The sequence below is a fragment of the Phormidesmis priestleyi ULC007 genome, assembly GCF_003003695.1.
GTDB classification, from domain to species: Bacteria; Cyanobacteriota; Cyanobacteriia; order Leptolyngbyales; family Leptolyngbyaceae; genus Phormidesmis_A; species Phormidesmis_A priestleyi_A.
In genome coordinates this window covers 1-57,098 of sequence record NZ_PVWG01000019.1, presented here as the reverse complement: position 1 = coordinate 57,098, position 57,098 = coordinate 1, and the positions used below count along the sequence as shown (strand labels likewise).

The window sequence follows — 57,098 nt, the reverse complement described above, 5'->3', positions numbered from 1 at the left end:
CCCAAGTCGCCCAAACTCAGGCAATGCGACTCGCGGCTGCCATCAAAGAATTGCAGCAAACTCAGGCACAACTGATTCAAACCGAGAAGATGTCTAGTTTGGGGCAGATGGTCGCTGGCATTGCTCATGAGATCAACAATCCGGTCAGCTTTATCTATGGAAATTTGATTCATGCCGAAGAGTATGCTCAAAGTCTGCTGCGGCTCGTGAGCCTTTATCAACAGCACTGTCCTGATCCGTCTCGTGAAATCGAAGCTGAAATAGAGGCGATCGACCTGGAGTTTTTGACCGACGATCTACCCAAGATGTTTCAATCGATGCAGATTGGGGCAGAGCGCATTCAACAAATTGTGCAATCTTTGCGGACGTTTTCTCGATTAGACGAGTCAGACTTTAAGACCGTCAACCTGCACGAAGGCATCGACAGCACCTTGATGATTTTAGAAAGTCGCCTGAAGGCAATCTCGACCCGTCCAGCGATTCAAGTCATTAAACACTATGGTCAACTGCCGTCAGTCCAGTGTTACGCCGGGGATTTAAATCAGGTGTTTTTGAATATTTTGATGAATGCGATCGAGGCGTTAGAACCTCATTCTCAGGCTCAAGATTTGCCCGCGATCGCGATCAAGACAGAAGTTGTGGATCACGATCGCGTGACGATTACAATCAGCGACAACGGCATGGGCATGAGCGAGACGGTGCGATCTAAGATTTTTGATCCGTTTTTTACGACTAAACCGATCGGCAAAGGCACCGGGCTGGGGCTTTCGGTCAGCTATCAAATTGTGACTGAACGCCATCAAGGCCAGCTTAATTGTATCTCTGAGCCAGGTGCAGGTGCCCAGCTTGTGATTACGATTCCGATCAGGCAAGCGCAAAGCGCCCATCCTACGATTTAGCGATATCCCACTTGTGGAAGACGTTCTATGCCGTCTCAGTTCCTACTGTTGATGAGAAATTAGAAGTTCCTCTTAATAATGCAAAATCGACTTCTGGCAAACCACACAAGACTGATGAGCGTGCTGCTCACGAGTTTGCTGATGCTGCCGATCGCAACTTCTTGCGCGCCTCAACCAGCACAAGCACCCACTGCTTCAGTGATGACTTCTCCAACTTCTTCGCCAACGCCGCAAGCGAGAGGAACGATCGTGGAGGTTGCGGCTGCCAATCCTGCGCTGAGAAACCTGACTGCCGCAATTCAGGCAGGAGGGTTAACCGCGACTCTTAAAGGTCAGGGGCCGTTCACGGTATTTGCCCCCACCGATCAAGCATTCTCAGCAGTGCCTGCGGCGACACGACAACAGCTATTGCAGCCTCAAAATCGCAAAACCCTGACTCGAATTTTGTCTTATCATGTCGTGCCTGGTGAGTTGTCTTCAAGTCAGCTTCAACCTGGAGCCATTAAGACCCTTGAAGGGCAAACTCTAGCGGTTCAAACTGGAAGTCAAGTGACCGTTAACGACGCTAGAGTTACTCAGCCTGATATTCAAGCGAGCAATGGCGTAATTCATGTCATCGATCGCATCATTGTGCCGCCTGACGTGAAGCTTTAGGGCTATCTTAAAACTCTCTCCTGAACATGCTGCGGAACTTCGCTCGTTTGCTCTAGCTGACGCAAAGAATTCAGTGAGAGAAACCCAAACCCAACCTTAGCCGCCAAATCTAGCAGGGTGTAAGACATCGTTTCTGCACTGCTATCAATCACGCTATAGCCAGTCTTTGCCAGCATCCACACGATCGGATAAGCAGTCCACAGCACCAGATGCACGGTGAGCAGTTTGCCAAACACCTTCTTGCCTCTAGGATGTTGCTGGGCTGCTTCTTTGCGATAGTGGTGCAGCAACAGGTAAACCAGCCCTAAATATGCACCACAGCTTACAAAATACCAAATGTAGCTGGTGGGTTTGGGCGAGATTGTGGCGACAAACCCCGTTGCGATCATATAAATATCTGCACCTACCATGCCGGCCGCGATCGGCAAGCTAGTGCCTCCGAGAAAACTGAGCAGCACGAGAGTTAATGGTGTAGACAAAGACCAGGTGACATAGCGAACCCAATAAGTCGGACGGCTATAAATGACATTAAAACCTTGACCCAAGACCATCGCCAGATAAAGCCCTGCTGCGATCGCGGCGATAAAAAAGTTAATCGTGTAGACAATCCGCCAAGCCTCGTTTTTGGCATTATTTGCGCCAAAGCCAAACGCGATCGCTCCTAAAGTCATGCCCACACATCCGATCAAGAGCCAATTTTGAGTCATTGGTGGTTCCTATCCAGTTCGTTCTTATAAAAACAAAAACCTTCGATATAGTTTAAGGAACAAATAATAGAAATCCGTCTGACCAATGGAATAACTTGACTGCCTCAGATAGAATTTCTGGCGAACACATATTAATAAAGAAAGATTTTGTTCCCTCAGTGAAAGCACTGAATCCAACGCCAGTTTTTTTAGGCTACGTTAGTGTTGGCGTTAAGTTTCTCAGAATTCTCCGTACAAACTCTTAGACGGTCTTAACTTAACAAATAAATGTAGTATTTACTACTTGAATTTTTTCTAACATTACAGTATTTCTAGTTAAACATTGATATAAAACTTTTGGAGATACTCAGGGAACTGTCACGACGAGATGAGTCAACCGATTGGTAGAGCTTCAGTAGATATGGATATTACCGATCGTAAACACACCAAAGCCGCTCTGCACACGCTCAACACTCACCTAGAGCAACAGGTGCAAGAACGCACGGCCGAACTTCTTCGCGCCAACCAAGAACTGGCAAACGAAGTTCTACAGCATCAGTTACAGATTCAGCGCAGCAAAGCCCTGAATCGGGTGATTCAGACTATTCGTAACTCGCTTGATTTAGAGACTGTGTTTGCGACCGCAACCACAGAATTTGTCGAGTTACTGCAAGCCGATCGCGTTGGCATTATGCAATTTTTGCCAGACCAACAGATTTGGCAAAATGTGTCTGACTATGATATCGATGTCAACTCACCCAGCTTGTTGGGGATGACGGTTCCTGATCAGGGAAATGCGATCGCAACTCGCCTAAAGCAATTAGAGATTATTCGCATCAGCCATCACAAACAGGATGCAAACTCGCTCGATCGATTAGCTGACACGACGGCTGGGTCGTGGCTAATTGTGCCCCTTCAGGTGGATGGTGCGCTGTGGGGTAGCTTAAATTTACTGCGAAAGGCTTCTTTACCCTGGCAAGAGTCAGACGTTGAACTGGTGTGTGATGTGGTGGATCAATTAGCGATCGCCATTCAACAAGCCGAACTGCATCGCCAAGTTCAGCAATTGAATATCAATTTAGAACGACAGGTGCAAACGCGAACGGCTCAACTTCAACTCGCCTACGATTTTGAGGCGACGCTGAAACAAATTACTGATCAGGTCAGAGACTCTCTTGATGAAGATCAGATTCTTGAAAGTGCGGTCAAAGCATTAGCAAAACGGCTCGGTGTCGGCTGCTGTAATGCGGCAATTTTTGATATCGAACAGGGCACCTCAACCATTCGTTATGAATATGCAGCCGGAATTCCGCCTTCGATGGGCAAAGTCTCTCAACTGGCAGATTTTCCAGAGATTTATGAGCAACTTTTGCAGGGTCATCACTTCCAATTTTGCTCTCTGTTAGCTCACCCAGAGCGGGGCACCGTATCGATGTTTGCTTGCCCAATCTTGGACGACAATGGGGTTTTGGGCGATTTGTGGCTGGTTAATCAGTCTTTTTATGAGTTTAACGATCAAGACATTCGCTTAGTGCAGCAAGTTGCCAATCAGTGCGCGATCGCGATTCGTCAAGCGCGTCTCTTTCAGGCGGCTCAGGCACAGGTGAAAGAACTAGAGCGGCTAAATCGTCTCAAAGACGACTTTCTCAGCACGGTGTCTCACGAATTGCGGACTCCGATGGCAAACATCAAAATGGCAATTCACATGTTAGACATTATTCTGCGCGATTTGGGGATGTTTAAGACGCGGGAAAATCCGCTCGATCGCTATTTTCGAGTGCTCAAAGATGAGTGTCAGCGTGAAATTAACTTGATTGATGATTTGCTAGATCTCGCCCAGTTAGATTCGCAGCAAACGTCTTTAACTCTGAGCGAAGTGTCTCTACAGTCTTGGCTTCCTAAAGCTGTGGAGCCATTTTTAGCTCGTGCCCACAATCAGCAGCAAGGGTTAGAAATAGAGATTGCTGCCAGCCTGCCAACCGTGAAAACTGACCTATCTTATTTGGAGCGAACGTTAGCAGAGTTGCTCAATAATGCTTGCAAATATACGCCCGTAGGTGAGCAGATCTCAATTTCTGCATCTGTGGATGATCAAAGTGAATCGGAGGCTGTTGTGGTTCGCGTTTGCAATTCGGGGGTTGAGATTCCGATCAGTGAGCACGATCGGATTTTTGACAAGTTTTATCGCATTCCCAATAGTGACCCGTGGAAGCATGGCGGAACCGGGTTGGGATTGGCGCTGGTGAAAAAGCTAGTTGAGCGATTAGAAGGCGCGATTCACGTCGAAAGCTGTCCGGGAAAAACCACGTTTGTAGTGCAATTACCGATCGCGTAGGAACACGGCACGATGGGACACGGCATGCCATGTCCCTATATTGCGATCAACGGCACCCCTAACCAACCCTGAAAATTGCGCTGCTGAATTGTAGACGGTTGCTCGATCGCCAAAACTTGATAATGATTGGGTTGAGGAGCCGCCAGCGTCACCGATCGCACTCGCAGCTCGTCTTGATGAAAAACGGCAACCTCGATCGTATCGCCCGGTTGATAGTCTTTTAGTCGACCGTTGATCTGATCTGCGCCGATTCGCCAGCCGTCGATCGCTAACAATTCATCTCCAGCAACCATTCCTGCTCGCTGCGCTGGAGAACTAAACTCCACAGATTTGATCATCTCGCGCCCGTGTTCTGTTTTGATAGTTACGCCGAGATGAGGCGGACGATCGTCATTTTCGCCATTTGACTGCAAGCGCAACCCAAACCCAGCCAAATACTCATCAAACGGAAGTTCTTCGGTTCCACCCTCGATATAGCGATTAAAGAAATCGGTCAGATCAAACCCCGCAACTAACTCGATCGTGGCTTTAAGTTGTTCAGGCGTAAAGCCAATTTCATCTTTTCCAAATTGCTTCCACATCTGGCGCATCACGTCGTCAAACGATCGCTCATTGCCATGCTTGATCCGAATTCCTAAATCAAGCAACAGAGTCACCATTTCCCCTTTCAAGTAATAGGAAATCTGAGAATTGGCACTATTGGCATCGGGTCGATAAAGCTTAATCCAGGCATCAAAGCTAGATTCGCTCAACGGTTGCACGAGTCGCCCCGGAGTCATTAGATAGCGCGTAATTTCTTGACTTAAGGATTTTAGATAAGTCTTCGCATCGTAGATTCCCGCTCGATAAGGAAGAATCAGATCATAAAAGCTCGTCGTTCCTTCACTAAACCAGAGAGATGGTGTGTAATTTTCTCGCTCATAATCAAATACTTCTAACCCTTTGGGACGAATTCGCTTCACGTTCCACAGGTGAAAAAATTCGTGGGCGACGAGTTGCATAAAGCGATCGTATTTATCCTTCGCCCGAAATCCCATCCGCGAATAAATCAGCGAACAACTATCTTTATGCTCTAACCCACCAAAGCCGCTAGAGGTGAGATGCAGTAAGAAGAGATAGCGATCGTAGGGCAATCCCCCAAACAACTCAGCTTCGACTTGAATAATCTTTTGGGTATCGTGAATGATGCGATCGGGGTCAACATTTCCCTGTCCCCAAATCGCTAATTCATGGGGCTTTCCCATCGCCTCAAATGGGTAGATTTGGTGATGCCCAATCTCAAAGGGACTGTCTACTAATGTGTCGAAATCTTTTGCTTCAAAAGTGTTGAGGTGTCCCGGCACTGCTGGAAGTGGCGTGACGATGTGCCAGTCCGATCGCGGCAAAACAATCTCGACTTGAATCGATTGTTTCTCAAAACCTGGCACATAGAGAAAGAGCGCTGCCCCATTAAAATAGCCGTGAGTTTCGTCTAGATGATTAGTTCGCACGGTTAATTCATTGGCAAAGATGCGATAGTGCACCACGATTTCACTTGTGCCTTGAGTGTCAATCTGCCAGTGATTTTTTTGCACCTTACGCCACGAAAGTGCCGCTTCTCCACGAGCCGCAAAATCTTGCAAATGTCTAGAATATTCCCGCACTAGGTACGAGCCGGGAGTCCAGACGGACATTCTCAACTCTAACGTTGGCTGCTCCCAGCCTCGCACATAGAGCGTGATCTCAAACAGATGCGACTCTGGCTGAGACATCGACACCTGATAAGAAAGGCTGAAGGGGCGAGGCTTAGGTAAATTCACTTCCGACCAATCAAGCTCATTAACTGCTTTAAGTTTATTAGATGAATGACCTGCTGACTGGGATTTATCTTGATCCATCCTTTGCTATCTAGCTTCTCCAAAATCTTCGTGGTGTCCTCAACACTAATATCCGCCACATCCGAAAAATCTTTAGGCGGGATGTTAAAAATATCAGTGCTGTTTCTCGACTCTTGACCGTAATTTTCAGCCAAAGACACCAACGTATTCACAAGTTTGATCGCAGGCGGCTGATTGCGGAGTTGAAACCGAATATTTGTTTGGCGAAGTCTTTTGACCATAAGTTGCAGCATTCGATGGTGCAACTGAGGATCTTTGAATAGGGTTTGAATGAATCGTTGAGCCGAGATGCTCATCAGACGAACGTTTGAGAGGGCGATCACATCGGTCGATCGGGGCGATTCATCTAAAATTGCCATTTCGCCAAAGAAGTCACCCCGACCCAAAATCGCCAGAGTCGAGACATTTTCACCCGTTCCTGAGTGACGACGTACTTTTACCCAGCCAGAAACCACGAAATAAACGGCATTACCCCAAGCGTCTTCCATTAAGACGGCTCTGTCACTGGGGTATTCATGCTCGGTGGCGACAGACAACAGCCAGTCAAGCGTTTCTGGGTTTGCCGCCGCGAGTAAGGGAAAAAGCTCACTGAAAACTTCGGTCTGCATGAAAAGATCTTCAGGATAGAACGGTGTTGAGAAATTAAAAAACGCCTTAGGGCTCCCTCTCTACAATCGTGATTGCTCAGATTGGAGGATCTGGGCGATCGCAGCCCTCATTCTAGGCAACAGCGACTCTATATAGGATGCCCAACCAATGACGATAGATTGCTGGTGTGCCAAACTTTCTAAATCCATCGCATCAGGGGCATAGCTGATCGGATTTCCATCTAAGTCACAGCAGACCAATCCTGCGGTCTTCGCTAACGCCAATGGCCCGACAGTATCCCAAATCTTCACTCGCCCATTCAGATAAAGATACATTCCAGCGTGACCGAGAATCACATTCATCACCTTCAACCCAAAGCTTCCTTGAGAAAAGCCAAATTTGATCTCTGGGACTTTATCCGCGATCGCATCTCCAAAATGGTGCCGATCCTTAACGCCAATGACCACGGTTTGAGCGCCCGAAGATTTGGGTTCACCGATCGAGATCGGCTCAGGAGCCATGTCTCCGATCGCTTGCCATAAGCCCAGATCCTTGCCCCCAAAATAGCTCATGTCGGATTCTGGTGCATAGATCCAACCTGCGATCGGATATTCATTTTCCAGCAGTCCGACCATGACCGCATAGTCTTTCTGCCTGTGAATGAAATCATCCGTGCCATCGAGCGGATCGATACACCATAGCCGCGAATAACGTTCTTGAAAGCGCTGTCTCGATGCTGCATTCTCTTCAGTGATCACGCCGTCTTGAGGAAACAGAGCAGAAAATTCAGCCGTGAGTTGGCGATCGAGCATCTGATCGACATTCGTGACAAAATCACCCGGCCCCTTTTGAAAGACTTGCAGCCCTTCTGTTGCCATTTGTTTTGCTTGCTGTCCACACGATCGTAGCAGCGATCGAATCTTAATATCTAAGTCTTTGTCCAAGGGCTTCATGGCAGATCAGTGACGGCAGCAGTGCTATTTTGGCACAAAAAAACGGGCTAACCTCATGGTTAACCCGTCAGCTTGGGAACGCGCAGAGAGACTAGTTTTGCAGAACTACTTGAACGTTCGCGTTTTGAAGACCAGGACGACTGACTTGAGACAAGGTTTTGTTAACTGCGTACTTCTGGTTGATGGAGTTGATCAACTCGGTCTGGTTGTGCTTCTTAGCAACACCCCAGAGGTCAGCAATCAAGTCGAAAGAACCATCAGCATTGCGAGACCAGCCCAAATCATATTCGCCGTCGAGAATGGCAACGATGTCAGAGCGAACGCGCTGACCGTTATAGCCACGAACGTCAGCTTCGGTCTTGACGTTGATGCCCAGGTCACGCAGAGAGGACTTGAGGATTTCAGCGTCGGTAATCTTGGTGCGCAGAGTGCTAAAGTGAGACATTGGGTTTCCTCCGTGGAAATTTGAAAACAACAACAACGTTTAGTTAGCTATTCGCTCTTAGCGCTCAGAGATGACTGATGGCTAATTGCTCTTTTGAAACCACTAGCAGAGATTTGCTGCTAGTCTTTCCTCCTGTGGGAGCAGGAGAAAGCTTCTAGAACTCAAGTCGCTGATATTCGGCGACTGAGGACGCAGCAGGTCGCGCTCGCTGCCTAGCCCAATCCCGTAGGGCTGTTACCTGCTCGGTCATGGTCTTGGATAGCGGCATGGTGGCTCGACTTGCCGCAATGATATCCAACTGGGTAAACTCTCTGTCTTGCGCGAATGCTTCATACATCGCGGCGACTAATGCTTGCTCGATCTCGGCACCAGAGAAGCCGTCGCAGACATTGGCTAGCTGATCTAAGTCAAATCGCTCGATTTCTCGACGACGCTTAGATAAGTGAATTCTGAAAATGTCTTTCCGCTCTTCGGCGTTGGGCAGATCGACAAAGAAGAGTTCGTCGAAACGTCCTTTTCTGAGAAACTCTCCGGGAAGACGCTCTACACGGTTGGCGGTTGCCATCACAAACACAGGAGAGGTTTTTTCCTGCATCCAAGTGAGGAACGATCCGAAGATCCGGCTTGAGGTGCCACCGTCTGAGTCAGCCGACCCAGTGCTGCCCGCAAAGGCTTTGTCCATCTCGTCGATGAAGAGAATGGCTGGAGAAATTGATTCGGCAGTTTTTAGAGCGTTGCGGAGATTGGCTTCCGATCGACCCACCATTGAGCCGTCATAAACCCGTCCCATATCTAGGCGCAGCAGGGGTAAACCCCAAAGTCTAGACGTGGTTTTGGCAATCAGTGACTTACCACAACCCGGCACACCTAGAATCAGCATTCCTTTAGGTTGAGGCAGACCATATTCTCTAGCCCGCTCGGTAAATGCGTCAGAGCGTTGCTTTAACCAGCGCTTTAGCTCTTCAAGCCCACCGACAGACTCGATCGTCTCGTCTTCTTCGATATACTCCAGGATGCCGTTTCGACGAATCAGTTGCTTCTTCTCAGAGAGAACAATATCAACTTCTTCCTCTGTGAGGCGACCTGCTGTGACTTGAGCTTTACGATAAACCTTTTCCGCTTCGTCTCGCGTCAGCCCTAAGGCAGCCTTTAAAAGTTTTTCGCGAGTCTCGGTTGTGATGCGACGGGTTTTATTTTGATCTAACTGCTGCGTGAGAACTTGATTTAGCTCTCCCATGCTGGGCATTGCAAAATCAATGACCGCGACTTCTTTCTCAAGCTCGATCGGCACTGTTTGCACCGGAGACATCAGCAAAATAGTTTTCTGAGTGCCTTTGAAACTAGCAACCGCATCTCGCAGCCACCGATTTACGGCAGGTGAGTCAATGAACGGGTGCAGGTCTTTGAAGACGAAGATGCCTGGCTCTTTCTGCCTCATCACCCACTCGATCGCAGCTTCCGGGGAAACCGTATTGTGTTGAGTGACGTTGCGGGGCTGACCATACTCAACGATTCCGTGAGTGACCGTCCAGAGAAAGACTCGACGGAGAGGCTTGGCTTGGGCGATCGTCGCGATTGTCTGTTCAGCCCGTTCCTCTTCTGAGGTCACCAGGTAGATTAGAGGATATTGAGCTTGTATGAGAATGTTTAGCTCTTCTTGCATAACCACCGAACCCATAAGAAACGGCTCAGACCGATCGAATAAGATTTTCTCAAACTTTAGTTAAGCGCACTACAGAGCAGTGAATATAACGAGAGCAGTGAGAACCTTTAAATTAAAAACATTAGCAGGGGACGAGTTCGCCCTCTCCTTGATTACCCGCAGCAGAACCGACTTTCTGAGGCTTACCAACTGGAAGCTCGTCATCGACAGTTACACCAGATTGCTTGCCTAAAGCAACAATTTCACCATCCTTAAGAGTGACGGGAGACGTACACTCAGGACAGTTGTAAATCCGGTGAGCTTGCCCGTGAACTCCTTCTAGTTGCTCAACCATTTCAGGGTGAGTCAAGTAGAAAATAAGGGCTTTTTCTGCTAGGGCTGACATTGCCTCGGCAGCGACAGCCGCTCTAATTTTTAGCTGACGGTGCAGTTCTGGCGGAAGATACAACGTGACTTTTTGCTTGTCTTGCATAGGACTCTCGGTCGTTTTACCCGGGTATATCAGTAAAGATATGGGTTATATCTGAAGCTGTCAAGATGCTAAGCCAGCATGACAGCATTATTGTTACATTCGTTTACAAATGAGTATTAATCTCTCGCCTTTAATTCGCAAATCCCATATCGTACAGTTCTCGCTAGGACTGGTTTTGACGGTTTTTCTGATGAGCTGTGGCTCAAATGACTCGACCTCAAGCACAACTTGGAAAATTTATAAAAATGAGCGGTTTGGGTTTGAGTTTCCTTATCCCGATCGCTGGGTGATGTCGATTCCACCAGAAAACCGAGATGGAATTGCGTTTGGTGATCCCCAAAATCCAGACGTAGAGATTCGCGGCTGGGCAGCTTATGAGCGATCGTTTATGCGCGATCGTAAAAAGCAGCCGTCCATCCCGGCTCCTCTCAATTTCAAAACACTACAGGGTGTGCCGGGAAACCTGGATGCAAAGATTGGCGCAGAATCAAGTTCGTTAACGCTGACTCTGGTGCACGAAGGAACCCGCTATTATTGGCGCGGCAGTACCCCAAACCAAAAATTTGCTGATTACTTCCGATTTTTTAACTACATTGCCAGCCATTATCGAGTCTCTGCAAAATAGAACGATCACGAGAGGGCCCAGCAGTGCGATGCTCCTACAAATCGGTTGCGTAAATCAAATTGGGATAAGATTTTGGAGCAATCAGTTCAGAGAGTCGATCGCTTTGTTAGCAGCCCTCCTCTATGGTCAAGAAGACCTCCGTTTAGAAACCGTTCCTGACCCAACTCCGGCTGACGGGGAGGTTGTCATCGAAGTTGGAGCCGCCACCACCTGTGGCACCGATTTAAAGGTTTGGCGACGAGGCGGACATGCCAAGATGCTGAAGCCGCCGACTCTGTTTGGGCACGAAGCCGCCGGGCAAATTGTGGCACTTGGAGCAGGCGTGATTGGTTGGAACGTCGGTGATCGTGTCGTTGCCAATAATTCTGCCCCGTGCATGACCTGTTTTTTTTGTCAGCGTCAAGAATTTTCTCTCTGCACTAATCTGACCTTTAATAACGGCACTTTCGCAAAGTATCTCAAGGTTCCTGCGCTGATCGTGCAACACAATCTCCTCTCAGTCCCGGCGGGTTTATCAGATGCGATGGCAGCGATGACTGAGCCATTAGCCTGTGTGCTGCACGGTGTAGCACGATCAAATGTCAAACCGGGCGATCGGGTCGTGCTGTTAGGGGATGGTGCGATCGGGCTAATGTTTGTGGCCGCTTTGGCAAAACAATCTGCCGAGGTGTTTTTGTTTGGCGGCAGTGATTCTCGGTTGGATATTGGCAAAAAATTTGGCGCGGCTAAAACATTTAACTATCGGCAAGTGCCCGATTTGCCGAACTTAGTTCGTGACTTAACCGATGGCTGGGGCGCAGATATCGCGATCGAGGCGACGGGCGTTCCATCTGCTTGGGAAACGGCGATCGCCTGTGTCCGCCCAGGTGCCACCGTCAATTTGTTTGGCGGCTGCCCGCGTGACACAACAATTACCGTCAACACCGAACAACTCCACTACAATGAACTGACTCTAAAAGGGGTGTTCCACAATACGCCTGAGTTTGTTAGGGCTGCGCTTGCCCTCATTGCGAGTCACACTGTTCCGTTTGAGTTGCTGATCAGCGATCACCAACCTTTAAAGAACTTAGAGCAGGTGTTTCAAGATATGAAGCAGCGCAAAGTCGTAAAAGTGGCGATCGTGCCCTAGATTATCAAGGCTGAATTGCTAGCGATCGAGAAGACTATCTGTTTGTAGCGGTGGAGTGTGAGATGAACGGAATTCGATTTGGCTCACTGTTAGGACTTGGAGGATTTGGACTTCTGCTTCTGCTAATTTTAGGAGCCAACCCAGCCAGGGCACTACCTGGACAAACCACCAAAGAAGTGGCGGCATGGATGCAGGCGAACTCAACCTTGCGCCCTAGTCGAGGTGAGAAGTTTTTGGTCACGAAAAGTAATACGGCTGCTCAACGATTCACCTTTGAAGCCTCACTGCTGTCCCCAAGTCGGATCAAACAGTCTCCCAACGCGGGGATCATCCGCAGCGAACGCCTGACATTATTTGATATGCGAAACGGTGTCACCCAAGAACGCCTTAAAGAATCCCTAAGAGCAATTTATGGCTTAGAGGTTGCTCAAGACTTCGATCGCGCCCAAATTATCTACACTTATCCCAGTCAAGTCACCATTCAGCAGGCGATCGCCCAAAACAATCCTCTGTTGGCATCGCTGCAAGGAGAACTCCGTCGAGGTAGCCGATACGCCTACTGGTTAGAAATTGCCCAAACACCCGAAGGTCTAGCTTACGCAGGGCGACTAACCCTACTTCTCAGAGACGATGTAGACCCTTTAGAAGCAGAAATCAGAAATCGATAGACCTGAAGTATCGATTAGTCAGGGTCGAATTTTCTAACTAAGGGTTAACTCGGATGCCAATTGCCATTAACGCCTGTAACCTGACACCTTCACCTTTGAGGTGCCGCCTGTGACTGGAGAGCGATCGCTGTGAAGTTGCGCCAATTAATTCCTTTTTTCGATACGACGGCTCAAGATTGGGCCGCAGAAGCTCGCATTTTGCGGTGGCTGACCTTTCTCTGGCTCTTCGTCGGACTCGTGGTGATGTTTTCAGCCTCTTACCCCGTCGGAGATGCCGACTTTGGCGACGGGCTATATTACATCAAGCGGCAAGCTTTGGCTGTTTTGATTGGCATGGTGGGGTTTAACCTTCTCGTTCATGCACCCCTGCGCTATGTTTTAGGGATCGCTGATTGGTTTCTGCTGATCTTCTTGGGTGTGATTTTGATCACTCTGCTGCCAGGAGTTGGCACCTCGATCGGAGGCGGTGCGCGATGGATTGCGATCGGTCCCTTTCTTCTGCAACCCTCAGAGCTAATCAAACCCTTTCTGGTTTTGCAGTCGGCGCGCATCTTTGGGCAGTGGGAGCGGCTTTCTTGGACAACCCGTATCACCTGGGTGAGCATCTTTTGCGTCATGCTGGTCAGCATTTTGCTTCAGCCAAACCTCAGCACCGCTGCCCTGTGTGGGATTACGCTCTGGCTGATTGCCCTAGCTGCGGGGTTGCCCTACATCTATCTGTGGTGTACTGCCGGGGGTGGGTTGCTGCTGGCAACATTGAGCATCAGCCTGCGAGAATATCAGCGCAAGCGGATCATGTCCTTCATCAATCCGTGGGCTGACCCGTCACAAGATGGCTATCAGTTAATTCAAAGTTTATTGGCGATCGGGTCAGGCGGAACCTTTGGCACAGGGTTCGGACTCTCGCAGCAAAAGATGGGCTATTTACCCATCCAATACACTGACTTTATTTTTGCCATTTTTGCCGAAGAATTTGGCTTGGTTGGCAGCATCTTGCTGCTGATGTTGCTGCTAATTTATGGCACGCTGGCGTTCCTAGTTGCCCGCAAAGCTCGAACCACCGTGCAGCGACTAGTGGCGATCGGCATCATGATTTTAATGGTGGGTCAATCGCTATTGAATATTGGCGTGGCGACTGGGGCGCTTCCCACTACAGGATTACCTCTGCCGTTTTTTAGCTATGGCGGCAGTTCGATGATTTCTAGCTTGATCTCGGCGGCACTTTTGATTCGAGTGGCACGAGAAAGCAGCGAAGCAGAAGTAGTTTCGTTGCCTGAGCGACGTTTAGCCAAACCTGTCTCGACCTCTCAGCCGACTCCCAACTCTGTGAATCGGCGATCGCGACGCAAGCCTTCTTCAGAACCGCAGCCTAAAGCCTCTTCTGAGCCGAAACGATTGAGACCTCGCAACGCGCCTTAAATGGGGTGGGCAGAAGATCGGTAGAATATGAGAGCGCTTGAAATAGCGTAACAATCAAGTCGATGCCCTCAGTCTAAATTCAGAGTGGTCAAGCAAGCCCTGCTCCCCAATTCCTTATGCTAGAAGCCCTTCAAACTCATCTGTATGAGCTAGAGCAGTTTGCCAATCATCTAGTCTCAAACCAGCTCACCCATTTATCTCTGACTAGCGTCGGCGTGATTTTTGCTGCCGGGTTGCTCACGAGTCTGACACCCTGCACGTTATCGATGTTGCCGATCACGATCGGATACATTGGCGGCTATGAAACTAAGAGCCGAATGCAAGCGGCTGCACAATCCATCTGGTTTTCATTAGGGCTGGCAACGACGCTCGCAGGGTTGGGAATTTTTGCAACCGTAGTCGGTCAAGTCTATGGGCAGATTGGAATTGGGCTGCCGATCGTGGTCAGTTTCGTCGCCATCATCATGGGCTTAAATCTCTTAGAAGCCTTGCCCTTAAAGTTGCCTGCGTGGGGCGGCACAGATTGGATTTCGCAAGATTTGCCTGCTGGGGTTCGCTCTTATCTGATCGGGCTAACCTTTGGATTGGTTGCGTCTCCGTGTAGCACTCCCGTTTTAGCGACTTTACTAACGTGGATTTCGACCACTAAAGATCCATTGGTGGGAGGAACTTTGCTGCTGTGCTATACCGCCGGATATGTGGCTCCTCTAGTGTTAGCTGGAACGTTCACCGCTTCAATTAAAAAACTGTTAGAACTGCGGCGCTGGTCGGGTTGGATTAATCCCGTTAGCGGTAGTTTGCTCGTGGGATTCGGTGTATTTTCTTTGCTCTCCAGAATTAACTTTTTTAATTAAACATGACGACAGATCGTGCGTTTTTGACGAAACTATCCGGTTTGGGATCGGCTCCCAAACGCTATTTTAAAAAAGAACTATTGCCGCTGTTGGCAGACTTGCGATTGGCGATCGTGTTGCTGTTAGCGATCGCCGTGTTTAGCATCACGGGCACCGTCATCGAGCAAGGGCAACCGTTAGCGTTTTATCAGGCAAACTACCCCGAACATCCCGCCCTGTTTGGGTTTCTCACCTGGAAGGTTTTGCTGACGGCTGGATTTGATCATGTCTATCGCACCTGGTGGTATTTGGCGCTGCTGATTTTATTTGGCTCTAGTCTAACCGCGTGTACATTTGTGCGACAGTTGCCTGCGCTGCGATGGTTTACGCGCAACACTAGCAAGTTTTACACGCAGCCGCGACAATTTCAGAAATTTGCATTGAGCGCTGAGTTTGATTCTGCCTCACTAGAGAAAGCCGTTTCTCTATTAGAAAAACGCCGATATCGGGTGTTTCGCAGTGGTGATACGATCTACGCTCGTAAAGGCATTATTGGACGGATTGGCCCGATCGTCGTTCACGTCAGCATGATGCTAATTTTGATCGGTGGCATGGTGGGTGCAATGACTGGTTTCATTGCTCAAGAAGTCGCTCCGAGTGGGTCAACTTTTCTGATTAACAATATTGTCGATGCCGGCCCGTGGGCAGAACCCCAATTCCCGAAAGATTGGGCAGTCAAAGTCAATCGCTTTTGGATTGATTATTTGCCAACGGGCGAAATTGACCAGTTTTATTCTGACTTATCAGTCTTAGATAACGACGGTAAAGAGGTCGATCGTAAGACCATTCACGTCAACGAACCTCTTAAACACAAGGGCGTGACGCTCTATCAGGCAGATTGGTCGATCGCGGCGGTGCAAGTCAAACTCAACAAAAGCCCAGTCTTGCAGTTTCCGATGGCAAAACTAGATGCAGTCGGCAGTCGAGTTTGGGGCACCTGGGTTCCGCTCAAGCCTGATTTGAGTGATGGGGTATCTCTGATTGCGAGAGACTTACAAGGACTGCTGCTCATCTATGACACCGATGGCAAGCTGATTTCGACCGTTCGTAAAGGAATGTCGGTGCAAGTTAAAGGCGTAACGTTGGCGATCGCTGACATCATCGGCAGCACTGGGCTACAAATCAAAGCTGATCCGGGGATTCCGATCGTTTATCTAGGCTTTGGCTTGCTGATGATCAGCACCATGATGAGCTATGTGTCTCACTCCCAAATTTGGGCATTGCAAAAGGACGGTAAGTTCTACATTGGCGGCAACACAAACCGTGCTCAAGTTACTTTTGAACGCGAGTTTTTAGAACTGTTAGATCAGATTGGGGAGCGAGAGAATGTCTTAGACACAAGCACTCAGTTAGCTGAAGTTTAGGCAGATTGTTGGATTGTTTAGACTACTGGCACGATCGATTATTCCTATTTTTCATAATTCTTTCATTCTTTGCCACTTTATGATAGATTTCAAAAAGTGAAAGAATTATGAAAAATAACTATGAAGCATAAATTCGGTCTTAATCAAGGCTCAATTTCCTTAAGACGCTTGCAGGCTGGTCTGTTTACTCTTTTGTTGGGGGCGTGGTTAAGTGGGTGCGCCCAGACTACTCCGTCTCAGACTCAGCAAAATCAAGCCCCTGCTGCCTCTGCTCAAAACGATAAAAAGGTCATTCTCACCACATTTACGGTGCTGGCAGATATGGCGCAAAACGTGGCAGGTGACAAGGCGATCGTCGAATCCATCACTAAACCGGGGGCTGAAATTCACGGCTATGAAATCACGCCTAGTGACCTAGAACGAGGGCAAAGGGCTGATCTAATTTTAGAAAACGGCTTGAACCTGGAACGCTGGGCAACCCGGTTCTACAACAGTCTGCCCAACGTTTCTCATGTCACCTTGAGTGAAGGATTCCAACCCGTCAACATTGGCGAAGATGCTTATCAAGGCAAGCCCAATCCCCACGCTTGGATGTCGCCTAAAAATGCTTTGATCTACGTCGAAAATATTCGCAAAGCACTGGTAAACCTCGATCCGGCTAACGCGACAACCTATGACGCAAATGCCAAAACTTACAGTCAGCAGATTCGGTCGATCGACGAAAAACTGAACCAAGCTATCTCAACTATTCCTTCCGATAAACGCTACATCGTCAGTTGTGAAGGTGCATTCTCCTACATTGCTCGCGACTATGGCTTAAAGGAGGTTTATATTTGGGCAGTCAATGCCGAACAGCTAGCCACGCCGAAAAAGGTGGAAAAGGTAATCAATACGGTGAGGGCAAACCAGATTCCGGCTGTGTTTTGCGAAAGCACGGTCAGCAATGAGGCACAGCTTCAAGTGGCAAAAGAAACAGGTGCAAAATTTGCAGGCGTGTTCTATGTCGATTCTCTCTCTCCGACCGACGGTCCTGCAGCAACCTATCTCAAACTTTTGGAATACAACATCAACACCTTGATCAAGGGCTTGCAAAGTAAGTAGAGGAAACCTATGGAGCAGATTAGCATTGATATCGAAAATGTGACGGTCGCCTATCACGGTAAAGTGGCGTTGCATAGTGCCTCACTGCAACTCAAAGCCGGAACTATTTGCGGACTGGTGGGGATGAATGGCGCAGGAAAATCTACGCTGTTTAAAGCAGTGATGGGCTTTGTTAAACCTGCCAGCGGCAGAGTGCTGATTAATGGGCTACCGATTCGTCAGGTACAAAAACAAAATCTGGTGGCTTATGTGCCCCAATCGGAAGAAGTGGACTGGAATTTTCCGGTCAGCGTCCACGATGTCGTGATGATGGGACGCTACGGCTACATGAATTTGCTGCGAATTCCTCGATCGCCCGACAAGCGTGCCGTGCGAGACAGTTTAGAACGAGTCGAAATGTGGCAGATGCACGATCGCCAAATTGGTGAGCTATCCGGCGGCCAAAAGAAACGCACCTTTTTTGCCCGAGCATTGGCGCAACAAAGCACCGTTTTGCTGCTAGATGAGCCGTTTGCAGGAGTTGACATCAAAACCGAGAAGATGATGATTAACCTGCTGATGGAACTGCGACAGGCGGGTTATACAGTTTTAATTTCTACCCATGATCTTGCTTCTGTCACCACCTTCTGCGATCAGGTTGTGTTGATTAACCGCACGATTCTGGCTTATGGCAAGACTTCAGAGGTGTTTACAGAAGAAAATCTTTCCCGCACCTTTGGCGGTTCAGTTGGCGATTTCGGATTTGCCAAAAGTCGGTCAACTCAGCGTAGTCAGGAGGAGCAAGAATGGACTTGATTCAGTGGTTTGCCGCACCCTTGCAGCACGAGTTTATGGTCAAGGCAATTCTCGTCAGTGCTTTGGTGGGGTTAGTCTGCTCTGCCCTATCTTGCTACATGACCTTGAAGGGATGGGCGCTGATGGGCGATGCCGTCTCCCACGCGGTGCTGCCAGGAGTGGTGATTGCTTATGTGCTGAATATTCCCTTTGCGATCGGGGCGTTTGTGTTTGGTGTGGGTTCTGTAATCGCGATCGGGTTTATCAAATCCAAAACTCGCGTTAAAGAAGATACGGTGATTGGATTGGTGTTTACTGGCTTTTTTGCGTTGGGTATTGTGCTGATTTCCAAAATCACCAGCACAGTCGATTTGAGCCACATTTTGTTTGGCAATGTCTTAGGAATTTCGGATTCTGACATTATCCAAACGATCGTCATTAGTGTGATCACCCTAGTGACGCTGGCGATTTTACGCAAAGATTTAGTTTTATTTTGCTTTGACTCGACTCATGCCCAATCGATCGGGATCAATATTGTTTTTCTCTACTATGTTCTGCTGTCTTTGCTGTCGCTGACTGCGGTTGCTGGGCTGCAAACCGTTGGCATTATTTTAGTCGTTGCTATGTTGGTCACGCCGGGGGCAACCGCGTATTTGTTAAGCGATCGCTTTGACCACATGGTGCTGATTGCGATGGCTTCCGGCGTATTTTCTAGCGTCATGGGCACCTACATCAGCTACCACATTGATGGCTCAACAGGCGGATGTATTGTAGTGCTGCAAACGCTGCTGTTTGTGGTTGCGATGATTTTTGCACCTAAACATGGCTTATTGGTTAGAGCTAAAAATTCATAGGCAGTCAGTGAATAAGTCACAACTCAACGATCGCGTAGTAGATTCATGTCTTATCGAGTTGCTCTTCTCGTCTGCGCGATCGCCCTCCTGCCAATAGGTTATGCAGTACGATTTTCGCAGGGTGGGGCGGAATGGCTACACGACATCGGCGGCAGTCTCACCTACCAGATCTTTTGGATTTTGCTGGTGATGGGTTGCTATCCCAAAGCGTCTGTGATGCGGGTGGCGATCGCCGTTTTCCTCACATCCTGCGCGATCGAGTTTCTTCAGCTTTGGAAGCCACCATTTCTGCAAGCCATTCGCGCCACCCTACCCGGAAGATTGGTTTTGGGCAACACCTTTGGCTGGTCAGACTTCCCCCCTTATTTTGTGGGCAGCTTTTTAGGCTGGGCTGGGGTGAAAACGTTACGCCGATTGACACGCCGAACTTAAATTACGCTTCACCCTTTTTGTGGTTCACTTCAACGACTGTATGCACGTTCCCACGAGGTGTATAGTCGGCTCTGACATTGATTTCTAACGGATCGCAAGCGGCAACCAAATCATCCAAAATCTGGTTAGCAGACTCTTCGTGAGAGATGTAGCGATCGCGGTAGCTGTTGATATAGAGCTTAATGGCTTTTAGCTCAACTACCCGCTGATCGGGCACATAGGTGACATAGATCGTCCCAAAGTCAGGGTAGCCAGAAAACGGACATTTGCAGGTAAATTCTGGCAGCGTAATGGCGATCGTATAGCGCCGTCCGGGTCGCGGATTGGGGAAGGTAATCAGTCCACCTTCTTCGATGATGCGTTCGCCATATTTAACGCCTGGAGCCGACGAAGTTTCTTGCGTTTGAGGATGAGTCATAGAGGTGGATTGGCGATCGTGGATTCAGTCAGTATTGACCATTCTAAAACTGATTGATTGTAGCAATTCTGTTTGCGATCTTGTCGCGATCGAAGCACGAACACACAAGCGGTTTTTGAATTTCTGAGTCATCTTCCACCTGATCGAGAGAAATCTGTCGCGATCGGGTGATTTTTGCCAAATTTCTTGACTATTTTTGCTTCAATTGCCTAAATTACAGCTATTCTGTGGCATAGTTTTCCAGATTCTGCTGACTGTTTGACTGTGGTGATGCAAATTTATGACTTCTAACGTGAACCCTCAACCCTCTGCGCGGACTGCTAAAGCATCCGGGCAACCTGTCTCATCTGCAAGTGCTTATTCTCCGTCTGTGCCCATTTCTCTCTACCGCGAGGTGACCGCCGAGCTTCAGGCTTCAAGATCAACTGTAGAAGCACTCAAAGCGCAAAACCAGCAGTTAGCCAAGCAAAATAATTATCTGCGGCAAGAGGTTGAGAAGGCCGCCTTGACGACTCTACATCTTCGTCAAGTCGTGAGCAATTTGCCGCCCGTGAATATGGATTTGCCTCAAATCCCTCGTGTAGAGGTGATGCCCGACCTAGAGGCTAGATTTAGCGCTCCTCCAGCAGTAGCGCGTCCGCCTGCACCTCCTCTACCCAAGCAATACCTAGTAGAGTCAAACGAGTCGCCCTTGTTGTCAGATCATCTAGTCTTTGAGCAAGAAAGCCAGCCTCGTCGCAAAATTCAGGCTGACAAACGTCCGACTGAGTTAAACGGTTGGTTGTTAGGGCTAATTATTGTGACGATCGTCATCACAGCTTTTGGTACGGGCTTTTTAATTGTGCGCCCCCTCTTGCCGTCTGGGAATAAATAGGCAAGTCTGAAAGCACGTTACAAGCTGCCACAAATGTTGATAAAACGATAGCTAGACTCAATAGACGTGCAATAGTTCGTCAAAAAATCGAGTCGCGATCGTGGGAGACTCTAGGGTATATCTGCACAAGGCATGACTTCAACCTCAAAGGGTAGTCGTCGTTACAAACCGCTTCTGGCTAACGGTGATAGAAGAGTCATGCTGATAGATTGATAGATACAGACAAATTGAGAAGGAGTGTAAGCGCTTGAAGAAGGTTGAGGCTATCATCCGCCCGTTCAAACTTGATGAAGTCAAGATTGCATTAGTCAATGCTGGCATTGTGGGCATGACGGTTTCTGAAGTCCGGGGTTTTGGACGACAGAAGGGGCAAACTGAGCGCTATCGCGGCTCAGAATACACAGTTGAGTTTTTGCAGAAGCTCAAGGTCGAAATCGTAGTCGAAGATGAACAGGTTGATATGGTGGTTGAAAAAATCATTGTTGCTGCCCGCACTGGGGAAATTGGGGATGGCAAAATCTTTATTACTCCCGTTGACCAAGTAATTCGGATTCGGACTGGGGAAAAGAATTTGGAAGCCGTCTAACTTTCCAAAATTCCTTAGAAGTCACTCTTTGAAATTCACCTTTCCAGACTTGATTAGGCAACTCCAACATTGGGGTTGTCTCTTTTTTAGTGACAGCCATTTCAAAAACAATTGCGGCGAAGGAACTCATCGAACTGACGTTAATTTAATTCACAGTTCTAAATGGGTAGTCGATCGATGTCCTTATTCGCCCCAATCACCACGATCGCTGAACCCTTGCGAAGAATGGTGATCGGGTCAGGATTGATCACAAACTTGCCATCTTGACTAAACGCCAGCATATTTAGCCCATAGCGAGCGCGCAGTTTTATTTCGGCGATCGTGCGATTATCAAATTCTTCGGGCACGATCACCTCGACAATGCTGTTTTCGGGGTCGAGTTCAAAGCGTTCTAGAATGCCGGGTTTGGTCAGCGATCGCGCCAGGTTATAGCCCGCGTCGTGTTCGGGAAACACCACATGATCAGCCCCCACTTTTTTGAGCAGCTTTTCATGAATCTCTGAAGAGGCTTTGGCAATCACATGACGAACGCCGCCCTCTTTGACATTGAGTGTCGTAATAATGCTTTCTTGAACATAGTTTCCGATCGCCACAATCACAGTGTCTTGCTCAAGAATTCCGGCTTCTTTAAGGGCAGCGGGTTGGGTTGAGTCAAGCTGTCGCGAATGGGCAACGATGCGATCGCTTAAAGCCTGATCGACTCGCTCCATGTCAGAATCAACCCCTAAAACGTCATATCCCTGACCGTGCAGCGTCGAACAAACCGCGCGACCAAAGCGCCCCAAGCCAATCACCGCAAATTGCTTGTTTTTATGATCAGCCCGAAGCCCATGAAAGAATTTAAGTGCAGATAGATTCACAGTTCTATTAGTAAGGGATTTGAAATAAAGAGTGACCCTGTTATCCTTTAAAGTATCTAACGAGTTGAGCATGCAGCTTAACCCACCAGCAAATTTTCTTCGGGATAATTGACAAAACTGGGCTTTGGGTCGCCTAGAAGCGCACCGACTAGCAGCAAAATTCCCACACGACCGACATACATGGTTCCAATTAAGACAATCTGTCCGAGGGACGAGATGTTGGGCGTTCCGACTGCGGATAGACCAACCGTTGCAAAGGCAGACACCACTTCAAACAAGATATTAATAAAATCAAGCTCTGGATCGGTGAGAGTAATCAAGATTGTTCCGCCGATCACCGTCATAGCAGAACCTACCAAAACGCCTACCGCCTTTAAAATCAGAGGTACCGGAATCTGGCGGTGATAGCACAGCACTTCATCTTTGCCTTGCAAGACGGCTTTGGTGCTGCTAATCAAGACCCGGAACGTCGTTGTTTTGATGCCGCCACCCGTTCCCCCCGGATTTGCGCCAATAAACATTAGCGCGATCGTAATAAATAACCCTGCGTTGGTCATTTTGCTGATGTCGATCGTATTAAACCCTGCCGTTCGTGGCACCACCGACTGAAACCAGGCTGCCATGATTTGATCGCCCCAGCCCAAAGCACCCAGCGTTTGCACATTACGAGATTCGGTTGCGAGAAATGCGAGTGTGCCGATCGCTAATAAGACTAGTGTGGTGCTCAACGCAATCTTAAAGTTGAGTGTGAAAAAAGATCTTTTATCAGAGTTTGAGACGCGATCGCGCCCCCAAAAAAACATCTCCATGATCACTTGATAGCCAATTCCGCCAAAGATGATCAGCAGCGTAATTACGCCATTCATCAAGGGAGATTTAGCATACTGAATTAAATTATCGGAGAACAAGCTAAATCCAGCGTTATTAAAGGCATTAACGCTGTGAAAAATTGAGAGCCACAGCCCTTGGTTAAACCCAAATTGAGGCACAAAGATCAGCATTAACAAAAAGACCCCTGTGAGTTCAAAAATCAGGGTAGTGGCGATAATCGATCGGATCAACATCGCTAACCCCGATAACCCTGGGATGTCTAAAGACTGTTGAATGGCAACTTTATCTCTGAGTCCCAACCGCCTGCCGAGCAGCAGCAGCAGCACTGTCGTTGCTGTCATATAGCCGAGTCCGCCAACTTGCACCAGCAGCACGATTAAGAACTGCCCCCAAAATGAGTAGAATTTGCCGACATCGACGACCGACAGCCCGGTCACACAAACTGCTGAGGTCGAGGTAAACAAAGCAACCACTGGGTTGCTCCAAGCGCCACTGGCGAGAGAGAACGGCATCATCAATAGCAGCGTTCCCGTGGTAATGACGGCGAGAAATCCGAGGCAAATGGTGCGGGAGACAGTCATGAAGGAGTTTGGGATGTGGAGGCAAATTTAGTGTACCTTGCGAACCTCCTTCAGAGACTCATCAAATCGTCGTCGATAAGGTAGGCTGTTTTCTAGCCTTTTAATGAGTTTCTGGCATGACTTCGACCCTCTATCAACAAATTCAGCAGTTTTATGATGCCTCTTCTAGTCTGTGGGAGCAGGTTTGGGGAGAACACATGCACCACGGTTATTATGGGACAGACGGTCGAGACCCCAAAGAACGCAGACAAGCACAGATTGACCTCATTGAAGAACTGTTGCGCTGGGCAAACGTCACCCAGGCTGACAATATTCTGGATGTTGGTTGTGGCATTGGCGGTAGTTCGCTTTATTTAGCCGAGAAATTTGGTGCTAAAGCAACGGGGATTACGTTGAGTCCTGTTCAAGCTAATCGAGCGATCGAGCGGGCCCAATCCGCCAGACTCAACGCTCACTTTCAAGTTGCGAATGCGTTAGAAATGCCCTTCGCTGATGATTCTTTTGATTTGGTGTGGTCGTTAGAAAGTGGCGAACACATGCCCGACAAGGCGAAGTTTTTGCAAGAGTGTCACCGAGTTCTCAAACCAGGTGGCACCTTTATTTTTGCAACGTGGTGTCATCGAGAGATCGATCGCCAACCGCTCACCGCCGACGAGCAAAAGCACTTAGAAGACATTTATCGAGTTTATTGCCTGCCTTATGTGATTTCGCTGCCAGAGTATGAGCAGATTGCTCGTAAAGTGGGTTTCAAAGATCTGCGATCGGCAGATTGGTCAACCGCCGTTGCACCTTTTTGGAACGTCGTCATTGACTCAGCCTTTACGCCAGCCGCCTTTTTTGGACTGTTGACATCGGGCTGGACGACTATTCAGGCAGCCCTGTCGTTGGGACTCATGAGTCGAGGCTACGATCGCGGGCTAATTAAATTTGGGTTAGTCTGTGCTACAAAGTAACCTGAAAGCCGCAGCGAAATGAACAGACTCCTGTTGTTGATCAATCGACTTGCGCGTCGCGATCGTCGATCTCAAAAACCAAATATCTATCTCAAAATCGTTGACGTTTTACTCGCTCTTGTTGGCGTTTTAGTCAGCATCGCGTTGATTAGTTCGATTCTGATTGTGCTACTGATAGTGATTTTTCGCTTCGATCTTTCAACTCCAACTGATGCCACTTGGCTTTATCAACATCAAGAGTCTGAGACTAAAGTGACTGGAGATCAGCAGATTGGAGGCGGATATCTTTTTGTGTTTGACGGTCAAGATGTGTGGTTAAGATTTCGAGTCAAAGAAGACTCAGTGCCAACTAAACCACGGCTTTTTGAGGTGTGCAAACCAAACCAGTTTGCAAAAATTAGACAATGGTTTCTAGAAAACGTTCGCGAACGTTCTGGTTTTTTATCGTCTTTAAACCCGTGGACAAGACTATCTGAAGTCGATTTACAAAGCTTGAATGACTTGAATAATTTGCGCTGCTTTGAGCTAGGAAAGATAGACAATAAGTTCGGACAAATTCCTTCAAATGCAGGCTGGTGGATGCTCTACAATTCAAAGACAAGGCTGCTTTATCTAAGATATACAGAATATGACTAAAGGCTGATAATTTAGCGATCGCTCACTATATAAATCTATTCATAAATTCAAACATTATTATGAGCCGAACTTCTCCAAAATCGTCCGTTTCTTTTGTCTCAAACCCAGTTCAAAGATACGCTCCTGGGCTTTATGCTTTCTGGAAATTCTCTCGCCCCCATACGATCATCGGCACTTCTTGCAGCGTTTTGGGCATGTATTTTATCGCTGCCGCTAATCAGCCCTTTGTCTTTGAGCCTTTCTCCTGGTTTCTGCCTCTGCTGGCGTGTCTCTGTGGGAATGTTTACATCGTCGGACTTAATCAGCTAGAAGATGTTGAGATCGATCGCATCAACAAGCCGCATTTACCACTGGCTTCTGGAGAATTTTCTCGCACTCAAGGAGTCGCGATCGTCACCATTACAGGCATTTTGGCGATCCTCCTTGCCGCCTTACAAGGGCAGTATCTATTAGGAATGGTGGGGTTGAGTTTGGCGATCGGCACGGCCTATTCACTGCCGCCGATTCGTCTCAAGCGGTTTCCCTTTTGGGCATCGCTGTGCATTTTTAGCGTTCGGGGCGCGATCGTCAATCTTGGATTATTTTTGCACTTTAATCATGGATTTCCGATTCCGCCCAAAGTGTGGGCACTGACGCTATTTGTATTGGTGTTTACGTTCGCGATCGCAATCTTTAAAGATATTCCTGACATGGAGGGCGATCGTCAATATAATATCAGCACTTTTACATTAAGAGTCGGTCAGAAAGCCGTGTTCGATCTCTCTCGGTGGGTCTTGACCGCGTGCTATTTAGGAATGGTGGCGGCTGCATTTTGGTTGCCGTCAGTGAATGCACCTTTTCTGATCGTGAGTCATCTTTTGTTGGTCAGTGCCCTATGGTTACGGAGTCAAAAAGTTGACCTACACGAGCCGCGAGAAGTGGCAAAGTTTTATCAATTTATTTGGAAAATGTTCTTTCTGGAATATTTGATTTTTGCGATCGCCTGTCTTTTGCACTGAGTCGAACTTAGCGGAAAATTCAACGATAGTAGAGTTATCTCTCGTCTCTCAGCGCTATGGTCATCCTAGTAGGCAAAGTTTATCTAGTCGGGTCAGGGCCTGGAACCGTTGATTATCTAACTGTCAAAGGTTATCGGCTTTTAACTCAGGCAGAAGTGCTCGTTTATGATGCCTTAGTCGATATCGATTTATTAACACTCGCCCCCGATCACTGCTTAAAGCTCAACGTGGGCAAACGGGGCGGCAAGCCTAGCATGAAGCAAGACCAAATCGATCGCCTCCTGGTCAACCAGTGTCAGCAAGGCAAACAAGTTATTCGGCTCAAAAGTGGAGATCCGTTTATTTTTGGGCGATCGACCTCCGAGATTCAAGCGCTCAACGCCGCAGGATGTTTATTTGAGGTAGTTCCGGGCATCTCCTCAGCGCTGGCGGCTCCTCTGCTGGCGGGCATTCCGCTCACGGATCTTGTCCTGAGTCGCTGCTTCACGGTTCTTAGCGCTCACGAACCCGATCGCTTAGACTGGCAGACTTTAGCCCAAATCGACACGCTGGTGATTTTGATGGGCGGACAGCACCTGCCCGTGATCGTTCAGCAATTGCAGAAACAAGGACGATCGCCGCAAACTCCGATCGCGGTCATTCGGTGGGCAGGGCACCCTCAGCAGCAGATTTGGGTGAGCACATTGGCACAAATTCTGTCACACACCACAAACCATTCGCTGTCGCCCTGTGTGATCGTGATTGGCGAGGTTGTGGGGTTACATTCATTTTTGTCGCCCACTTCTAACCCAACTCACGATCGCTAACATTGCCCATCTCCCGCGACCGTTTAACAGAGAGATGCGATCGGTTCCGGTCTATTCTAGTCTTTTACCCGTTATTCGCTGTGCTTACCCTTCCTCTCTCTCTCAAAACGATTCTCGTCACCCGATCGGCTGGGCAGTCTAGCCAGTTCACCAAACTACTTCAACAGCAAGGCGCAAATGTAGTTGAAATGCCTACTCTAGAGATTACGCCGCCGTCTGATTGGCAAGAGCTAGACAACGCGATCGCGCGGCTCAACGAGTTTGATTGGCTAATTCTCACGTCTGGCAACGCCGTTGAATATTTCTTTGAGCGTTTAGCTTCACGGTTGCAAGATGTCAGAGGGCTATCTGCGATTAAAATTGCGGTAGTGGGTGAGAAAACAGCATTTATTCTCAAGCAGCGAGGGTTACAAGCAGATTTTATTCCACCCGCATTTGTGGCTGACTCAATGGTGGCGAATTTTCCGGAGCCTGTGAGTGGCAAAAAACTGCTGTTTCCCAGAGTGGAGACGGGGGGGCGAGAAGTGCTGATGAAAGAGTTTAGCGATCAAGGTGCAGAAGTGACTGAAGTTGCCGCTTATCAGTCAGGGTGTCCGGTGACGATCGACCCCGCAGCCTTAGCCGCTCTACAAAATCGTCAGGTCGATGTGATCACGTTTGCCAGTTCTAAAACAGTCAAATATTTTTGTCAACTCGTCGAAACCTCGCTGGGTGAAGCTTGGCAGACTTATCTAGAAAACGTTGGCATTGCCTCGATCGGACCTCAAACCTCAAAAACTTGCCAATCTCTACTTGGACGGGTTGACGTAGAAGCCGAGGAATATACCCTAGAAGGATTGACTCAAGCTGTGGTGAAATTTGCGAGTAGAGAGGTTGTCTAGCGATCGAACCGTACGTCTTTATAAATCTGAAGGCATTTAGTACTTTTGTACTAAACTATGGTATTCTGTTGGCACCCCAACCTGGTGCGGAGAGAATTTATGAGCGTCGAGCAAACCACACAACTCATTCAGCTAATTCTCAACTCAGTGCTGATGATTGTCGCCTGTGCTTTTATTTTGGCAGGCTTATTGCTGCGTCGCAGCGCCTTAGAATACCGCTTGCAAACCACCAGTTTGGAATATTGCCAAGTTTTGCATTTAGCCTATGAGTCTCAGGGCGATCGGCTCTTGCTGCTCAAAAAGCAACTTCGTCACCTTCAGCAGCAAGTCAAACTAGCGCAAAAGGGCACGATCTCGATTCACTACGCCTTTTTGGTGTTTGTTGCCAGCACGTTCACGTTATCGCTCAGGACGGTAGTTGATGCCACTTGGCTGATCACCACCGCTCTGGCGCTGTTTGTGGTCGGCATTGGCATTTTGCTGCTGAGTGTGACGCTGCTGTTGCTCGATTTACACAAGTCCGATCGTCCTTTTTGGCAAGAACTTAAAGGCATGATTGAATTGCGCCACGATCGGGCAGGGCAACGCTCGATACAGATTGCTCGATCGCGCAATCCTAAATTTACCAAAGATTTTCACACCCATTTAATTCGTGAACGTGACAGATCTGCATAAGCCTACGTTGGCGCAATCACCGTTGCCTTTTGACCCGATTCGTCTACGACAATCCATCCTGTTTTGGGGTCTAGATTCTCAGCACTAGTGTTGACCTTGAAGTAGACTTTTTCGCCTGTATTGGTTTCAACGGCAAAATCTGCGTTTTGAGCGTAAACCACTTTAAACCCCCGATCTTGTAAGCAAAACTTTGCCCAACTTTTAAGCGACTGACGATTGGGATCAAAGGGAATTGGCGGACGATCGAAGAGTGTTTGCATTACATTAACTAGCTGCATAGATTCAGTTTTGTAGAAACGTTAAAGCGCTTGACACCGAGGACAAAAATAGAGCCGCCGACCTGCATAGATTTCTTTGACGATCGCCGTACCGCACAAAAAACAAGGTTTCCCTTCACGACCAAAGACATAATGCCGATAGTCACTGCGTTTATATTTTTGCTCTTTAAGTTGGGCAACAATTTGCAAATCGTTGGTGATGCCTTTTGTCAGATAAGACTGGTGCGTCACCGATAAAACCGCTTGCGCCAAAGCATGAATCTGTCCAGTATCGCAGTCTAGGGGACGTAAAGACGGATGCACTTTTGCAACAAATAAGATTTCGCTGCGAAGATAGTTGCCCAATCCGCCTAAGAAATGCTGATCTAACAATAATGAGGTGAGTTGACGACGGTGAAAGCGTTTGTCAAGAAAGCGATCGACAATTTGCTCAACGGTAACAGCTTGATCCAACACATCCAACTCAACTCGACTGAGAAACGGATGGGTCGCCAACTCATGCTCATCTAACACCTGAATGTCAGATGCACTGTAGAGCAACGCCGATTTTTTTGAGTTGTGAATCGCTAATCTCAACTGTCGATTCGTAGTCGGATAAGACTGCAAGTTTCGCACATACCAGCGACCATAAAGCTGATTGTGACTATAAATATAAAGCGGAATCGTAAAGCAAATCACCATCGCTTTTCCGCGTGTTTTGACGGCGGTGACTTTCTCCCCAGTTAAAATGTCCTCAAACGATTTGAGCCGATCGAAGGCAAAGAAAATCTCGGTCACGGGTCGATCGACCAATGCCTTTGCTATCTCGTCAGCCGCTTGTCTAATTTCTGGGCCTTCAGGCATTGCGACGACCTAAAAAAGAAGTGTTGTAATAGAAGTATGTTAGAACTTCACTGCCACACAACCTATTCTGATGGCACTCTCACCCCGACTGAGCTAGTCAACGCCGCGATCGCTCGAAAAGTTCAGGCGTTAGCGATCACTGACCATGACACGATGGGCGGTTGGGATGAAGCGTTTGCCGCCGCGATCGACCAACTCGAAATTGTCCCTGGACTGGAACTCAGCACTGTTTGCAACGATCGATCGCTCCACATTTTGGGCTTTTACCCCGATCGTGATCTACTGTCCGCGCCATTGAATGAACGGCTAGAAGGACGCAAACGGCGATCGCAGAAGATTGTCGAAAAATTAGCCGATCTAGGCTACCCCGTTGAGTTGCCAGAAATGGGAGAAAGTATGGCTCCGGGTCGTCCTCATATTGCGACGGCAATGGTGCGGGCGGGCTATGTCGAATCATCGCGCGAGGCGTTCGATCGCTTTCTCGGTGACGATAAACCTGCCTATGTGCATTATGAAAAATTCGACAGCGAGGACGGCATAGAACTGCTGCGAGCGTGCAAGGCAGTTCCCGTGTGGGCACATCCTTGTCTGTTTCGGGGTGGCTATGTTGAAGAGATTTTGCCTCAACTCGTCGAGGCTGGGTTGATGGGCATTGAGGTCTTTCACCCTAGTCACACACTCAGACAGGTGGCGCGGCTCGAAGCCCTGTGTGAAGAGTATCAATTACTGATGACAGGCGGCAGTGACTATCACGGCCCCAATCTTGAAACCAAACGCGCTGATTACTCGTCTCTCAACAGTTTGCATCTTTCGCTAGACTTGCTGGAGCCGATTAAACAAGCTGCCAGTCAACAGAGAAGCCTAAAAGCCTGATGACGACTGAGTTTTGTCTTTATGAAAACTTTATGGATGCGATCGAGTTTCCTCCGGAAAGCTCACTGTTTTGTGAGGATAGAGGAATGGTAGATGCACCCTGATGATTCACCCCTGGCTTAGGTTGGGGGTTTTTTGTAGACAAGCTAAATACCCAACGTTGAGCTAGTTATCTGGGCAGTCTGTCATGTGCTTCTGGCTCAATGTCTGGGACTTGGGCTAAGGCTGCTTCATAGTTTGCCCGACTTCCCCGCTTGGCTCGCTCTTCTAGATAATCTACACCCATCAGCGCAGCCATTTTTTCTGCAATGGCGATCGCAACCCACTGATCAACCGAAATTCCTTGTCGCTGCGAAACTACTTGTAAGTCTTTATAAAGCGAATCTGACAATTGCACTTGCAGGCTACTCATAGCAAAGCTCCAATGCGGTGTAGAAAGAAAGCAGGTTCGGGAGCTTGTAACCCAAACCGCTTCACGTCGACAAAATCACGAAGGTTGTAGGTGATGATGTAATTACATTCTGCCTTAACTGCTAGTTCGAGAACCCTATCATCTTTAGGATCGGGAAGGTAAGGTCGCCACAAGAAGAAGATTTGATGGTGTTTAGCCACAGCGCAGTGAAAACCGAGCAGGTCGTTTGCTACCGTTTGATTAATCTGAAGTCTCTACAATCGATACAGTACCTCTTCGTATTCCAAAACTAATGGGACAGAGAGGTGTATGTCAAAAAGTCCCGTGTCTACAAGCGTAAGTAATCTGAAGGCACTTCCGCGTTTAGAGCGTAACCCAGAAACGATGACGTTCGTATCAATAACAATTTGCGGATTAGACATTAAGCCATAATAGGGGCGTTTAGCTTTTCGTTCTCTCAACAAAGCTTATACACGGCATCTATGTCTAATCTTTCGCTCTATCAGCTTGACCCATTAAATCGATTCAGCGATCGTGCCGCCAACTATGCCAACTATCGCCCCAGCTACCCGACTGAAGCGATCGATCAACTGCTTTTAGAATTGGGTGAACCGTCTCAATTAATTGCAGCCGATATCAGTGCGGGAACAGGCATTTCGTCTCGGTTGTTGGCAGATCGGGGGGTGAATGTGTGGGCGATCGAACCCAACGCCGCGATGAGTGCTGCCGCAGAAACGCATCCCAAAGTCAAATATCAACAGGCATCAGCAGAACAAACTGGCTTACCCGATCAGTCAGTAGACTTGGTGACGTGTTTTCAGTCGTTTCACTGGTTTGAGCCAGACTCGACACTCGCTGAGTTTCATCGGATTCTTAAGTCATCAGGACGGCTAGCGCTGGTGTGGAACAACCGAGACTTAAACGATTTGTTGACTCAAGAGGTGGGGGAAATTATGCGGAAAGCGTCCGATAAGCATCCTGCTCTCGATCGTCCAGAGGTTTTTCCTGAAAATCCCAATTTTATCAACGTGCAGGAATTCCGTTTTTTGTCTCAACAAGCCCTTGATCAAACAGGATTGATTGGCAACGCCAAGAGCCGATCGTATATTCCGCAAGCAGGAGCGGCTTATGAACAACTGCTCGTCGATCTCAATGATTTGTATGAGCGCTGGGTAGACGATCGTGGCTTTGTCTATTTGAAGTATCAAACCAAAGTTTTTTTAGCGAGTCCGCAAACTGTTTAATGAATAACGTCAGTTCGGGTTAATCATTGCCTGCCTAGCGATTGAACCTGGTCTCCTGTGCAGCCTGCGATAGTTTGATCGTCCAATGCCGAGCGTCTCGCCCCCTAAATCCCCCATGCTGGGGGACTTGGAATGGGCACAATTTCTTGAACGCGGTCGATCTTTCTGCTTCAAAGTCCCCCAAGTTTGGGGGATTTAGGGGGCGAAGGGAACTGAAACGGAGCAGTAACTTATCCCGAACTCAGGTTGAATACTAAAAACCGTTAGCAAGAAATTCTTACCAACGGCTCAATAAATGGGAGAAGGCTTGATTTGATCAGCCACCCGCGATCGCCGGAATAATGCTAACTTCATCGCCATCGTTAAGTGAAGTATTCACGCCATCTAAAAAGCGAATGTCTTCACTATTAACATAGAAATTAACGAATCGCCGTAGTTGTCCTTGTTCGTCACAAAGACGGGCTTTAATGCCGGGGCAACTTAGTTCGAGAGACTCTAGCAACTCTGCAACGCTAGTGCCACTGCAATCAACGGTTGCTTGATCATTGGTGAGTTTCTGCAATGGGGTGGGAATGAGAACTTTAACAGCCATGATGAAGGAAAAATGGTGAGTGATTAATGATTAGTGATGAACGATGAGCGGTCTTGAATACAGCCCTCATCATTGATCATTTTTAGACGAGAACTTGCTGCCACTCTAGACGATCGAGGGTTTTTGACCGCTCTAGGGCCCGCTCAAAGCTGTCGAGTTTTGGCTCGATCGTAAACGGTTCGCCGACGTAGCCTTGTACGGCTTCTTGAGTCTTGAGACCGTTACCTGTGATGTAGACAACTGTGACTTCTTCGGGATCAATCTTCCCGGCTTCGACCAGCTTTTTGAGAACGGCGATCGTCGTTCCGCCTGCGGTTTCAGTGAAGATGCCTTCGGTTTCGGCTAAGAGCTTAATGCCCTCAATGATTTCGGCATCGTTGACTGAGGTGATGGTGCCATTAGTCTTGCGGGCAATGTCGATCGCATATACGCCATCTGCGGGGTTGCCGATCGCGATCGATTTGGCGATCGTGTTGGGCTTCACGGGTGAGATAAAGTCACGTCCTTCTTCAAAGGCTTTGGCGATCGGAGAACAGCCTTCGGCTTGAGCACCGCTAAACCGCACAGGCTTCGCATCGACTAACCCAACTTCTACAAATTCTTGGAAGCCTTTATAAATCTTGGTGAATAGAGAACCCGACGCTAACGGCGCAACAATGTGATCGGGCAACTGCCATCCTAGTTGTTCCGCCACCTCGTAGCCCAGCGTCTTAGAGCCTTCTGAATAGTAGGGACGAAGGTTAATATTCACAAAGCCCCAGCCGTGGGTGTTGGCGACCTCAGAGCAAAGCCGATTCACCTGATCGTAATTGCCGTGAACAGACATCACCGTCGGATTGTAAATCAGAGTGCCCATCACTTTGCCTGCTTCGAGGTCAGAAGGAATGAACACACAGCAGTCTAGACCCGCATGAGCCGCGATCGCGGCTGTCGAGTTTGCCAAATTTCCAGTGCTGGCACAAGAAACAGTGGTAAAGCCTAGCTCTTGGGCGCGAGTCAATGCAACGGATACGACCCGATCCTTAAAGCTCAAAGTCGGCATATTCACCGCGTCGTTCTTGATGTAAAGCTTTTTGAGACCCAAGCGACGGGCTAAACGGTTAGATTGCACCAGAGGAGTCATGCCCGTGCCGACATCGATCGGGGTGTTAGTGGCAACTGGCAAAAACGGACGATAGCGCCAAATCGAGTTAGGGCCTGCCTGAATCGTTTCGCGGGTGACAGTGCGGCGCAAGAACTCATAGTCGTATTTCACTTCTAATGGGCCGAAGCAAAACTCACATACGTGACTCGCTTTCAGTTCATACTCTGCGCCACACTCTTTACACTTCAACGCTTCAAAGGCAGCAGTGGTAGAGTGAGTTTTGGGTTGAGTCGCCTGAGTCATATCTTGAAATCCTCTCGGTGCAAGCGTTCTAAAGGTTTAACGGCTGACGTTGCCTGATAGTAACATGGGCAAAAAATCGAGTCAAACAATCCCGACAGAAAAAGTCGGGATTAAATTCCACCGCTCACTGGCGGAATGAAGACCACTTCGTCTCCTGGCTGAAGAACAGTGTCAGGCTCGACAAATTGCAGGTTCACGCCAAATCGAGTCAGATCGCGCCATTGAGTCAGTTCAGGATGCTTGGCGATCAGCCGATCGCGCACGTCAGCCACAGTTGCCCCAGCCGGGAGTTCTAGCATTAACTCTGGAGTCCCGCAGGCTTCTTGATAAACCGCAAACAGTTTGACCACGATCGTGATGGAATCAGGCATGATTAAAAGCGTTCAACGATGAGCTATTTGCTCTCAGCTTACTTGCTGATCGTTTGGGGAGTAAAATCAGAATAAGACCGCTTCACTGCCGATCGTGGAGCTTTGCCCTCGACCGCCCATCCAGTTACTGATGTCTTTTAATGACTTACTGCCTAAACCCTGAGTGTAAGCGCCCGCAGAATGTTGATGGGACGGAGTTTTGCCAAAGCTGCGGAGTAAAACTGGTGCCGACACTGCGAGGGCGCTATCGTGTTTTAAAGCCTTTGGGTCAAGGCGGGTTTGGCAAAACGTTTCTCGCTGTCGATGAAGATCGGCTGAAAACCTATTGTGTGATTAAGCAGTTTTCCCCTCAGTTGAAAGGCACTAAAGGGTTAGAAAAGGCAGTAAGACTGTTTGAACAAGAAGCGATGCGCCTTCATGAACTGGGTGAGCATCCTCACATTCCGACGCTGCTTGCCTATTTTGAGCATGATCAGCGACTTTATTTAGTGCAGCAATTTATCGAAGGCCCAACGCTGGCACAAGAACTGCATCGGCAAGGAGCTTTTAGTGAACAAAAGATTCGAGAAGTGCTGGTGCGACTGCTGCCGATTTTGAAATTTGTGCACGATCATCATGTCATTCATCGCGATATCACACCTTCAAATATTATTCGTCGCAAACTCGATGGCAGACTCGTATTGATTGATTTTGGGGTTGCCAAGCTCTTAACCGAAAGCCCCTCAACTCAACCCGGAACCAAAATCGGCACCGAAGGCTATGCGCCGATCGAGCAATTGCGAAACGGTCAAGCCTACCCCGCTAGTGACTTTTATAGCCTGGGCGCAACCTGTGTCTATCTGCTGACTCAAATCAGACCTGAAGATCTCTACGATCCGCTGGCAGGGCATTGGCTGTGGCGAGAAAAGCTGGCGCAGCGAGGAGCGGCGGTTAGCGATCGCATCGGGCAAATGCTCGACAAAATGCTAAAAGATCTGGTCAACGATCGCTATCAAACCGCAGACGAAGCCATGCGTGATCTGCGAGCTGCCTTATCGACTCCTGCGTTTGCCTCTCCTCAAGGGTCGTCTCGGTCTGCTAGCGCGCCGGGCGTGACTCAACCGCCCACTTCTGGCTCACCGAGAGATTCAGGAGCCAGACCTTCTGGAGAAACACCTTCGGGTTCACCTCAGCCCCCAATTTCTCAACCCTCGTTTCCGAGAGGCAAAGTTCAGCCATCTTCTAAAAGTCGGCAGGTTCGGAAATGTTTGCATACGTTAAGCGGGCACTCATCTTGGGTAGTTGCGATCGCCCTCAGTTCAGATGCCAGAACGTTGATTAGCGGTGGCTTAGACGATCGCATCATGCTGTGGGATTTAACCACTGGCGAACGGCTTGGCATTCTCACAGGGCACAGCAAACCGATCAACTGTTTGGCAACCAGCCCCGATGGCAAGACGTTGATTAGTTGCAGTGATGACGACACAATTAAAATTTGGCAGCTTCCGAATGGAGCCATGCTGCGATCGCTAGCGGGTCACAGTCGCGATGTCAACTCGGTTGCCGTTAGCCCCGATGGACAGTTTTTTGCCAGTGGCAGCGAAGACCGCACCGTCTGCGTATGGCGCACCAAAACTGGAGAACTCCTACAAAGTTTTACTGACCTAGCGGGAATGGTGCGATCGGTCGCAATCAGCCCCAACAGCCAGATTCTTGCCAGTGGTGGACTTGATAATCAGATTAAGTTATGGAACCTCCACACGGGTCATCTCGTGCGAACTCTGAGCGGACACATTAATTCAGTGATGTCGATCGCCATCAGTCCCGATGGGCAAATTTTGGCCAGCAGCAGCAAAGACAAAACGATCAAGCTGTGGAACCCCAACACTGGCGAAGTGATTCGCACATTGTTGGGTCACACCGAGATTGTTAACTCGATCGCCATTAGCCCCGACGGTAGAACGCTGATTAGTGGCAGTAATGACAAAACAGTGAAGCTCTGGGTTCTCAACACGGGTGAATTAATCGGCACACTCACCGAGCATACTAACTCTGTAAACGTGGTTGCTGTCAGCGCTGACGGGCGACGGTTTGCAAGTGGTAGTTCTGATAACACTGTGAAAGTTTGGCAACTGGTTTAACCTGGTTCAAAGTGGTCTGGAGGTGATGTGGCTCCTTTGCCTGAGCAAGCCTTGGCGATCGCGCTACTGCAAGGTGAGCAATCGTCTCAATTACTGACGCAATGAATAACGCTCTTAGTAGAAAGGGCAAGCTCAAGTAAAGCCTCTAGATCCTTCATGAGAAACCAGTTTAGATGATGCTTATCTAGATATCGGTCTGCTAGCTCAGAAAGAACTTGTTCACGTAGTTGAAGATCTTTTGGAAGTTTATTACCTTTCAAGTAATGCTTTCTGGCATCAGATCGGCTCAATTCCATTATGTTATGCAACTCACTGAGCCAGATCTTTTGCATGTCTTCATGCAATTTCGTATGTTGAAAAACTAGGAAGTTTTTAATAGCAGGGTTCTGAATCTTATTGACAAACCGTAGTAGAAAAATATCATCAATCTGTAAATTGATAGAGATTGTATTGTCAGTTCTAATCTGCCATTGCATTTGTTGTTCTCTGGCTTAGGTTAACCCTACTGAGTTTGAGCAGCCACCACATCCAGCGTTTTCCCCTGCTGAAACACCTCGATCGTATAGCCCGATTCTTGGAGCGCTTGAGAAAACGGCAGCTCATCCACAATCACTCCACGATCGCCCGTCACCGCCGCACTTTCTGGCACATCTCGCTGCAAAATTGCCCAATGAAACAACATATCCGCTGAGCGGCTCTTAGTATGTAGTGATCTATTTAAGCACTAACTAACGAAGACACTCGTGCCCGAAAGCCTTCTTTTCCTAAAGCCGTCACCGTTGCGTGTTCGTCTTGCACCCGAAACTTTTGCCCAAACCGCACAAAATAACGACGATCGTGAGCACTGACGATCGCTACCACTGAAATCCTAGCGCTATGGTCTTCGCCTCGCTGCTCTTGCAGGATTTGCCGCAGTCGATATTGTTCTTGACTGTCGTTTGCTTTACTCGGTTCGAGTTCGACCATCACCATGCGGACGGTTTCGATCGGTTCTGCATCGTCAAGGATGAACTGCACCTGATCATCGCGGCGATCGACTTTGCCCCACACCATCAGTCGGGCATCGGGAACGATCAGATGTCCAATTCGCTCGAAAGATTTGGGGAAGACGACGGCTTCTGAGTGCCCGGTCAGGTCTTCGATCGTGATGATTGCCATCCGATCGCCCTTCTTGGTGGTGACGGCTTTGACGTTGGTGAGCATGACGATCGCGCTGATGCTGTCGCCTTCTTGACGATCTCCCAAATCGCTCAAGCTAATCGGCGCAAGAATCTTTGCTGACTCTTGCAACTGTTTAAGTGGATGATCAGAGATATAAAAGCCGAGAACTTCTTTTTCTAAACGCAGTTTTTCTTGCTGCGGAAAGTCGGGCACTTTTGGCGCTTTGGGTGCCGTCTCAAAGCTGGATTGCTGACTCGCACCGCCGCCCATCAAGTCGAACAAATTGCCCTGACCGCTGACCCGATCTTTAGCGCGAGATTGTGCCCAATCCATCACCAGTTCTAAGTCTTGGATAAGTTGATTGCGATTTGAATCAACGTTGTCAAAGGCTCCACAGTAGATTAGAGATTCTAAGGCTCGACGATTAATGGCGCGGGAGTCTACGCGATCGCACAAGTCTGCCAGCGATTTGAACTCGCCTTTTTCTTCTCTAGAGACAAGGAGGGCTTCAACTGCACTTTGTCCCACATTTCTGACGGCGTTTAAGCCAAACAAAATGTTTTCTCCAGTCGGCGTAAAGTCTACGCCAGAGCGATTGATATCAGGCGACTGCACCTGAATATTCATGCTGACGCAAGAGGCAATATATTTCTGAACTTTATCTTGATCGCCACTGTTAGCGGTAATCAATGCCGCCATATATTCGACGGGATAGTTTGCTTTTAGATAAGCGGTTTGATAAGTGACGTATCCATAAGCTGTTGAGTGAGATTTGTTAAAGCAATATTCAGCAAATTGCACCATTTGCTCAAACAGCGCATCTGCAACGTTGGGTTTAACGTTGTTCTTCCCGGCACCTTCGACGAACATTTCGCGGTGCTTTTCCATTTCAGATTTTTTCTTTTTGCCCATCGCCCGACGCAGCAGATCCGCTTGACCGAGCGAATAGCCTGCCATATCTTGAGCAATCTTCATGATTTGCTCTTGATAGACCATGATGCCGTAGGTTTCGTTGAGAATCGGTTTGAGAATGTCGTGCGCGTAGTCGATCGCTTCTCGCCCGTGTTTACGATTGATAAATTTAGGAATCAGCCCCGCATCCAATGGGCCTGGACGATAAAGGGCAAGCACTGACGAAATATCTTCGATTCCTGACGGTTTGAGATCACGGACAATTTGCCGCATCCCTGATGACTCAAGCTGGAAGACACCTTCTAACTCGCCTCGTGCTAGAAGCTTGTAGACTGCGGGATCTTCAAGCGATAGGTTATCAAGGTCGATCGTCACGTGACGAGTTTGCTCAACTAGCTCCACCGTTTTTTGGATCATCGTCAGGTTTTTGAGTCCCAAAAAGTCCATTTTTAGCAGACCCAGAGTTTCGATGTCCTCCATGTAATATTGGGTAAAGACTGCCCCATCCGCGTTGCGTTGAAGTGGCACGATCTCGTCGAGCGGATCGGAGGAAATCACAATTCCGGCAGCGTGAATGCCCACACTTTTGTTGGTGCCTTCAATCCCGATCGCGGTGTCTAGCCAGTGCCGCACTTTGGGATCTTTGTCATATTTCTCTTTGAATTCTGGCGCAGGCGTTTTGTCAGAAATCATTACCTCCAGTTTGACGGGTTTGCCTCGAATCACCGGAATCAGTTTCGCCATGCGATCGGCATCGCCATAAGGCACATCTAATACTCGCGCTGTGTCTTTGAGAACCGCTTTAGAAGTCATGCGGTTGTAAGTGATGATCTGCGCGACTCGTTCAGTGCCATATTTTTGAGTGACATATTGGATCACTTCATCGCGGCGATCGATGCAAAAATCGGTATCAATATCTGGCATCGATTTCCGTTCGGGGTTGAGAAATCGCTCAAACAGCAAGCCGTGATGCACCGGATCGATATTGGTGATTCCGAGGGCATAAGCAACCAGCGATCCGGCTGCCGATCCACGTCCCGGCCCGACGGGAATGCCATGATCTCTAGCGTATTTGATGTAGTCCCACACGACTAGAAAGTAAGTCGCAAACCCCATCTGCTGCATCATTTCGAGTTCGTAGACTAGGCGATCTTGATAGACTTGGCTGACCTCGACGCGAGACTGGCATTTTAGCCGCTTAAAAAGTCCTTCCCAGGTGATTTGCTCTAGATAGGCATTATGCGTCTGACCCGTCGGAACGGGATAATTGGGAATGCGCGGCTCATCCAAGATTTTGTATTCTTCGATTTTGTTGGCAACCTCGACGGTGGTGACGATCGCTTCTTCGATCACATCATCGGGCAAGTGGTCGCGAAACAACATCCGCATCTCGTCGGCTGATTTGAGATATTCGGTGCCGCTATATCTCAGTCGTTTGTCTTCTGAGATCAGCTTGCCCGTTTGAATGCACAGCAACGCATCGTGCGCCTCTACGTCATAGCAAGAAATGTAGTGAGAATCGTTGGTGGCAATGATTTTAATGTCTAGCTCACGGGCAATCTTGACGACCTCAACGTTGACGATTCGATCTTCGGGTGAGCCGTGATCTTGAATTTCTAAATAATAATCATCGCCAAATAGGTCTTGATACCACCGAGCGACGCGACGAGCGATGTCAGGCTTGCCTTGCAGAATCGCCTGCGGCACTTCACCACCGAGACAGGCACTTGTGACGATCAAGCCTTCGTGGTATTGCTCTAATAAATCTTTGCTGATGCACGGGCGTGAGAAAATTCCTTTTCCCTGGACTCCTTTGAGATGGGAAATCGTGGTGATCTTGACTAGGTTTTTATAGCCTTGAGTATTTTTTGCGAGAACGACCTGATGGTAGCGAGGTCGGCGTTCTTGCTTAGTGATGTCGCCGTTGATCACATACATTTCATTGCCAATGATCGGCGTAATCTTGCCTTTGCAGACCTTGATTAGCTCGATCGCGCCGTACATCACCCCGTGATCGGTGAGGGCGATCGCGGGCATTCCCAGTTCCATTGCTCGATCGACCAGTTTGGGTAACTGACTGGCACCATCTAGCAAGCTATAGTCGCTGTGAATATGTAGACCAACAAAAGACATAACTGCTCAAACCACACAACGGAGTGAGACTAGAGTAACCGATCGTAGACGCTAGATCTAATATTTTTTTTGGCCGACCACTCCACATATAGAGTCAGCAAGGTGTAAAGGCACAAATCTCAGATTTGACCTTAGCCTCGCGCCTTTTATTGCACAGGTTTAGTACCAATGTATCAAACCTATCAGAAAAAGGGTTATTTTGTACTAGACTTTTATAAAAAGTAGGCGGTCATTCTCGATCGGGCACATTCACCCAGGTTCCTGTCTCATTCGATTCGTGAGCTAAATCCATCAGGAGTTGTGAATAAACGCCTTCTTTGAGCGAGGGCGGCAGAGACTCGCGGCGATCGATGCCCAACACAAACTGATCGACCACTCGAATGAAGGGCGCAATTCTGCCGTCAGCATAGACTTGAGGAAACGCGAGGCGCTTAGGAATCTCTAACTCCGCCAACGGCTGCCCATTTTGACTGCCCAACAGCCTGAAGCCGTGAACATAGTCTTTTTGATGGTCACTGCCGAGAATGAGTGTGCCGCGATCGCCATAGACTTCGACCCAGTGCCCGCGTCCCTGATAAGTGGCAGCACTTAAGCAAATCTGGCAGGGCGTTCCGTCGGCTAATTCGAGCATGATTAAACAAGTGTCATCAGCATCCACGAGCTTCAACTGTCCAGAATTGGGATCGGGTCGCTCTGGAATCGAAACTTGCAGACGCGCACACAGACGTTTTGTCGAGCCAAATAACCAGGCGATATAGTCAAAAGCGTGAGATCCGATCGCGCCCAGTGCACCGCCGCCCTGATCTTTTTGGGCATACCAATTCCAGGGGCGCGAAGCATCAGCGCGACTCGACACCAGCCAGTCAACTTTAATCAAGCGTTTTTGTCCGACATAGCCTTCTGAAATTAATTCCGCTAATCGCTGCCATGCTGGGACAAAGCGAAACTCAAAGTTCATCGTCGCGATCGCGTTTCTCTGCGCCGCTAATTCTTGCAATTGCCGCGCTTGTGACACCGATAACGCAGTCGGTTTTTCTAACAGCAAATGTTTTCCGGCTTCGAGTACTGTCTTTGCCATCTCATAGTGCAAAAACGGCGGCGTTGAAATACTAACCGCTTGAACGTCTGGCAGCGAGACAATCTCTTCTAACGTTTGGCAGGCATGAGGAATATTGTGAGCTTGAGCGATCGCTCGTGCTTTCTCTAAATCACGATGATAGACCGCCACAATCTGGGTGCGCGGATGTTGTTGAAACCCCGGCATGTGAACTTTTTGACCGAAGCCTGTGCCGACGATCGCGACTCCGATCGGAGATTGACTAGAAAAAACCATACTTATCTAGACTCTAAATCGGCAACGATACTATGAGTATCCCACCCTTAATCCGTCCTCGTGCCACCTTTGTGTAAGATCACCATAAACAGCTACGATTGTAAAGCAAGCTTGCTTCAGAATTGCCATTAAAGCCAGAGGGTTTTCTCATGTCGCAAAGTCTCGCCCATGAAGTTGATCTGTCGCCCGACCTGCAAGACCTGGTGATTGAGGACAACACCCCTTTGGATAATTTAATTACCGAAAAACAACAGCGTCTCTTAACAGAACCGCTTTACAGCAATTCTGCGGTGCTTGATTGTCCCTCTCTGCTGGCAGCAAACGTCGGAGTATTTTATGCAGTACGTCAGCCTCCGATCGTGCCTGATGTGTTTCTGAGCCTCAACGTCGAAATTCCTGAAAACTGGCATGAGAAAAAAAATCGCACGTATCTCGTGTGGGAGTTTGGTAAACCGCCCGATGTCGCGATCGAGATTGTCTCTAACAAAGAAGGTAATGAGTTGGGCAGTAAGCTTAGAGACTATCCTCAGATCGGCGTGGCTTACTATGTGGTGTTTGATCCCCTCCAACAGTTGGGAGACACCCTCCTGAGAGTCTTTGAGCGGCGAGGAAACCGCTATCAAGCGATGACAGAAACCTGGCTAGAACAGGTGGGCATCGGCTTAACTATCTGGGATGGTGTATTTGAAGGTAAGCACGATCGCTGGTTACGCTGGTGTACCCGCGATGGCATTGTACCGACTGGAGCAGAGCAAGCCAAACAAGAGCAGCAACGAGCGGAGCAGGAGCGACAACGAGCGGAACGAGCTGAAGCCAGAGCCGAGCGACTTGAAGAGCAACTGAGAGCAATGGGAATCGATCCTGATGCTTGACCAGCAGCCTGTCTTAATCCTCATCCTTCCATAAGGCAGTTTGGGTTTCCACCCTTAATCTCGCCTTTTGGCTTGCGAAACCCTCTCAGAGATGACACGATAAACGTCATACAAGCGAACAAGTGTTCTGAGCAAAACTTATGGCTCGTACTCCTACGCTCAAGTTCGATCGTGGCACTCTGATTTTGCATCCCCCACCTAAAGGGAGGGCATGGATGGACTATGCAATTTGGGACGATCGCATCGAACGATTCCGCATTCCCGCTCACCAATATCGCAATTTGGTTCTGGCACTCCGCGCTGAAGGCACCGAGCTTGATGACAAAGCTAAAGCTTTTGCAGAAGTTGAAATGGTGCCTAGTTTAGAGATGGAACCCTATCCACACCAGCAAGAAGCCCTCGACGCATGGAGACATGCCGGGCGGATGGGAGTTGTCGTTCTCCCGACTGCTGCTGGAAAAACCTATCTAGCGCAATTGGCGATGCAAATTACGCAGCGCAGTACGTTGGTGATGGTGCCTACATTAGACTTGATGCACCAGTGGTATGCACACTTAACGGCGGCGTTTCCCGATGTCGAAGTCGGGTTACTGGGAGGCGGATCACGCGATCGCACTCCCATTCTCGTGTCAACCTACGATAGCGCTGCGATTAATGCTGAAACACTCGGCAATCAATACGCGTTGTTAGTGTTCGATGAATGCCATCATTTACCGAGTGGCTTCAACCGAGTGATTGCAGAATTTGCGATCGCGCCCTATCGATTAGGATTAACGGCAACACCCGAACGCACAGACGGCAAACACGAAGATCTAAACACTTTAATCGGTGCAGAAGTCTATCGCAAAACCGCAGAAGAATTATCCGGTTCAGCACTGGCAAAACACAAAGCGACTCAAATCAAAGTTAAGCTTTCCAAACAAGAGCGAGACCGCTACGATCGCTTAGTTCAAATCCGCAACGCCTTCCTAAAAGAAGCGAATATTTATCTCAGCAGCGCTCAGGGATGGCAACGATTTGTGCAAGCCAGTGCCCGATCGAAAGCCGGACGTAAAGCCATGTTGGCGCACCGAGAAGCAAAAGCGATCGCCTTTGGCACCGAAGGAAAACTCCGAATTCTAGCCGATCTCTTATCACAACATTACCCTGAACGGACTCTGATTTTTACAGATGACAACGCCACCGTCTATCGCATCTCTCAAGAGTTTCTGATTCCTGCAATTACGCATCAAACTCCAGTTAAAGAACGGCACGATGTTCTGACTCGATTTAAGCAAGGGGACTATAAAACGTTGGTTGCTTCACGAGTTTTAAATGAAGGCGTTGATGTCCCGGAGGCGAGTGTCGCGATCGTGCTGTCGGGTACAGGTTCTACTCGCGAATATATTCAGCGATTAGGGCGAATTCTACGCAAAGGCAAAGATCCCACCAAGTTAGCGTTGCTTTACGAAGTCGTGGCAGAAGACACTAGCGAAGAAGGTGTTTCTCGTCGTCGCAAAGGGGAGAAATCTCCTACAAAATCACCGCAACATCAACTAGAGTTAGTGCCGCCCCCTTCGGTTTATGCTGTTCCTAAGAAATCAATTCCTCGTGCCGCCGAACCCGAAGCAGACTGGTAACTCCTCATGACTCAAGATTCCTCAGACCTGATCACTCAACTCAAAGCAGCCTGCGACAATCTACTGTGGATCACTGAGTCAGAGCATCCATTTGAGGCGTTTTGCTGGCAAGACCAAACAGCTTCTGACTTGACCGATGAGCAGCTATTAGAATTGACTCATCACTCAATAGATACGATCGTCAAGACTGTTGACCTCGACTCTTTTTTTGAATTTGTTACTCAATCACAAGACTGGTATAGTGACGAAGAAATTGAAACGATGAAAAAATATCAGCAACTTGTCGCCACACTCAAACAGCATCTCACTCACCTCAAAGTCTACCGACTCGGTGAGATTCAGTTAGATATCTACATTATTGGACAAACTCCAAATAGTCACCTCGCTGGAATCACCACAAAAGCTGTCGAAACTTAGCCTACTAATTGACCCGCTCAACGACTTTATCGACTTTTTCCTCAAGTTGCACCTGCGCTGCATCTGGCACATTGGTCAAAAAGTTATAGCCCGTTCTCTCTTCAATCAAATCAACGCTGACTCGATATTTGCGCCAATCCATATCTTTGATGCCTTGCTGATTGGGCATATCGATCGCAATAATCCGCGTATTTGCCGTCACATCACTAGCGCTCAACCCAGTCTTATCCATAACGACAATTACTTTCCAAACCCGATCGGGCACCACAATTTTGACATTGCCCTTCCCAATCGATCGCGTGTTTCCATAGCCACCCGCGATGATGTATAGTTCCTTTCCTTGCTCTACTAAACCACGACTATAGTTCTCTAACTGCGCCCAAGGGCCCTGATTATTATCAGGCGCTTGCGGCACAATGTTTGTCATTAAGAACGTGGCAGAAATATTTTGGGGAGTATTGTCACGATCAGCAGCCGGAGTCATGTGTCCACGATCGTATCCACTGTTGTTATAGTCACTAGACCTAACTTGATACCAGCCCTTTGGCAACGCCGGATCAGGACGAAAATCGTTACGGCGCGGGACATTTCCTAGCCAATCTTTGTTTAACTGCCAGCTTGACCAATTGGGAATTAGCTTACTGTTGTTGTAAGACGTAACATAAGGTCGGTCTGGGCTTTGCAACAGATACTCATCATCTGGATTAGTCTCCTTTACATTCTTAGGAATACCCATCTTGGCATGAAGGTTAGAAGTGACTCCAATCAGCGATGGGTTTGGTTCTGACGTGGGTTGTTGCCGAAACAGCCAAACGCTACCCACTGCGATCAAAATTAAGACCGCGATCGCGATTACCCATTGCCACCGTGATTTCAACATATAACCCGTCTCTCGATCGTAATGCTGCCTTTCATTATGACGTGGCAAAATCAAAGAAGTTACACAGAGTCGTTAAACTACAAGAATGCTACGAGCAAAATTTCTGCTTTCACAGCAATTGAGAGTTCGTCATGCAGCTAACAAGCCTCACCCTTAATCTAAAACCCGCTTTGGAATTGACTGACGAGCAATTTGAGCAAATCTGTCGCGCCAACCGAGACTTGAGATTTGAGCGCACTTCCCAAGGAGAATTAATTGTTATGTCACCGACTGGTGGCGAAACAGGAAACTGGAATTCTGGCTTAACGGGGCAGCTCTGGTTTTGGAATCAGCAAAAGAAACTGGGTAAAAGTTTTGATTCTTCAACCGGGTTCAAACTGCCTAACGGGGCAACTCGACCCTTGCGGTATCTGCGAAGCAGCGCGTCCGATGCCACATGGGTTCAGCAAGACCGATGGGATAGTCTAACTCCTGAGCAGAAAAAGAAATTTATTCCGCTATGTCCTGATTTTGTGATCGAGTTGCGCTCTCCGACTGACGATTTAGAAGACGCACGCGCAAAAATTCGAGAGTATCTAGAAAATGGGGCATCTCTAGGCTGGTTGATTAATCCACAAGATCAACAGGTTGAAATCTATCGTCCAGGTCAACCGATCGAGATTCTCGATCGCCCCAACCCCCTCTCTGAAGAAACCGTCCTCCCTGAATTCATCCTTGATTTACGCGAGATCTGGAACTAATGCTGCCATCTGATCTGTTAATGCATCGGTTTAGCGGTGAAGAGTTGGTTCCGAAGCGGTTAAAGCTCGATCAATCCAATCTGGCGATCGCTCAAGATTTGATCACTCTATTTCAAGAAGCCAAAGGCATCACTAAAGGCGAACTCAACCGCCAACTATTAGAACTTGAAGGCGAAGAAACCGACTATCGCATCAAACGCGGACTTGCCCATCTCCTCAACAGTGGGTTTAGCACCTTTGAAACCATTAGTCCTTTAGAGCCACCGATGCTGAGAGAGCGAATTTTTGCGCTGTCTGCTCAAGTTGCGCCCAGTGTTCAAGCAACACAAATCACGCTCGATCATCTCGCAGATCTTCTCACTCAAGAGTTGGGTCATGAAGTGTTAACTGACCAGATCCGATCGGGACTTTACGCCGATCTTCCCGACAATCAAATCCTAACTGAGTTTGAAGTTCCGACTTCAGAAGCCTTACTACATCGCTATAATCTTTCTCAAGTGCAAGGGGTTTTTTACCGTGCCAGCCATCTGATTCTAAATGCTCATCGCAACGATCCAGGTCAATATAAACTGCTGTTTCGCTACGTCAAACTGTTTCAGTTAATGACCTATATTGAGGGCGATGCCGATCACGGCTTTACGCTAACCGTTGACGGGCCGACGAGTTTGTTTAAGCCATCTACCCGATATGGATTGGCGATCGCCAAACTGCTTCCCGCGCTGCTTCATGTCTCTAAATGGAGCCTAACTGCCGAACTGCAAGTCAACGATAGCTACTCTGGCAAGACTCGCACCGGACGCTTTGCCCTCGAATCAGAATGTGGGTTAGTCAGCCACTATCCCCCTGGCAAAACCTACGACAGTATGTTAGAAGCGGGGTTTGTCGAACGCTGGCAAAAAGCTAAAACTGAGTGGCAACTAGAGCGAGAAGTAGACTTAATTCCGATTCCTGGCAGCGTGATGATTCCCGATTTTCGGCTCGTTCACCCTGACGGACGCACCTTTTTGCTAGAAATCGTCGGCTATTGGCGACCAGAATATCTCAAAAAGAAGTTTTCTCAAGTGCGACAGGCAGGACGCGACGACTTGATTTTGGCAATCTCTGAGCGGCTCAACCTAGAAAAAGCAGGAGTCAACTTTAACGATACATCTGCCAGAATTGTTTGGTTTAAAGATCAACTATTACCCAAAGCCGTCTTAGAAGTTTTGGAATAGTCATGGAGCGATCGCCTAACTTCCCCAGAAAGTCAAGCGATCGCTCCGTTGCTTATCGACTTTCCAGTGATGAAGTGAGACGCTCGATCGCTCCCGTCAAGCGCTCTTGAGACAAAACAACTGGGTCAGCAGCCTCCGCTTCTGAAACGGCTTCTTGATGCTGAAACCGCTTCTTCGCCTTCTCAAACGCCCGAATCAGGAGAAAAATAGAAAACGCAATCACGATGAAGTTGATAATTGCAGCCAGAAAGACCCCATATTTAATCCCATTGAAATTCAAACTTTGCAAATTGTCTACCTTAGCTGCTTGCAGGGCAGGGTTGAGAATTACGGGCGTAATGATGTCTTCTACAAGGGAAGTGACGATTTGATTGAATGCGCTGCCAATAATGACCGCAACCGCTAAATCAATAACGTTTCCCCGCATCAGAAATTTCTGAAAATCTGCTAAGAATCCACTTCTTGCCATAAGAGATAATTCCTTGTATGAATGGAATTAATAGTAATAGGTTCTACCGAACTTGCGCTGTATTGTATTTTCTTATTTAAAGCTAGTTTATTAAGTTTTACGAGCCTTTCAGAATCACAAAGCTTTTTGTGCGATTAAGCTCAACTCAATTGATACAAAAAAGTGGTAGAAATTTCAGAACTTCTACCACTCAAAAAATTAACTAAAGTTAGAGACCTAGAGCTTACTCAACCGCTTGCGGAAGAGGAAGTAGCTCTCGCTTCTCTCCTTGCAGAACTTTTACCTGTCCGGTCTCATCCACATCCATGATTGCGACATCGCCGTCTTTGATGCGGGCCGTGAGAATCTCCTCAGCGAGAGAGTCTTCTAGCAAGCGCATAATGGCTCGACGTAAAGGACGCGCTCCATAGCTGGGGTTAAAGCCTTCATCGACCAAACGATCCTTAAATCGTTCAGTGACTTCCAGCGTGATCCCCTGCTCAGTCAGACGCTTGAAGACATCGTTGAGCATGATGTCTGCAATTTGCTTAACTTCTTCTTTGATCAATTGACGGAAGACGATGATTTCGTCTAGACGGTTAAGAAACTCAGGACGGAAGTAGTTCTTCAGTTCTTCGTTGACCAATGAGCGGATTCGGTTGTACTGCGACTCTGCAACGTCTTCGTTGGCAAACTCAAAGCCCAAACCGCCGCCACCCTTCTCAATCACCTTAGAACCAATGTTCGAGGTCATGATCAGCAACGTGTTCTTAAAGTCAACAGTGCGACCCTTAGCATCTGTTAGACGACCATCTTCAAGAATTTGCAGCAGCATGTTAAACACATCTGGGTGCGCCTTCTCAATTTCATCAAACAGCACGACAGTGTAGGGTTTACGACGAACGGCTTCGGTCAACTGCCCCCCTTCGTTGTAGCCCACATAGCCAGGAGGCGAACCAATCAGCTTAGAAACAGTGTGCCGCTCCATAAACTCGGACATGTCGAGCCGAATCATGGAATCTTCGGAGCCGAAGAAGTAGGCAGCCAGCGCTTTCGTTAACTCAGTCTTACCCACCCCAGTTGGCCCGGAGAAGATAAAGCTCGCGATCGGACGATTAGGATTTTTCAAGCCCACTCGCGCCCGACGAATCGCACGAGACACTGCTTTCACCGCTTCATCTTGACCAATCAGCCGCGTGTGCAGCGTGTCTTCCATGTGCAGCAGCTTTTCAGACTCAGATTCGGTAAGTTTATTCACCGGAACGCCTGTCCACGAAGCCACAATGTGAGCGATATCTTCCTCGTCCACAATGGGAGACACATCATCACCCGACGCATCTGTTGTTTTTTTGGTTTGAGCGATCGAACGAATCTCAGTTTTGATTTCCGTTTCGCGATCGCGCAATTCGCCTGCACGGTCAAAGTTTTGTGACCGCACCGCGTCGTCTTTATCTTTGAGGACTTGGCGCAATTCCCGATCCAGTTCCTTGGCAGCAGGTGGTAACTGAGAGTTAATTAACCGGACGCGGGAACCTGCTTCGTCAACTAAGTCGATCGCTTTGTCGGGTAGGAAGCGATCGGAGATGTAGCGGTCTGAGAGCTTGGCAGCCGCCTCAAGGGCAGCATCCGAGATCTTCAGTTTGTGGTGCTGCTCGTAGCGTTCGCGCAGACCTCGCAGAATCTCGATCGTTTCGTCAACAGAGGGTTCGCCCACCATGACGGGCTGAAAGCGGCGCTCTAGGGCAGCGTCTCGCTCAATATGCTTACGATATTCATCGAGCGTGGTGGCACCGATGCACTGCAACTCGCCTCGTGCCAAAGCTGGCTTGAGGATATTGGCAGCGTCGATCGCGCCTTCAGCAGCCCCTGCCCCAATTAAGGTATGAACTTCGTCGATCACCAGAATGACGTTTCCAGCAGACCGAATCTCGTCCATGATCTTCTTGAGGCGCTCTTCAAATTCGCCCCGATATTTGGTGCCTGCAACCAGTAGACCAATGTCTAAGGTCATGACGCGCTTGTCTTCCAAAATGTCTGGAATGTCGTCATTGGCAATGCGCTGGGCAAGCCCTTCTGCGATCGCAGTTTTACCCACACCCGGCTCACCGATCAGAACAGGGTTGTTCTTAGTGCGGCGACCCAAGATCTGGATCACTCGTTCAATTTCTTTTTGACGACCGACTACGGGGTCGAGCTTTCCGTCGGCTGCCATCTGAGTCAGGTTTGCACCAAACTCGTCTAGCGTCGGAGTCTTGGTTCGCCCTTGACCGCCGCCCGGAGAAACCTCGGCGGTTTCACCCAACATGCGAATCACTTGAGTGCGAACCTTGGAGAGATCGACACCCAGGTTTTCAAGCACCCTAGCAGCGACTCCTTCACCTTCTCGAATCAGACCCAAGAGCAGGTGCTCAGTGCCAATGTAGTTGTGACCTAACTGACGAGCCTCTTCAAGAGACAGTTCTAGAACTCGCTTCGCCCGTGGGGTAAAGGGAATTTCCACGGCAACAAAGCCAGAACCTCGACCAATGATTTTCTCGACCTCAATCCGAGCGTCTTTGAGATTAACGCCCATAGATTTCAGTACTTTGGCGGCGACGCCGGTCCCTTCTCCAATCAGACCCAAGAGGATCTGCTCTGTACCTACGAAGTTATGACCCAAGCGGCGAGCTTCCTCTTGGGCTAGCATGATCACCTTAATGGCTTTTTCTGTGAAGCGTTCAAACATGGCGTATTTCCACTCACCTGCTGCGTTGCCGGTACCGATGATTCTAACATAGCGGAATTGTCTCGCCACTGGGTTTACGCCGCAGGGAAGAGTCGCGATTACCGAACCCAATCGTTCGGGATCGCTAGATGCCTGAAATTTATTGCCAAGGGCAGATTGTCACCGAACCCTTAAGCGTCTGTCAACAAAAATTCTTCTGTCGTAAACGTATCAGGGGTAACAATTAAAGTCCAATTATTTTCATGAAGGCGATCGCAGATTTGCGTCTGCCAACTCGTCAAAAGGTTAGGAAAATTGGGGTGTTGCAGTCCGCCACGCCAAAGAATGCTGGCATCCTCTCCGGTGTCGGGGTAGTAGCGCTTTCGTCGCCCTGCCTCGCGAAAATCAAACTTTTGGTATAGATTAAGCGCGGATTGATTAGAAATTCTTACCTCTAGGGTAGCTCTTTCTAACCCTCGTTGGCGAGCAGATTGCAGCAGGGCAAGCAAGATCGCCTGCCCAAACCCTAGACGCTGATAGTTAGGGTGAACGGCGACGATCGTAAGATGAGCTTCGTCTAAGATCGCCCAAAGGCACCCCAACCCCAGCACACACGAGGAGCCATGAGCTACTAAAATTAGCAGGTCACTATTAGGGCTTTCCAGTTCTCTCTGATAGCCTTCTAACGTCCATAGACCCCCAAAACATAGCTGATCAAGGGCTAAAACAGCCGGAAGAAACTCTGAAGTTAAACGCCTAAGTTCTAGGGAAGTCACACAAGCGGGTTGAATTCGGGTCAGAATACACAGCCCCCAATTGTACACTGGTAATAACAAAGATGGCTTTAACCTGTTCGCGATCGAGGACGAAGACAACGAAATGACATTGACTCAACCTGTGGAAGTGCAATCCGGTCGGCAATATTTACCTAACTCAATGGCTTCTGGGGATCGATCGCCCAATCAATTCCTGTTGCCCCTGACTGCCCAAGTCAACCGCGACGACTGCTTAGAGATTGGCGGCTGTGATATCTCTGAACTGACACAAAAATTTGGTTCTCCTCTTTATGTCTTAGACGAAGTGACATTGAGAACCGCTTGTCGTCAATACCGCGATGCGTTTAAGCGCTACTACCCCGGAGAATCACAAGTTCTCTACGCCTCGAAAGCCTGGAATTGTTTGGCAGTCTGCGCGATCGTTGGTAGCGAAGGCTTAGGAATCGACATTGTTTCAGGGGGCGAACTCTATACCGCTCTGAAAGCAGGTCTTGACCCTAACAAGCTTTATCTGCACGGCAATAATAAGTCATTAGATGAATTGAGATTAGCGATCGAGTCAGGTTGCACGATCGTGGTTGACAACTGGCTAGAACTGAAGACGTTGGCAACTTTGACTTGCGATCGTCAAACGCCGGTGCGGATCATGCTACGCCTAACGCCTGGTATTGAGTGTCACACTCACGAATACATCCGCACCGGGCACCTGGATAGTAAGTTCGGCTTCGATCCCAATCAGGTTGACGAACTGTTTGAATTTGTGAGTCAACAATCTTCGCTGGCATTTGTAGGATTACACGCGCACATCGGGTCTCAAATCTTTGAACTGCAACCGCACCAAGACTTAGGAACTGTGATGGTGCAGTGGTTGAGCAAAGCGGCACAATATGGTTTGACGATTCAAGAACTCAACATCGGCGGCGGTTTAGGCATTCGGTATAGCGAATCGGATGATCCTCCCAGCATTGATGAATGGGTAAAAGTAGTGTGTGAGTCTGTAGCTGCTGCCTGCCAAGAGCAAAACATTCCGATGCCGAAATTATTATCGGAACCGGGACGATCGCTAATCGGCTCTGCTTGCGTCACGGCCTACACCATAGGTGGGGAAAAAACCGTTCCTGGAATTCGCACTTATATTAGTGTCGATGGTGGAATGTCAGATAATCCACGCCCGATCACCTATCAATCGCTTTATCGTGCAGTCGTCGCAAATCGGATGTCTGCCCCGATCGCCACTCAAGTTACGATCGCTGGAAAACACTGCGAATCGGGCGATATTCTAATTAAAGACGCGCAACTGCCAGAAACCCGATCGGGAGACATTCTCGTAGTCATGGCAACCGGAGCCTACAATTACAGCATGTCCTCCAATTACAATCGGCTGCCTCGCCCTGCGGCTGTTTTGGTAAATGCAGAAGAGGCAAACGTCATCTTGCAGCGCGAAACCTACGAAGATCTGATCCGCCACGATCGCCTCCCAGAAAGATTGAAAGAAGGGTAAAGCGGGAAGGGTAAAGGGTGAAGTAGTTTTGAAGATTGAATAAAATCCAGCTTGAAACACTCCTGTGGCGCTTTCACCCTCTACACTTGACCCTTTATCCTTATTAACAAACCCCGACTGGATACAGTCCTTGTTGATTTTCATCCTCGACAATCTCAGGTTTCTGATTGATATTGGGTTAGTGTTAGCGCTGACCTATGTGATGTTGGTGATCATCGGTGAGCGCCGCACTCTATGGATGGTCAGAGGCTTTATTGTGCTCATGCTGGCAGCAGCGGTGAGCCAAAGATTAGAACTGAAACTTCTGAGCTTTGTACTCAATAACTTGGTCATTGGCGCGGCTGTGGCAATGGCGTTTATTCTGCAATCAGAGTTTCGTCGTTTTTTAGAGCAGCTAGGACGAGGTGAAATCTTCCAGCTATTTCAGCCGTCGCGAAGAAACTTGCCGCGATCGGACAGCGTAATTGACGAGATAGTCGATGCTGTTAAAGAACTGTCGCAAAACCGGATAGGAGCACTGTTGATTTTAGAGACTTCTATTCCGATCGACGAGCGCGATTTCTCAGTTCCAGGGGTTAAGCTCAATGCTGAAGTTTCTAAAGAACTCCTTCAAACTATCTTTCAAACGACAACTTTACTTCACGATGGGGCAGTCTTGATCAGAGGCTCCCGAATCATTGCGGCAGGTGTAATTTTACCGCTCTCAGAGCGGACAGCCTCTCGGCAGTTAGGAACTCGGCATCGTGCCGCGATGGGTATCACCGAAAGGGTTGAAAACTGTATCTGTGTCGTCGTTTCTGAAGAAACAGGGTCGATTTCTCTAGCCGAAAGAGGCGCACTCAACCGTCCCCTAACCAGCAGTAAACTAAAAGAACTTCTAGAAGCGCGGTTTTCTGAATCGGGCGATCGTGAACCCGTCGCCCCCGATTTGCGGAGTTTGGCCCGTCAGATTTCTGGTAAAGCACTGTCTCTATTCTCACGCTTATTTCGACAGAAAAAGATGGGTGATTCTGAAAGCAGCCTGAGACCCAACCCCAAATCAAAAGATCCAAAAAATCAGAGTGACTAGCTCAGATTCTTGTACTATGACATCTTTGCAAGAGATTTATTTTAGTTGTGGTTCAGAGTCGTTAGTCTAGAGTGCAACCCTGTGCGATCGCTCTATCAAATTTCTTCCGGTAAATCTTCACTCATTTGACTTTCTATCACTCAAGCATCGGCTCCTCACGAAAAACAATGACTGCCAAGCACACCGTCTTACAATTACCGACTGATCTAAAGCGAGACCAGCTACCCAAACACGTTGCTGTAATTATGGACGGCAATGGACGTTGGGCAAAACGTCAAGGGCTACCTCGAATTATGGGACATCGGCGAGGGGTCGATACACTGAAAGAGTTGCTGCGGTGCTGTCGAGATTGGGGGGTGCAAGCGCTAACTGCCTATGCGTTTTCGACCGAAAACTGGGGGAGACCGCTTGAGGAGGTTGAGTTTTTGATGACGCTTTTTGAGCGGGTGCTGCGCCAAGAACTGCGGGAAATGATGCAGGAGAATGTTTGCATTAAGTTTGTCGGCAATCTCGGCGCTTTACCCAGAAGCCTTCAGGCTGAAATTGAGCGATCGATGCTAGAAACTCAAGACAACCAGGGCATTTGCTTCACGGTTGCCACAAATTATGGCGGACGGCAGGAAATTTTAAGGGCGTGTCGAGCGATCGCGATTCAAGTTCAGCAGGGACTTGTGCAACCCGAAGACATTGATGAAGGTCTGTTTGAGCGTCATCTCTACACCGCAGGCATCCGTGATCCCGATTTATTGATTCGGACAAGTGGTGAAATGCGGTTAAGCAACTTTCTGCTGTGGCAAATGGCTTATAGCGAAATTTATGTAACCGATACGCTGTGGCCCGACTTCGATCGTCAAGAATTTCACCAAGCACTAGCCGCTTATCAGCAACGAGAACGAAGATTTGGAAAAGTCTGATAAATTTTGAATGACGAATGTGGCATCACTTATCCAAATTTCAGACTTGACACGCAAACTTAAATTAACGTGAGTCTCCGAGGCACCTTCAAAGTGCTCCGATGCTAGTTCGCTATCCTGATACTACAGCCTATCTAGCAAACGTTAATTATAGTATCCAGTACAATCTCACCTTGCCTCTCAAAAATACAATCCAGCAACTGCAAACCGTTGCACTGGTTGTCCAAACCCCTCTCAAAGAAAACAAGAGCAAGAATGAAGTCCTGTTTCTGTCTACCCCAGACTCCAGAATCTTCTCTCGCGGCACAGTACGACTTCGCCATACCGACGATCGAGGTCTTTCTCAAACTCGCTACATCCATCTCGTCCAACGCAGAGGGCAGCAAGGACAACCTTTAATTACGCTAAGTATCAAACCGGGCGATCGTCGCTCAGTTGAGGTAGATTTCCTCTATCCTCCAGATGCCACACCTCCTCAAATCCTCACGATCAAAAATCTAGGCAACTAACTGTGTCTAAATCTGCCAAAGTCGTTCCCTGGCTCTACTGGTCGATCGTTCCTATCCACCGCGCCTTCATGCACCTTTATTTTGGAAGAATCACAATTATCGGTTGCGAGAATCTCCCAAAAACAGGTCCAGCCGTTTTCGCATCCAAGCACTTCAGCCGTTGGGATTCGTTGGTACTTGCTTTGCTAAGTACAGAATCCCTCAGATATATGTCCAGGTCTGATCAAATGACAGGCATTCAGGGCTGGATCGTTGGACGCTTAGGAGGCTTTTCAGTTGACCCGGTTCATCCCACTGTTTCTAGTATGCGGACTGCGATCGAAGTGCTTCACAGTGGCAAAAAGCTGGTTGTTTTTCCCGAAGGCGGCATCGTCCGCGATCAACCTCTGCGTCCTCTCAAGACGGGACTAGCTCGTTTAGTGCTACAAGCTGAGGCGATCTCAACCCAACCGCTTTCGGTGTCCGTCGTCCCAATTTCTCTCTACTACAGTCCTACTGCTGCTCCAAGAGCTAGAGTCTTCGTCCTCATCAGTCCGCCTATTCGAACCGACCAGTATCGTCAGTCAAATAACAAGCAAACCGCTCAGGCTTTGACCGAGGCATTGCAGAAGTCAATATTAATTGGTTTAGAGAGAGTAAAAGGAATGAGTAAGGGGGCAACAGAAGACAAACCGCTTTAATCTTTCAAGCTTGTGTGGAAGATTGAACCAAGTCTAGTAAAGTGCCCTTCTCCAAAGGCTTCCAAGGCTATTTCAAGAAAATTTCCCCTTTTTGCTTGACACGGTTCGCCTTGCCAAGTTATATTAGTCAAGCGGGTGAGAGGAACGGACGCGAAAGCGAAGGTTC

General features: G+C 48.4%; 57 protein-coding genes and 2 pseudogenes (1 of these 59 running past the window's edge). 34 read left to right on the top strand and 25 right to left on the bottom strand.

Annotated elements, in window-relative coordinates:
• Window positions 1-899, top strand: the 3' portion of a protein-coding gene (locus C7B65_RS16190) for an ATP-binding protein (RefSeq protein WP_106254062.1). It extends 1,909 nt beyond the left edge of the window; only the last 899 of its 2,808 coding nucleotides appear in the window; its start codon lies off the left edge, out of view; its stop codon occupies window positions 897-899.
• A gap of 114 nt (window positions 900-1,013) precedes the next feature.
• The gene (locus tag C7B65_RS16185; RefSeq protein WP_219898602.1) at window positions 1,014-1,553 is read left to right on the top strand and encodes a fasciclin domain-containing protein; all 540 of its coding nucleotides are present in this window, start codon (window positions 1,014-1,016) and stop codon (window positions 1,551-1,553) included.
• Between the two features lie 2 nt (window positions 1,554-1,555).
• Here C7B65_RS16185 and C7B65_RS16180 read toward each other — a convergent pair whose 3' ends face one another.
• Window positions 1,556-2,260, bottom strand: a complete 705-nt coding sequence (locus C7B65_RS16180) for a bacteriorhodopsin (protein ID WP_073073184.1) — start codon at window positions 2,258-2,260, stop codon at window positions 1,556-1,558.
• Window positions 2,261-2,627: 367 nt separating this feature from the next.
• On the opposite strand from C7B65_RS16180, the gene C7B65_RS16175 reads away from it, so the two are divergent.
• Window positions 2,628-4,574, top strand: a complete 1,947-nt coding sequence (locus C7B65_RS16175; RefSeq protein WP_083583013.1) for a sensor histidine kinase — start codon at window positions 2,628-2,630, stop codon at window positions 4,572-4,574.
• 35 nt (window positions 4,575-4,609) lie between these two features.
• Here the strand turns inward: C7B65_RS16175 and C7B65_RS16170 are convergent, their stop codons facing one another.
• The 6 genes from C7B65_RS16170 to C7B65_RS16145 all read right to left on the bottom strand — a co-directional run bounded on the left by C7B65_RS16170 (window position 4,610) and on the right by C7B65_RS16145 (window position 10,572).
• On the bottom strand, window positions 4,610-6,373 hold the full coding sequence (locus C7B65_RS16170) for a M61 family metallopeptidase (RefSeq protein WP_073073186.1): 1,764 nt from the start codon (window positions 6,371-6,373) through the stop codon (window positions 4,610-4,612).
• Window positions 6,370-7,059, bottom strand: coding sequence for a Crp/Fnr family transcriptional regulator (locus C7B65_RS16165; protein ID WP_073073192.1), 690 nt, complete (start codon window positions 7,057-7,059; stop codon window positions 6,370-6,372). Before C7B65_RS16165 ends, C7B65_RS16170 begins: the two co-directional genes overlap by 4 nt.
• A 60-nt stretch (window positions 7,060-7,119) precedes the next feature.
• A complete protein-coding gene (locus tag C7B65_RS16160) occupies window positions 7,120-7,992 on the bottom strand; it encodes a 3'(2'),5'-bisphosphate nucleotidase CysQ family protein (protein ID WP_073073194.1) in 873 nt (290 codons plus the stop codon).
• A gap of 91 nt (window positions 7,993-8,083) precedes the next feature.
• Window positions 8,084-8,437: a DUF1257 domain-containing protein gene (locus C7B65_RS16155; protein ID WP_073073196.1), complete on the bottom strand. Its 354-nt coding sequence runs from the start codon at window positions 8,435-8,437 to the stop codon at window positions 8,084-8,086.
• Window positions 8,438-8,591: 154 nt separating this feature from the next.
• Window positions 8,592-10,100 (bottom strand): stress-responsive protein Ycf46, encoded by a 1,509-nt coding sequence (gene ycf46 / locus C7B65_RS16150; protein ID WP_073073289.1) that lies wholly within the window; start codon window positions 10,098-10,100, stop codon window positions 8,592-8,594.
• A gap of 121 nt (window positions 10,101-10,221) precedes the next feature.
• A complete protein-coding gene (locus C7B65_RS16145; protein WP_073073198.1) occupies window positions 10,222-10,572 on the bottom strand; it encodes a slr0373 family blue light stress response protein in 351 nt (116 codons plus the stop codon).
• 109 nt (window positions 10,573-10,681) lie between these two features.
• Between C7B65_RS16145 and C7B65_RS16140 the strand changes: the two genes are divergently transcribed.
• The 10 genes from C7B65_RS16140 to C7B65_RS16095 all read left to right on the top strand — a co-directional run bounded on the left by C7B65_RS16140 (window position 10,682) and on the right by C7B65_RS16095 (window position 19,831).
• Entirely contained in the window at window positions 10,682-11,197 is a 516-nt protein-coding gene (locus C7B65_RS16140) for a hypothetical protein (RefSeq protein ID WP_073073200.1), read from the top strand.
• Window positions 11,198-11,300: 103 nt separating this feature from the next.
• Window positions 11,301-12,326, top strand: coding sequence for a zinc-dependent alcohol dehydrogenase (locus C7B65_RS16135; protein WP_073073293.1), 1,026 nt, complete (start codon window positions 11,301-11,303; stop codon window positions 12,324-12,326).
• A gap of 62 nt (window positions 12,327-12,388) precedes the next feature.
• Window positions 12,389-12,994, top strand: coding sequence for a hypothetical protein (locus tag C7B65_RS16130; RefSeq protein WP_073073201.1), 606 nt, complete (start codon window positions 12,389-12,391; stop codon window positions 12,992-12,994).
• Window positions 12,995-13,123: 129 nt separating this feature from the next.
• A complete protein-coding gene (locus C7B65_RS16125; protein WP_181314414.1) occupies window positions 13,124-14,413 on the top strand; it encodes an FtsW/RodA/SpoVE family cell cycle protein in 1,290 nt (429 codons plus the stop codon).
• A gap of 116 nt (window positions 14,414-14,529) precedes the next feature.
• Complete coding sequence (locus C7B65_RS16120; protein ID WP_073073203.1) at window positions 14,530-15,267, top strand: cytochrome c biogenesis protein CcdA; 738 nt, start codon at window positions 14,530-14,532, stop codon at window positions 15,265-15,267.
• Window positions 15,268-15,269: 2 nt separating this feature from the next.
• On the top strand, window positions 15,270-16,670 hold the full coding sequence (locus tag C7B65_RS16115; RefSeq protein ID WP_073073205.1) for a cytochrome c biogenesis protein: 1,401 nt from the start codon (window positions 15,270-15,272) through the stop codon (window positions 16,668-16,670).
• Window positions 16,671-16,790: 120 nt separating this feature from the next.
• On the top strand, window positions 16,791-17,771 hold the full coding sequence (locus tag C7B65_RS16110; RefSeq protein WP_073073207.1) for a metal ABC transporter substrate-binding protein: 981 nt from the start codon (window positions 16,791-16,793) through the stop codon (window positions 17,769-17,771).
• A gap of 9 nt (window positions 17,772-17,780) precedes the next feature.
• Window positions 17,781-18,566, top strand: a complete 786-nt coding sequence (locus C7B65_RS16105) for a metal ABC transporter ATP-binding protein (protein WP_073073208.1) — start codon at window positions 17,781-17,783, stop codon at window positions 18,564-18,566.
• Complete coding sequence (locus tag C7B65_RS16100; protein ID WP_073073210.1) at window positions 18,557-19,399, top strand: metal ABC transporter permease; 843 nt, start codon at window positions 18,557-18,559, stop codon at window positions 19,397-19,399. Before C7B65_RS16105 ends, C7B65_RS16100 begins: the two co-directional genes overlap by 10 nt.
• A 45-nt stretch (window positions 19,400-19,444) precedes the next feature.
• Window positions 19,445-19,831, top strand: a complete 387-nt coding sequence (locus tag C7B65_RS16095) for a ribosomal maturation YjgA family protein (RefSeq protein ID WP_073073212.1) — start codon at window positions 19,445-19,447, stop codon at window positions 19,829-19,831.
• A gap of 1 nt (window position 19,832) precedes the next feature.
• Here C7B65_RS16095 and queF read toward each other — a convergent pair whose 3' ends face one another.
• A complete protein-coding gene (gene queF, locus C7B65_RS16090; protein WP_073073214.1) occupies window positions 19,833-20,249 on the bottom strand; it encodes a preQ(1) synthase in 417 nt (138 codons plus the stop codon).
• Window positions 20,250-20,529: 280 nt separating this feature from the next.
• On the opposite strand from queF, the gene C7B65_RS16085 reads away from it, so the two are divergent.
• Together C7B65_RS16085 and C7B65_RS16080 are read left to right on the top strand one after the other, a co-directional pair.
• Window positions 20,530-21,123 (top strand): hypothetical protein, encoded by a 594-nt coding sequence (locus C7B65_RS16085; protein WP_073073215.1) that lies wholly within the window; start codon window positions 20,530-20,532, stop codon window positions 21,121-21,123.
• 247 nt (window positions 21,124-21,370) lie between these two features.
• Window positions 21,371-21,709 carry a P-II family nitrogen regulator gene (locus C7B65_RS16080; RefSeq protein ID WP_073073217.1) on the top strand — a complete coding sequence of 113 codons (339 nt, stop codon included), beginning with the start codon at window positions 21,371-21,373 and terminating at the stop codon, window positions 21,707-21,709.
• 158 nt (window positions 21,710-21,867) lie between these two features.
• Here the strand turns inward: C7B65_RS16080 and C7B65_RS16075 are convergent, their stop codons facing one another.
• Entirely contained in the window at window positions 21,868-22,569 is a 702-nt protein-coding gene (locus C7B65_RS16075; RefSeq protein WP_073073219.1) for a potassium channel family protein, read from the bottom strand.
• Window positions 22,570-22,646: 77 nt separating this feature from the next.
• Entirely contained in the window at window positions 22,647-23,981 is a 1,335-nt protein-coding gene (locus C7B65_RS16070; protein WP_073073221.1) for a TrkH family potassium uptake protein, read from the bottom strand.
• Between the two features lie 116 nt (window positions 23,982-24,097).
• Here C7B65_RS16070 and C7B65_RS16065 point away from each other — a divergent pair, with 116 nt between their 5' ends.
• The 6 genes from C7B65_RS16065 to C7B65_RS16040 all read left to right on the top strand — a co-directional run bounded on the left by C7B65_RS16065 (window position 24,098) and on the right by C7B65_RS16040 (window position 28,930).
• On the top strand, window positions 24,098-24,934 hold the full coding sequence (locus C7B65_RS16065; RefSeq protein WP_073073223.1) for a methyltransferase domain-containing protein: 837 nt from the start codon (window positions 24,098-24,100) through the stop codon (window positions 24,932-24,934).
• An 18-nt stretch (window positions 24,935-24,952) separates the two neighbouring features.
• On the top strand, window positions 24,953-25,570 hold the full coding sequence (locus C7B65_RS16060) for a hypothetical protein (protein ID WP_073073225.1): 618 nt from the start codon (window positions 24,953-24,955) through the stop codon (window positions 25,568-25,570).
• Window positions 25,571-25,629: 59 nt separating this feature from the next.
• Window positions 25,630-26,568, top strand: coding sequence for a homogentisate phytyltransferase (locus tag C7B65_RS16055; RefSeq protein WP_073073227.1), 939 nt, complete (start codon window positions 25,630-25,632; stop codon window positions 26,566-26,568).
• Between the two features lie 56 nt (window positions 26,569-26,624).
• Window positions 26,625-27,374: a uroporphyrinogen-III C-methyltransferase gene (gene cobA, locus C7B65_RS16050; RefSeq protein ID WP_073073229.1), complete on the top strand. Its 750-nt coding sequence runs from the start codon at window positions 26,625-26,627 to the stop codon at window positions 27,372-27,374.
• An 80-nt stretch (window positions 27,375-27,454) separates the two neighbouring features.
• Window positions 27,455-28,255, top strand: a complete 801-nt coding sequence (locus C7B65_RS16045; protein ID WP_073073231.1) for a uroporphyrinogen-III synthase — start codon at window positions 27,455-27,457, stop codon at window positions 28,253-28,255.
• Between the two features lie 57 nt (window positions 28,256-28,312).
• On the top strand, window positions 28,313-28,930 hold the full coding sequence (locus C7B65_RS16040; protein ID WP_143162069.1) for a DUF2721 domain-containing protein: 618 nt from the start codon (window positions 28,313-28,315) through the stop codon (window positions 28,928-28,930).
• 2 nt (window positions 28,931-28,932) lie between these two features.
• On the opposite strand, the gene C7B65_RS16035 is transcribed toward C7B65_RS16040, so the two are convergent.
• Together C7B65_RS16035 and nei are read right to left on the bottom strand one after the other, a co-directional pair.
• On the bottom strand, window positions 28,933-29,208 hold the full coding sequence (locus C7B65_RS16035; protein WP_073073235.1) for a hypothetical protein: 276 nt from the start codon (window positions 29,206-29,208) through the stop codon (window positions 28,933-28,935).
• Window positions 29,209-29,229: 21 nt separating this feature from the next.
• Window positions 29,230-30,051 carry an endonuclease VIII gene (gene nei, locus C7B65_RS16030; RefSeq protein WP_073073237.1) on the bottom strand — a complete coding sequence of 274 codons (822 nt, stop codon included), beginning with the start codon at window positions 30,049-30,051 and terminating at the stop codon, window positions 29,230-29,232.
• 36 nt (window positions 30,052-30,087) lie between these two features.
• On the opposite strand from nei, the gene C7B65_RS16025 reads away from it, so the two are divergent.
• The gene (locus C7B65_RS16025) at window positions 30,088-30,924 is read left to right on the top strand and encodes a PHP domain-containing protein (RefSeq protein ID WP_073073239.1); all 837 of its coding nucleotides are present in this window, start codon (window positions 30,088-30,090) and stop codon (window positions 30,922-30,924) included.
• A 169-nt stretch (window positions 30,925-31,093) separates the two neighbouring features.
• Here the strand turns inward: C7B65_RS16025 and C7B65_RS16020 are convergent, their stop codons facing one another.
• Together C7B65_RS16020 and C7B65_RS29635 are read right to left on the bottom strand one after the other, a co-directional pair.
• On the bottom strand, window positions 31,094-31,336 hold the full coding sequence (locus C7B65_RS16020; RefSeq protein ID WP_073073241.1) for a CopG family transcriptional regulator: 243 nt from the start codon (window positions 31,334-31,336) through the stop codon (window positions 31,094-31,096).
• Window positions 31,333-31,758 (bottom strand): annotated as a pseudogene (locus tag C7B65_RS29635) (putative toxin-antitoxin system toxin component, PIN family). Before C7B65_RS29635 ends, C7B65_RS16020 begins: the two are co-directional and overlap by 4 nt.
• Window positions 31,759-31,818: 60 nt before the next feature.
• On the opposite strand from C7B65_RS29635, the gene C7B65_RS16005 reads away from it, so the two are divergent.
• Window positions 31,819-32,580: a class I SAM-dependent methyltransferase gene (locus tag C7B65_RS16005; protein ID WP_073073243.1), complete on the top strand. Its 762-nt coding sequence runs from the start codon at window positions 31,819-31,821 to the stop codon at window positions 32,578-32,580.
• A gap of 316 nt (window positions 32,581-32,896) precedes the next feature.
• Here the strand turns inward: C7B65_RS16005 and C7B65_RS16000 are convergent, their stop codons facing one another.
• From C7B65_RS16000 to moaD, 3 genes are all read right to left on the bottom strand, one after another.
• Window positions 32,897-33,172 carry a MoaD/ThiS family protein gene (locus tag C7B65_RS16000; RefSeq protein WP_073073245.1) on the bottom strand — a complete coding sequence of 92 codons (276 nt, stop codon included), beginning with the start codon at window positions 33,170-33,172 and terminating at the stop codon, window positions 32,897-32,899.
• Between the two features lie 82 nt (window positions 33,173-33,254).
• On the bottom strand, window positions 33,255-34,559 hold the full coding sequence (gene thrC, locus C7B65_RS15995) for a threonine synthase (protein WP_073073247.1): 1,305 nt from the start codon (window positions 34,557-34,559) through the stop codon (window positions 33,255-33,257).
• A 110-nt stretch (window positions 34,560-34,669) separates the two neighbouring features.
• On the bottom strand, window positions 34,670-34,930 hold the full coding sequence (moaD, locus tag C7B65_RS15990; protein WP_073073249.1) for a molybdopterin converting factor subunit 1: 261 nt from the start codon (window positions 34,928-34,930) through the stop codon (window positions 34,670-34,672).
• A gap of 140 nt (window positions 34,931-35,070) precedes the next feature.
• Here moaD and C7B65_RS15985 point away from each other — a divergent pair, with 140 nt between their 5' ends.
• A complete protein-coding gene (locus C7B65_RS15985; protein WP_073073251.1) occupies window positions 35,071-37,050 on the top strand; it encodes a serine/threonine-protein kinase in 1,980 nt (659 codons plus the stop codon).
• 86 nt (window positions 37,051-37,136) lie between these two features.
• On the opposite strand, the gene C7B65_RS15980 is transcribed toward C7B65_RS15985, so the two are convergent.
• From C7B65_RS15980 to C7B65_RS15965, 4 genes are all read right to left on the bottom strand, one after another.
• Window positions 37,137-37,526, bottom strand: a complete 390-nt coding sequence (locus C7B65_RS15980) for a hypothetical protein (protein ID WP_073073254.1) — start codon at window positions 37,524-37,526, stop codon at window positions 37,137-37,139.
• A gap of 26 nt (window positions 37,527-37,552) precedes the next feature.
• The gene (locus C7B65_RS15975) at window positions 37,553-37,732 is read right to left on the bottom strand and encodes a hypothetical protein (protein ID WP_073073256.1); all 180 of its coding nucleotides are present in this window, start codon (window positions 37,730-37,732) and stop codon (window positions 37,553-37,555) included.
• Window positions 37,733-37,767: 35 nt separating this feature from the next.
• On the bottom strand, window positions 37,768-41,256 hold the full coding sequence (locus C7B65_RS15970) for a DNA polymerase III subunit alpha (RefSeq protein WP_073073258.1): 3,489 nt from the start codon (window positions 41,254-41,256) through the stop codon (window positions 37,768-37,770).
• A gap of 229 nt (window positions 41,257-41,485) precedes the next feature.
• The gene (locus C7B65_RS15965; protein WP_073073262.1) at window positions 41,486-42,589 is read right to left on the bottom strand and encodes a Gfo/Idh/MocA family protein; all 1,104 of its coding nucleotides are present in this window, start codon (window positions 42,587-42,589) and stop codon (window positions 41,486-41,488) included.
• Window positions 42,590-42,738: 149 nt separating this feature from the next.
• Between C7B65_RS15965 and C7B65_RS15960 the strand changes: the two genes are divergently transcribed.
• The 3 genes from C7B65_RS15960 (at window position 42,739) to C7B65_RS15950 (ending at window position 45,497) form a co-directional block, all read left to right on the top strand.
• Complete coding sequence (locus C7B65_RS15960; protein WP_073073263.1) at window positions 42,739-43,461, top strand: Uma2 family endonuclease; 723 nt, start codon at window positions 42,739-42,741, stop codon at window positions 43,459-43,461.
• A gap of 140 nt (window positions 43,462-43,601) precedes the next feature.
• Window positions 43,602-45,080 (top strand): DEAD/DEAH box helicase, encoded by a 1,479-nt coding sequence (locus C7B65_RS15955; RefSeq protein ID WP_073073265.1) that lies wholly within the window; start codon window positions 43,602-43,604, stop codon window positions 45,078-45,080.
• A gap of 6 nt (window positions 45,081-45,086) precedes the next feature.
• Complete coding sequence (locus tag C7B65_RS15950) at window positions 45,087-45,497, top strand: nuclease A inhibitor family protein (RefSeq protein WP_073073267.1); 411 nt, start codon at window positions 45,087-45,089, stop codon at window positions 45,495-45,497.
• Between the two features lie 4 nt (window positions 45,498-45,501).
• On the opposite strand, the gene C7B65_RS15945 is transcribed toward C7B65_RS15950, so the two are convergent.
• Entirely contained in the window at window positions 45,502-46,377 is an 876-nt protein-coding gene (locus C7B65_RS15945) for a DNA/RNA non-specific endonuclease (RefSeq protein ID WP_073073268.1), read from the bottom strand.
• Between the two features lie 131 nt (window positions 46,378-46,508).
• On the opposite strand from C7B65_RS15945, the gene C7B65_RS15940 reads away from it, so the two are divergent.
• Both C7B65_RS15940 and C7B65_RS15935 read left to right on the top strand, forming a co-directional pair.
• Window positions 46,509-47,117, top strand: coding sequence for a Uma2 family endonuclease (locus C7B65_RS15940; protein WP_073073270.1), 609 nt, complete (start codon window positions 46,509-46,511; stop codon window positions 47,115-47,117).
• Window positions 47,117-48,331 carry a DUF790 family protein gene (locus C7B65_RS15935; RefSeq protein WP_073073272.1) on the top strand — a complete coding sequence of 405 codons (1,215 nt, stop codon included), beginning with the start codon at window positions 47,117-47,119 and terminating at the stop codon, window positions 48,329-48,331. Before C7B65_RS15940 ends, C7B65_RS15935 begins: the two co-directional genes overlap by 1 nt.
• Before the next feature lie 52 nt (window positions 48,332-48,383).
• Here C7B65_RS15935 and mscL read toward each other — a convergent pair whose 3' ends face one another.
• From mscL to rimI, 3 genes are all read right to left on the bottom strand, one after another.
• On the bottom strand, window positions 48,384-48,800 hold the full coding sequence (gene mscL / locus C7B65_RS15930) for a large conductance mechanosensitive channel protein MscL (RefSeq protein ID WP_073073274.1): 417 nt from the start codon (window positions 48,798-48,800) through the stop codon (window positions 48,384-48,386).
• A gap of 223 nt (window positions 48,801-49,023) precedes the next feature.
• Window positions 49,024-51,504: an ATP-dependent Clp protease ATP-binding subunit gene (locus C7B65_RS15925; RefSeq protein ID WP_073073276.1), complete on the bottom strand. Its 2,481-nt coding sequence runs from the start codon at window positions 51,502-51,504 to the stop codon at window positions 49,024-49,026.
• Between the two features lie 170 nt (window positions 51,505-51,674).
• On the bottom strand, window positions 51,675-52,319 hold the full coding sequence (rimI, locus tag C7B65_RS15920) for a ribosomal protein S18-alanine N-acetyltransferase (protein WP_244913219.1): 645 nt from the start codon (window positions 52,317-52,319) through the stop codon (window positions 51,675-51,677).
• On the opposite strand from rimI, the gene lysA reads away from it, so the two are divergent.
• The 5 genes and pseudogenes from lysA (at window position 52,300) to C7B65_RS15895 (ending at window position 56,932) form a co-directional block, all read left to right on the top strand.
• The gene (lysA, locus tag C7B65_RS15915) at window positions 52,300-53,760 is read left to right on the top strand and encodes a diaminopimelate decarboxylase (RefSeq protein ID WP_317615825.1); all 1,461 of its coding nucleotides are present in this window, start codon (window positions 52,300-52,302) and stop codon (window positions 53,758-53,760) included. The genes rimI and lysA overlap by 20 nt on opposite strands.
• A gap of 130 nt (window positions 53,761-53,890) precedes the next feature.
• Window positions 53,891-54,829, top strand: coding sequence for a diadenylate cyclase CdaA (gene cdaA / locus C7B65_RS15910; RefSeq protein WP_223257411.1), 939 nt, complete (start codon window positions 53,891-53,893; stop codon window positions 54,827-54,829).
• Window positions 54,830-54,996: 167 nt separating this feature from the next.
• Window positions 54,997-55,743, top strand: coding sequence for an undecaprenyl pyrophosphate synthase (locus C7B65_RS15905; RefSeq protein WP_073073279.1), 747 nt, complete (start codon window positions 54,997-54,999; stop codon window positions 55,741-55,743).
• A gap of 95 nt (window positions 55,744-55,838) precedes the next feature.
• A pseudogene (locus tag C7B65_RS15900) lies at window positions 55,839-56,252 on the top strand (DUF3370 family protein); the annotation flags it as partial.
• A 68-nt stretch (window positions 56,253-56,320) separates the two neighbouring features.
• A complete protein-coding gene (locus C7B65_RS15895) occupies window positions 56,321-56,932 on the top strand; it encodes a lysophospholipid acyltransferase family protein (RefSeq protein WP_083583024.1) in 612 nt (203 codons plus the stop codon).
• Window positions 56,933-57,098 lie beyond the last annotated feature (166 nt).

Bases quoted from the DNA above. Each gene is read 5' to 3' on its own strand.
- C7B65_RS16185 (WP_219898602.1), top strand. From the start codon at position 1,014: ATGAGCGTGCTGCTCACGAGTTTGCTGATGCTGCCGATCGCAACTTCT.
- C7B65_RS16180 (WP_073073184.1), bottom strand. From the start codon at position 2,260: ATGACTCAAAATTGGCTCTTGATCGGATGTGTGGGCATGACTTTAGGA.
- C7B65_RS16175 (WP_083583013.1), top strand. From the start codon at position 2,628: ATGAGTCAACCGATTGGTAGAGCTTCAGTAGATATGGATATTACCGAT.
- C7B65_RS16165 (WP_073073192.1), bottom strand. From the start codon at position 7,059: ATGCAGACCGAAGTTTTCAGTGAGCTTTTTCCCTTACTCGCGGCGGCA.
- C7B65_RS16160 (WP_073073194.1), bottom strand. From the start codon at position 7,992: ATGAAGCCCTTGGACAAAGACTTAGATATTAAGATTCGATCGCTGCTA.
- C7B65_RS16155 (WP_073073196.1), bottom strand. From the start codon at position 8,437: ATGTCTCACTTTAGCACTCTGCGCACCAAGATTACCGACGCTGAAATC.
- ycf46 (WP_073073289.1), bottom strand. From the start codon at position 10,100: ATGCAAGAAGAGCTAAACATTCTCATACAAGCTCAATATCCTCTAATC.
- C7B65_RS16145 (WP_073073198.1), bottom strand. From the start codon at position 10,572: ATGCAAGACAAGCAAAAAGTCACGTTGTATCTTCCGCCAGAACTGCAC.
- C7B65_RS16140 (WP_073073200.1), top strand. From the start codon at position 10,682: ATGAGTATTAATCTCTCGCCTTTAATTCGCAAATCCCATATCGTACAG.
- C7B65_RS16130 (WP_073073201.1), top strand. From the start codon at position 12,389: ATGAACGGAATTCGATTTGGCTCACTGTTAGGACTTGGAGGATTTGGA.
- C7B65_RS16120 (WP_073073203.1), top strand. From the start codon at position 14,530: ATGCTAGAAGCCCTTCAAACTCATCTGTATGAGCTAGAGCAGTTTGCC.
- C7B65_RS16115 (WP_073073205.1), top strand. From the start codon at position 15,270: ATGACGACAGATCGTGCGTTTTTGACGAAACTATCCGGTTTGGGATCG.
- C7B65_RS16110 (WP_073073207.1), top strand. From the start codon at position 16,791: ATGAAGCATAAATTCGGTCTTAATCAAGGCTCAATTTCCTTAAGACGC.
- C7B65_RS16105 (WP_073073208.1), top strand. From the start codon at position 17,781: ATGGAGCAGATTAGCATTGATATCGAAAATGTGACGGTCGCCTATCAC.
- C7B65_RS16100 (WP_073073210.1), top strand. From the start codon at position 18,557: ATGGACTTGATTCAGTGGTTTGCCGCACCCTTGCAGCACGAGTTTATG.
- C7B65_RS16095 (WP_073073212.1), top strand. From the start codon at position 19,445: ATGTCTTATCGAGTTGCTCTTCTCGTCTGCGCGATCGCCCTCCTGCCA.
- queF (WP_073073214.1), bottom strand. From the start codon at position 20,249: ATGACTCATCCTCAAACGCAAGAAACTTCGTCGGCTCCAGGCGTTAAA.
- C7B65_RS16085 (WP_073073215.1), top strand. From the start codon at position 20,530: ATGACTTCTAACGTGAACCCTCAACCCTCTGCGCGGACTGCTAAAGCA.
- C7B65_RS16070 (WP_073073221.1), bottom strand. From the start codon at position 23,981: ATGACTGTCTCCCGCACCATTTGCCTCGGATTTCTCGCCGTCATTACC.
- C7B65_RS16065 (WP_073073223.1), top strand. From the start codon at position 24,098: ATGACTTCGACCCTCTATCAACAAATTCAGCAGTTTTATGATGCCTCT.
- C7B65_RS16060 (WP_073073225.1), top strand. From the start codon at position 24,953: ATGAACAGACTCCTGTTGTTGATCAATCGACTTGCGCGTCGCGATCGT.
- C7B65_RS16055 (WP_073073227.1), top strand. From the start codon at position 25,630: ATGAGCCGAACTTCTCCAAAATCGTCCGTTTCTTTTGTCTCAAACCCA.
- cobA (WP_073073229.1), top strand. From the start codon at position 26,625: ATGGTCATCCTAGTAGGCAAAGTTTATCTAGTCGGGTCAGGGCCTGGA.
- C7B65_RS16040 (WP_143162069.1), top strand. From the start codon at position 28,313: ATGGTATTCTGTTGGCACCCCAACCTGGTGCGGAGAGAATTTATGAGC.
- C7B65_RS16035 (WP_073073235.1), bottom strand. From the start codon at position 29,208: ATGCAGCTAGTTAATGTAATGCAAACACTCTTCGATCGTCCGCCAATT.
- nei (WP_073073237.1), bottom strand. From the start codon at position 30,051: ATGCCTGAAGGCCCAGAAATTAGACAAGCGGCTGACGAGATAGCAAAG.
- C7B65_RS16025 (WP_073073239.1), top strand. From the start codon at position 30,088: ATGTTAGAACTTCACTGCCACACAACCTATTCTGATGGCACTCTCACC.
- C7B65_RS16020 (WP_073073241.1), bottom strand. From the start codon at position 31,336: ATGAGTAGCCTGCAAGTGCAATTGTCAGATTCGCTTTATAAAGACTTA.
- C7B65_RS16005 (WP_073073243.1), top strand. From the start codon at position 31,819: ATGTCTAATCTTTCGCTCTATCAGCTTGACCCATTAAATCGATTCAGC.
- C7B65_RS16000 (WP_073073245.1), bottom strand. From the start codon at position 33,172: ATGGCTGTTAAAGTTCTCATTCCCACCCCATTGCAGAAACTCACCAAT.
- thrC (WP_073073247.1), bottom strand. From the start codon at position 34,559: ATGACTCAGGCGACTCAACCCAAAACTCACTCTACCACTGCTGCCTTT.
- moaD (WP_073073249.1), bottom strand. From the start codon at position 34,930: ATGCCTGATTCCATCACGATCGTGGTCAAACTGTTTGCGGTTTATCAA.
- C7B65_RS15985 (WP_073073251.1), top strand. From the start codon at position 35,071: ATGACTTACTGCCTAAACCCTGAGTGTAAGCGCCCGCAGAATGTTGAT.
- C7B65_RS15980 (WP_073073254.1), bottom strand. From the start codon at position 37,526: ATGCAATGGCAGATTAGAACTGACAATACAATCTCTATCAATTTACAG.
- C7B65_RS15975 (WP_073073256.1), bottom strand. From the start codon at position 37,732: ATGTTGTTTCATTGGGCAATTTTGCAGCGAGATGTGCCAGAAAGTGCG.
- C7B65_RS15970 (WP_073073258.1), bottom strand. From the start codon at position 41,256: ATGTCTTTTGTTGGTCTACATATTCACAGCGACTATAGCTTGCTAGAT.
- C7B65_RS15965 (WP_073073262.1), bottom strand. From the start codon at position 42,589: ATGGTTTTTTCTAGTCAATCTCCGATCGGAGTCGCGATCGTCGGCACA.
- C7B65_RS15960 (WP_073073263.1), top strand. From the start codon at position 42,739: ATGTCGCAAAGTCTCGCCCATGAAGTTGATCTGTCGCCCGACCTGCAA.
- C7B65_RS15955 (WP_073073265.1), top strand. From the start codon at position 43,602: ATGGCTCGTACTCCTACGCTCAAGTTCGATCGTGGCACTCTGATTTTG.
- C7B65_RS15950 (WP_073073267.1), top strand. From the start codon at position 45,087: ATGACTCAAGATTCCTCAGACCTGATCACTCAACTCAAAGCAGCCTGC.
- C7B65_RS15945 (WP_073073268.1), bottom strand. From the start codon at position 46,377: ATGTTGAAATCACGGTGGCAATGGGTAATCGCGATCGCGGTCTTAATT.
- C7B65_RS15940 (WP_073073270.1), top strand. From the start codon at position 46,509: ATGCAGCTAACAAGCCTCACCCTTAATCTAAAACCCGCTTTGGAATTG.
- C7B65_RS15935 (WP_073073272.1), top strand. From the start codon at position 47,117: ATGCTGCCATCTGATCTGTTAATGCATCGGTTTAGCGGTGAAGAGTTG.
- mscL (WP_073073274.1), bottom strand. From the start codon at position 48,800: ATGGCAAGAAGTGGATTCTTAGCAGATTTTCAGAAATTTCTGATGCGG.
- C7B65_RS15925 (WP_073073276.1), bottom strand. From the start codon at position 51,504: ATGTTTGAACGCTTCACAGAAAAAGCCATTAAGGTGATCATGCTAGCC.
- C7B65_RS15905 (WP_073073279.1), top strand. From the start codon at position 54,997: ATGACTGCCAAGCACACCGTCTTACAATTACCGACTGATCTAAAGCGA.
- C7B65_RS15895 (WP_083583024.1), top strand. From the start codon at position 56,321: ATGCACCTTTATTTTGGAAGAATCACAATTATCGGTTGCGAGAATCTC.